Here is a 57,671-nt window from a genome sequence, read left to right on the forward strand (position 1 = left end):
CTGTTGAGTTCTCAAGGAACGGACACTTCCTTCGGACCGCCTTCCAGCGGGCCCTCCGGGCGCTTCGTTCTTTCGTGTTTCCAGCCTACCAGATGCTTTCCGCACCGTTTACCGGAGCTTCGTTTATCCGATTTGCTTTCGCCTTTCGGCGCTCCCGAACTCTAGCAGAGTTTTTCGGGCCGTTTTCCGCACTCCGCGCTCGAATTTCGTTCGAGAACTTCCTGCAGGCCGTCCCGTGGGGCAACCCGGAGAACATTACGCACCGGGTCGCCCCACGTCAAACCGGACGACGGGGTGGTCGCGCGGAGGATCAGACCTCGACGACGACCGGCAGGATCATCGGACGGCGGCGGTAGTTGTCCGCCACCCACTTGCCGATGGTCCGGCGGACGAGCTGCTGGACCTGGCGAATCTCCAGGACGCCGTCACTCGCCGAGCGGTCCAGGGCTTCCTGGAGCTTGGCGGCCACCGGGACGAAGGCCTTGTCGTCGATGCCGGAACCGCGGGCCTGAAGGGTCGGACTGCCCACGATCTTCCCGTTGGTGGAGTCGACCACCACGAAGACCGAGATGAAGCCCTCCTCGCCGAGGATCCGGCGGTCCTTCAGCGAGGCCTCGGTGATGTCGCCCACGGACGAGCCGTCGACGTACACGTAGCCGGCCTGCACCTTGCCGACGACCCGGGCGACGCCGTTCTCCAGGTCGACGCAGACGCCGTCCTCCGCGATGACCGTGCGGTGCTTCGGCACACCGGTCGCGATGCCCAGATCCGCGGCTGCCCGCAGGTGGCGCCATTCGCCGTGGACCGGCATCAGGTTGCGCGGCTTGCAGATGTTGAAGAAGTAGAGCAGCTCGCCGGCCGACGCGTGACCGGAGACGTGCACCTTGGCGTTGCCCTTGTGCACGACCTTGGCGCCCCAGCGGGTCAGGCCGTTGATCACCCGGTAGATGGCGGTCTCGTTGCCGGGGATCAGCGAGGAGGCGAGGACGACGGTGTCGCCCTCGACGATGCGGATCTGGTGGTCGCGATTGGCCATCCGGGACAGCGCGGCCATCGGCTCGCCCTGCGAACCGGTACAGATCAGCACGACGTCCTTGTCCGGCAGGTCGTCCAGCTGCTTGACGTCGACGATCAGGTTGCCGGGGACCTTCAGGTACCCGAGGTCGCGCGCGATGCCCATGTTGCGGACCATCGAGCGGCCGACGAAGGCGACCTTGCGCTTGTGCTCGTGCGCGGCGTCCAGCACCTGCTGGATCCGGTGCACGTGGCTGGCGAAGGAGGCCACGATGATGCGCTTCTCGGCGCTCGCGAAGACGTTGCGCAGCGCGGCCGAGATGTCCCGCTCGGACGGGATGAAGCCCGGGACCTCGGCGTTGGTGGAGTCCACCAGCAGCAGGTCCATGCCCTCCTCGGCCAGCTTCGCGAAGGCCGGGAGGTCGGTGAGGCGGCCGTCGAGCGGCAGCTGGTCCATCTTGAAGTCGCCGGTGGCGACCACCATGCCCGCGGACGTGCGCACGGCGACGGCCAGCGCGTCCGGGATGGAGTGGTTGACGGCGATGAACTGGCAGTCGAAGGGGCCGATCCGCTCGCGGTCGCCCTCCTTCACCTCCAGCACGTACGGGCGGATCCGGTGCTCGGCAAGCTTGGCCTCGATCAGCGCGAGGGTGAGCTTCGAGCCGATCAGCGGGATGTCCGGGTTCTCCCGGAGCAGGTACGGGACGGCACCGATGTGGTCCTCGTGCCCGTGGGTCAGCACGATGCCGTCGATCTTGTCGAGCCGGTCCCGGATGTAACTGAAGTCCGGGAGGATCAGGTCGACGCCGGGCTGCTCGTCCTCGGGGAAGAGGACGCCGCAGTCGATGATGAGCATGCGGTCCCCGAATTCGAGGACCGTCATGTTGCGGCCGATCTCGCCGAGGCCGCCGAGCGGAGTGATGCGCAGGGCGCCCTCCTTGAGGGCCGGGGGCGCGCCGAGTTCGGGATGCGGGTGGCTCAAAAGACTCTCCTCACGACGCACGCCATATGCCTGGGGTCCTCCCCCGGGAGACATATGGCGTGCGTACTCAGTGTCGGTTTCCTACTGGGTCGGTGCTCTCGCGCCTTCGTTCCGGTCCAGCGGCGGACCTCGCGGGAGGTCCGGCGAGCCGGGGCGCGCACGTCTTGTCTGTTACAGGTGTACCCCGCCGGCGGCGAGATCCTTCTTCAATTGCGCGATCTCCTCGGAAGTCGCGCCGACCAGCGGCAGCCGGAGCGGTCCGGCCGGCAGGCCCTGCAGCTCCAGGGCCGCCTTGGTGAGGATGACACCCTGCGTGCGGAACATACCGCTGAAGACCGGCAGCAGGCTCTGGTGGATCGCCGTGGCCTTGGCCACATCTCCGCCCAGGAAGGCCTCGATCATGCCGCGGAGCTCACCGGCGACCACGTGCCCGACCACACTGACCACACCGGCGGCGCCGACGGAGAGCAGGGGCAGGTTGAGGACGTCGTCGCCGGAGTACCAGGCCAGGTCGGAGCGGGCGATGGCCCACGCGGCGGCGCCGAGGTCGCCCTTTGCGTCCTTGTTGGCGACGATCCGCGGGTGCTCGCCGAGCCGGACCAGCGTCTCGTGGCTCAGCGCGACACCGCTGCGGCCGGGGATGTCGTACAGCATGACCGGCAGGCCGGTGGCGTCCGCGATGTGGGTGGTGTGCCGGTACAGGCCCTCCTGCGGGGGCTTGCTGTAGTACGGCGTGACGACCAGCAGGCCGTGTGCCCCGGCCGCCTCGGCCTGGCGGGCGAGGTCGGCGCTGTGGTGGGTGTCGTTGGTGCCGACGCCGGCCACCACGTGGGCGCGGTCCCCCACCGCGTCCACGACGGCGCGGACGAGCCGGGCCTTCTCGGCGTCGCTGGTGGTCGGGGACTCACCGGTGGTGCCGTTGAGGACGAGGCCGTCATTGCCTGCGTCGACGAGATGTGCGGCGAGGCGCTGGGCGCCGTCGAGGTCGAGCCCGCCGTCAGCGGTGAACGGGGTCACCATCGCGGTCAGGACCCGGCCGAACGGCGTCTGGGGGGTGGAGGTCGGAGCCATGCGTCCAAAACTACTCGTAGGCGGTGGGGCGGTACCCAGGCCGGTCCAGGGTTCGGACAGGTGTGACGCGCGGAGCGGCACGACGATGGGATTCCGGTGCTGCGTGCTCGGGGGTTCACGCAGCACCGGAATCCGTGTCATGAGCGTAGGGAGCGGCTAGAAAAGCCGCAATCCAGACATGCCAGGCAAGCCGCCCATATGCCCGTCGCCCCAGGTCAGGGGGCGACCCGGCCGTGCTTCTCGAAGGCCGCATGGGTGAGCGGCATGAGCCGGGCCCACTGCTCCTCCATCCGCTCGGCGACCATCTCGATCTCGCGCTGCGGGAACGACGGCACGGCCGCGTTCTCCTTCTTGGTCCGCAGCGACAGGAAGTGCATCAGCGAGCGGGCGTTGCAGGTGGCGTACATCGAGGAGAACAGGCCGACCGGCAGGACCGCCCGGGCCACCTCGCGGGCGACGCCGGCCGCCAGCATCTCCTGGTAGCGGTCGTACGCCTCGCGGTACGCCGCCTCCATCGCCCCGGTGACGGTCTCGTGCTGCTCCGGAGTCCCGTCGACGAACTCGTAGCGCCCCGGACGGCCCTGCTGGACGAGCTTGCGCTCCTCCCCGGGCACGTAGAAGACCGGCTGCAGCTCGCGGTAGCGGCCGGACTCCTCGTTGTAGGAGTTGTGGACGACGATGCCGTCGGCGAGGAAGTTGTGCCAGGGGCCCTCGACGGCCAGGTCGTACGTCATCTCCTCGCCGCCTTCGGCGATCCCGACCACCAAGTCGGCCTTGGCCAGGGCCACCTTGCCCCCGCGCCTGGCCAGGGCCTGCTCATCGGCGCTCTTCGCTCCGTGGCAGTCCTCGCAGGCGGGGGCGAGGTTGCTCTCGTCCAGGGCCTTGCCGAGGTCGAGCGCCACCGGGACGACGTGGTCGAGCTCCAGCGCCTCGCGGGGGAAGCTGCGGGAGCACAGGTAGCAGATGTCCAGCTCGTCGATGAGCCGGTTACGGTGCATCGAGGTCCAGACCCCGATCCCCCGGCGAAGGCTCGGCGGCACCAGGGCCTCGGACGGCCGTGCGGCGGTGCCACCGGTCATCACCGAGTCACCGACCACCAGCTCACCCGCCTTGCGCCAGCCGTCCGGAGTGAGGATCGCGTGGTCCTTGCTGCAGCGAAGCTGCTTGCCGCTCGCCGTGGTGAGCCTGATGAGCTGCTTGACACCGGATTCCATGACATCGACGATCGGCGCTCGGCCGGCGAGCAGGGTGCGCTCGTCGAAGCACCGCACGTGGTTGCGCCGGACCGACTCCAGCTTCCGGGTTCGCTTGCCGGGGTTCTGCTCCCGGAACGCCAGGACGGCCGCGTCGGCGGCTTCACGGGTCTCGTGCAGGCCAAGGTGATGGGTCTCGCCCTTGAACTTGACCTGGGCCCGCCACTTCTCGGACTTCTTGTGCCAGGTCACGCCGCCCTTCACGGCCGGCATCCGGTCCTCGACCCCGACATGCCACTGGTGGTAGAGCTCGGCGATCGTCCGTCGCTTGAGCGAGCCGTCCTTGCCCTGCAGCGTGATCTCCGTGTCGCCCGCCAGGCACCAGCCGCTGCGGTGGCGGTGGAACTCCCGGAAGACGAAGATCGGCGCGCTGATGAAGAAGGTCATCGAGTTGTGCTCGAACGGCGTGCCGTGCCGGTCCCGCATCAGGTAGTTGATCAGGCCGGTGGACTTCTCCGGGTCCTGCTGCAACGCCTCCAGGGACTGCTCCCCGGCCGTCGAGACCCGGGCCGCCCAGATGACGTCCGAGTCGGCGGCGGCGCTGCGGACCAGCTCCACCGTGACATCGCTGCGGAACTGGGGGGCCAGAGGTTCGTCGGTCACGCGGTACTCCTCGCGGGTTCGGTGGTGCTGTGCAGCCGGATCGCGTGCTGCATGGTCTTACGGGCGCGCGGGGTGTCGCCGGCGTCGGCGTACGCCACCGCGAGGCGGAAGAAGACCCGCCAGTCGCCGGGCGACGCCTCCGCCTCGCCCTTGCGGCGCGCGAACACCGCGTCGGCCGAGTCCCGGTCGATCCGCCCACCGGCGGTGCGCTTCAACTCGTCCACCGGCAGGCCGCCCTCGGCCTCCAGCTCACGGGCGAGCCGTTCGCTGGCCCGGCCGAAGCGGACGGTCTGGCGCAGGAACCAGACCCCGATCGGCGGGACGACGAAAGCGCACAGGCCCAGGCCGATGCCGAGCGGCTTGCCGGTGGCGATCAGCTGGACGCCCTCGCCCACGCAGACCAGGGCCACCAGCAGCAGCACGCCGGAGAGGACGAAGAAGCCGGTACGGGAGGTCATCCTCGGCTCACAGGTCCAGGAAGTGTTCGAGGCCCAGGGTCAGCCCGGGGTTGTCCACGACCTTGCGCACCCCCAACAGGATGCCCGGCATGAAGCTGCTGTGGTGCAGCGAGTCGTGCCGGATGGTGAGGGTCTCACCCGTGTCGCCGAACATCACCTGCTGGTGGGCGAGCAGCCCGCGGAGCCGGACGGCGTGCACCGGCACCCCGTCCACGTCCGCGCCGCGCGCGCCGGGCAGGCTGTGCGTGGTCGGGTCCTGCTGGGGCGGCCGGCCGGCCTCGGCGCGGGCGGCGGCGATCAGCTGGGCGGTGCGGGTGGCCGTGCCGCTCGGCGCGTCGGCCTTGCGGTCGTGGTGCAGCTCGACGACCTCGACCGACTCGAAGTACTTCGCGGCGGTCTGGGCGAACTTCATGCCGAGCACGGCGCCGATGGAGAAGTTCGGCGCGATCAGGACGCCGACGGGCAGCGGCGGCCGGCCGGTGGCCTCGGCCGGGTACAGCCAGTGCTCCAGCTCGCCCAGCCGCACGTTGTCCCAGCCGGTGGTCCCGGTGACCACGTGGATGCCGCTGTGGACGCAGAAGTCGAGGTTGCGCATCACGGAGTCCGGATGCGTGAGCTCGACGGCGACCTGCACACCGGCCGCGGTGAGCTCCTCCAGGTCCGAGTCCCGGCCCAGCGTGGCGACCAGCTCCAGGTCGGGGGCGGCCTCGACGGCCTTGACCGCCTCGGAGCCGATCCGGCCCTTGGCGCCGATCACGGCGACACGCAGCGTCATAGCGAGAAGTCCCTTCAGACCAGCAGGTCGGCGAGCCGGGCGGCCCGCTTGTCGTTGATCGGGCCGATCAGCGCGAGCGAGGGCCGGTACGCGCCCAGCACATCACGGGCCACCGCGTGGACGTCGTCCAGGGTCACGGCCGCGATCTTCGCCAGCATGTCGTCCACCGACAGGTGGTGGCCGTAGCTCAGCTCGGCCTTGCCGATCCGGTTCATCAGGGAGCCGGTGTCCTCCATGCCGAGCACGGTGGAGCCGGAGATCTGGCCGATCGCCCGCCGCAGCTCCTCCTCGGTGATGCCGTCGGCGACCACCTTGGCGAGCTCCTCGCGGCAGATCCGCAGCACCTCCTCGACGCGCTTGGGCTGGCAGCCGGCGTAGATGCCGAACAGGCCGCTGTCCGCGTAGGACGAGGAGTACGAGTAGACCGAGTACGCCAGACCGCGCTTCTCCCGGACCTCCTGGAACAGCCGCGAGCTCATCCCGCCGCCGAGCGCCGCGTTCAGCACGCCCATCGCCCAGCGGCGCTCGTCGTGGCGCGGCACGCCGGGCACGCCGAGCACCAGGTGGGCCTGCTCGGTGGAGCGGTTGAGCACCTCGACCCTGCCGGCCGTGCGCAGCGTCTTGACGCCGCGCCGGGCCGCGGCGGGCTCGGCGGTGGAGCGCGCCAGCAGCGGTGCGAAGGCCCGCTCGACCTGGCGGACCACCTTGCGGTGGTCCAGGTTGCCGGCCGCGGCGACGACCAGGTGCTCGGGCTTGTAGCGGCGGTGGAAGAACCCGGCGATCTGGTCGCGGGTGAGGCCGTTCACGGTCTCCTGCGTACCGAGGATCGGGCGCCCGAGCGGGCCGCTGCCGAAGATCACCTTGGCGAAGAGGTCGTGCACCACGTCGCCCGGGTCGTCCTCGGCCATCGCCATCTCCTCCAGGATGACGCCGCGCTCGGCCTCGACGTCCTCCGGGCGGATCAGCGAGCCGGTGAGCATGTCGCAGACCACGTCGATGGCGAGCGGCAGGTCGGTGTCGAGCACCCTGGCGTAGTAGCAGGTGTTCTCCTTCGCGGTGAAGGCGTTCATCTCGCCGCCGACCGCGTCCAGGGCCGCCGAGATGTCCAGCGCGCTGCGCCGCTCGGTGCCCTTGAAGAGCAGGTGCTCCAGGTAGTGGGTGGCTCCGTTGAGCTGCGGGGTCTCGTCCCGCGAGCCGACGCCGACCCAGATGCCGAAGGTCGCGGAGCGCACCGTCGGCAGGGTTTCGGTGACGACCCGCAGGCCGCCGGGGAGGACGGTGCGGCGCACCGTGCCGGCGCCGTCCACGCCCTTGAGCAGGGTCCGGGTGGTGCCGGGGCGCTGCTTCGCCGCCGAGGCCTGGGCCACGGGGTGTACCTCCGTAGAGAGCATGTGCAACAACAGGGTGCGGCCCGCACGCCGACGGGGCGTGCGGGCCGCGGCCGCTTCTATCGAACCGGCGGGCTAGCGGCGCTTCACTCGGAAGCGTCCTCGCCGCCCTCTTCGCCCTCGACGACCGGGATCAGCGAGAGCTTGCCGCGCGGGTCGATCTCGGCGATCTCGACCTGGACCTTGGCGCCGACGCCGAGCACGTCCTCGACGTTCTCCACGCGCTTGCCACCGGCGAGCTTGCGGATCTGCGAGATGTGCAGCAGGCCGTCCTTGCCCGGCATGAGCGAGATGAACGCGCCGAACGTCGTGGTCTTCACCACGGTGCCCAGGTAGCGCTCGCCGACCTCCGGCATGGTCGGGTTGGCGATCTGGTTGATCGTCGTACGGGCAGCCTCCGCCGAGGGACCGTCGATCGCACCGATGTAGATGGTGCCGTCGTCCTCGATGGTGATGTCCGCGCCGGTGTCCTCCTGGATCTGGTTGATCATCTTGCCCTTGGGGCCGATGACCTCACCGATCTTGTCCACCGGGATCTTGATGGTGATGATGCGCGGCGCGTTCGGCGACATCTCGTCGGGCGCGTCGATGGCCTCGTTCATCACGTCGAGGATGTGCAGGCGGGCGTCCTTGGCCTGCTTCAGCGCGGCGGCCAGCACGGAGGCCGGGATGCCGTTCAGCTTGGTGTCCAGCTGCAGCGCGGTGATGAAGTTGCGGGTACCGGCGACCTTGAAGTCCATGTCGCCGAACGCGTCCTCGGCGCCCAGGATGTCGGTCAGCGCGACGTAGTGCGTCTCGCCGTCGATCTCCTGCGAGATCAGGCCCATCGCGATACCGGCGACGGCGGCCTTCAGCGGCACACCGGCGTTCAGCAGCGACATGGTCGAGGCGCAGACCGAGCCCATCGAGGTGGAGCCGTTGGAGCTCAGCGCCTCGGAGACCTGGCGGATCGCGTAGGGGAACTCCTCGCGGGTCGGCAGCACGGGCAGGATCGCCCGCTCGGCCAGCGCGCCGTGGCCGATCTCGCGGCGCTTGGGCGAGCCCACGCGGCCGGTCTCGCCGACCGAGTACGGCGGGAAGTTGTAGTTGTGCATGTAGCGGCGACGCGTCTCCGGGGAGAGCGTGTCGAGCTGCTGCTCCATGCGCAGCATGTTCAGCGTGGTGACACCCAGGATCTGGGTCTCGCCGCGCTCGAACAGGGCCGAGCCGTGGACGCGCGGGATGGCCTCGACCTCGGCGGCCAGGGTGCGGATGTCGGTGACACCGCGGCCGTCGATGCGGACCTTGTCCTTGATGACGCGCTCGCGCACGACCTTCTTGGTCAGCGCGTTGTACGCGGCGCTGATCTCCTTCTCGCGGCCCTCGAACTCCGGCAGGAGCTTCTCGGCGGCGATCGCCTTGACGCGGTCCAGCTCGGCGTTGCGCTCCTGCTTGCCGGCGATGGTCAGCGCCTGCGACAGCTCGCCCTTGACCGCGTCGGTCAGGGCGGCCAGCACGTCGTCCTGGTAGTCCAGGAAGATCGGGAACTCGGCGGTCGGCTTGGCGGCCTGGGCGGCCAGCTGCGACTGCGCGGCGCAGAGCGCCTTGATGAACGGCTTCGAGGCCTCGAGGCCGGCGGCCACGACGTCCTCGGTCGGCGCCTCGGCGCCGTCCTCGACCAGCTTGATGGTCTTGGTGGTGGCCTCGGCCTCGACCATCATGATCGCGACATCGCCGTCGGGCAGCGTGCGGCCGGCGACGACCATGTCGAAGACGGCGTCCTCCAGCTCGCTGTGGGTCGGGAACGCGACCCACTGACCCTTGATCAGCGCGACGCGGACGCCGCCGATCGGGCCGGAGAACGGCAGGCCGGCCAGCTGGGTGGACGCGGAGGCGGCGTTGATGGCCACCACGTCGTACAGGTGGTCGGGGTTGAGCGCCATGATCGTGCAGACGACCTGGATCTCGTTGCGCAGGCCCTTGACGAAGGACGGGCGCAGCGGCCGGTCGATCAGGCGGCAGGTGAGGATCGCGTCCTCGGAGGGCCGGCCCTCACGACGGAAGAACGAGCCGGGGATGCGGCCCGCGGCGTACATCCGCTCCTCGACGTCCACGGTCAGCGGGAAGAAGTCGAAGTGCTCCTTCGGCTGCTTGGAGGCGCTCGTGGCCGACAGCACCATGGTGTCGTCGTCCAGGTAGGCCACGGCGGAGCCGGCGGCCTGACGGGCCAGACGGCCGGTCTCGAAGCGGATGGTACGGGTGCCGAAGGAACCGTTGTCGATAACGGCCTCGGCGTAGAACACGTTCTCTTCCACCTGGAAGATCTCCTCTTTCGTACGTCTCCGGGAGAGCGCCCCCGCGCATTGCTGCCGGTGGCCCTGGGCCCTCTTTCGCAGAGGAAGGCAGTCGGGCCGGTCTTCGATCGAAGCCTCCGGTGGGCCCCGCTCGGTCTGCGGGGCTTCCGGCGGCCACTACCGAGGACCGGCGCCTCTCGGCTGCCGGGCCGGGGCGGGTGGTCCGCGTCTGGACGCTCTCTCGGATGCGGGCGGCTTCCGTTTGAAGCCTTCGTCCCGCGGGGGTCGGGGTCTGTCGCCCGGGTGGCGCGGTGTCGCGCCATCACCCGGCATGCCCACAACCCTACGGTGCAATCCTCGGCCACCAGGGGAGGTGCGCGCGAGTTGTTATACGCGGTCGTGATGGCCGGGGCGCCATGGGTCGTCGCCCGCGGCATACGCGCGAGGGGCGGCTCCCCGGTGTGGGGAGCCGCCCCGAGCGGCGGTCTTAGCGGGCGCCGCCGGCGGCACCGCGGCGGATGCCCAGGCGGTCGACGAGCGTACGGAAGCGCTCGATGTCCTTCTTGGCCAGGTACTGGAGAAGGCGGCGACGCTGGCCGACCAGGATCAGCAGGCCACGACGCGAGTGGTGGTCGTGCTTGTGGGCCTTCAGGTGCTCGGTCAGGTCCGAGATACGGCGGGAGAGCATGGCCACCTGCACCTCGGGGGAGCCGGTGTCGCCCTCCTTCTGGCCGAACTCGGCGATGATCTGCTTCTTGATGTCAGAGGCGAGTGCCACTGCAACTCCTTCGGGGTGATACCGAGTGGGCCTGGTCTACGGCACAGGACTCTGTGAGAACTCGGTGTCGTGACTGAGTGCGGCCGGCGGTCTGCGACCCGCGTGGGGCGGACACCCTGCTGCACTCGAAGGGCAAGCGTACCAGTGCCCCCGGCGCGACCGGTCAGCCGGTCGCGCCGCGGACCAGGCCGTAGACCTCCAGGACGCCCAGCGCCAGCGGGACGAGGGCGATCAGGGTGAGGCTGTCGACCAGGTCCAGGATGCGCCCCCAGAACGGCGAGACGCCGAGCCGGGGCACCACCAGGGCGATCGCGGTGAGCACCGCGGCGCCGAAGGCGATCGAGGTGGCCAGCCAGATCGTGCGCAGGTCCACCTCGGTGGAGCTGGCGGCCTTCAGGATGAACAGCGGGGTGTGCAGCGAGAGGCCGACGATCAGCAGCGACAGGCCGAGCAGGCCGGCGATGGTGAGGCTGAAGACCTGCGCGGTGTAGCGGAACAGCCGGGCGCGCAGCATGGTGGCGATGCCCAGGGTGAGGGCGAGCAGCTCCGGGAAGAGCTCGTCGGTGAAGCCGAGGACGGCGCAGGCGCCGACGATCACCGCGGCGCAGCCGCCGACCAGGCCGACCAGCACCTCGTGGCCGCGGCGGGCCTGGTGGGCGATGCGCTCGTACTGGACGGCCTCGGCGCGGCCGGCCTCCTCGTCGTAGTCGCGGCTGCGGGTCCGGGTCTGGCCGGGGGCGCTGAAGCCGACGGGGAGACGGGCGAAGCGGGCGGAGAGGCTCGGCAGGAAGCCGATCACGGCGACGGCGGCGACGCCGGTGACGGCGGCGATGTGGTTGGCCGGGGTCGCGGGCAGCAGGACGGCGGCGAAGGTGGCGAGGGCGCCGGCGGTGGCCAGGAAGGCGGCCGCGACGAACAGCGAGTCCTTCTCCGGCAGCAGGCCGACCAGCAGGACGGCCACCACCAGGACGGCGACGCAGCCGGTGAGGAACTGGAGCCGGCCCGGCCCCTCCCAGCGGTGGGCGACCGCGATGACGCCGCTGCCGCCGATCAGCGCGTGCGGCAGTGCGCCGAGGCCGAGCGCGAGCGCCGCCCAGGCGTCCTGGTACACCCGGGCCCGGACGCCGGCCAGGGCGGTGAGCACGATCGCGATGACGCCGGACAGCACGCCCGGCAGGCCGTGCATGTCGTGGCGCAGGTCGGAGAACCAGAGTGCGAAGCCGAGCAGGGTGAGCAGCACGCCGGCGCCGATCAGACCGAAGGCCCGCATCAACTCGGGGCTCCAGAAACGGCGGTCGGCCTCGACGGCGGTGGCGATGGCGTCGGCGACGTCGTCGTAGACGGCCGGCGGCAGCGACTCGGCGAAGGGGCGCAGGCTGAGCAGGTCGCCGTCGCGGACCTGCTGCGCGGCGAGCGGCAGGCCGCTGTCGAGCACGGTGCCGTCCCGGCGGACCAGGTGGAAGCCGGTCGGGGCGCCGTCGGGCTGGGTCTGCCCGGAGAGCCGCAGCACCTCGGGGTAGACGTCGGCGAGCGGGACGTCCTCGGGCAGGGCGACGTCGATCCGGCTGTCCGGCGCGACGACGGTGACCCGGCAGAAGCCGGTCGTGGCGGAGGCGCTCATGCCCGCACCTCGCCGACGCTCGACGCGTGCCGCGCGGTGCGCGCTTCCCTGACGAGTGGCTCGCTTCGCTCGCTCACTGCGCACCCCTCGATCGCTCGACGCACTGGGCGCTCCCCCTTGTTGACGGTGCCGCTCTACCGGCGGCGGTCGTGCTGGCTGCTGGCGCGTGCCGGCCGGGCTGGAACTGACTCGATCCGGCCATGAGTTGGCGCGGCGTTACCCTACCCGTTCCGTTCCGGCCCGCCACCGTGCAGGGGCCGGTGGGACGGCGGCCGGCGGGGCGGCGGCCGGCACCGGGGCGCCCTGGCTGATCCGCCGGAACGGGCCCCAGTAGGATCGGCCCCTGCGCAAGCCGACGGGGGCAGGGGCCGCGCTCCTCCCCGGGTGCCTGCGGTCGGCGGAGCGGGGGCGGCGTCACACGGGGCGCCCTCACCCGTACGTATCCAGTTGCGTGAGGGCTGATGCCGAAGTGAACGATCAGACCGTTCGAAACCGCGGGGTGGGGTGCGCATGAGCGTGATCACGGTCAAGCGCCCCGCACGGGCCTATCCCCCGGCGGTGCCGGACGAGCCGGTGGAGCTGGTCACCCCGCCCGAACTGCCCAGGTCGGGCGGCGAGGACTGGGTGATGAGCATCCTGCCGATGCTCGGCATGGGCGGCTCGGCGGTGTTCTTCTTCTCGCCCGGCGCGCAGGCCCCCATGAAGATCATGGGCGGTCTGATGATCGTCTCGACGGTCGGCATGGCCCTGGCGCAGATCATGAGGGCGCGCAAGGGCGGCTCCACCGCCACCGCCGACGAGCGGCGCGACTACCTCAAGTACCTGCAGCAGATGCGCCGTCAGGTGCGCCGGACGGCGGAGCGCCAGCGCGGCGCGCAGCTGTTCCTGAACCCCGAGCCGGACCAGCTCTGGTCGATCGTCGCGGACGGCCGCCGGCTCTGGGAACGCCGCACCGCGGACGCGGACTTCGCCCAGATCCGGGTCGGCCGGGGGCCGGTCCAGCTGTCGACACCGCTGGTGGCGCCGCAGACGGCGCCGATGGAGGAGCTGGAACCGCTCTCCGCGGCGGCCATGCACACCTTCCTGAAGGCCCACGGCACTCTCCAGGACCTGCCGTTGGCGGTCTCGCTGCGCGCCTTCTACCACATCACGGTGTGCGGCGACCCGGACACCGTGTACGGCAACGTCCGGGCGATGATCGCCCAGTTGACGACGCTGCACTCGCCGGACGACCTGCTGGTGACGGTGGCCGCGGCGCCGGGCGCGGTGGAGGAGTGGGAGTGGACCAAGTGGCTCCCGCACAACCAGCACCGCAAGGACAGCGACGGCGCGGGTTCGCGCCGGCTGATCGCGACCGGCCTCGGTGAGCTGGAGCACCTGCTCCAGGACGAACTGGCGGGCCGCCAGCGCTTCGTGCGCGACGCGGCGCCGTCCTCGGACCAGCCGCACATCATCGTCGTGATGGACGGCGCGTCCGTCCCGCACGACTCGCTGCTGGCCGGCGCGGAGGGCGTCCACGGGGTGACCATCGTCGAGGTGGTCCCGGGCGACCTGGACGAGCCGACCGGACACCTGATCGTCACGGTGACGCCGGACGAGCTGGTGCTGCGCTCCGCCTCGGGCGCGACATACTCCGGCACCCCGGACACGCTCTCCACCTGGCAGTCCGAGGCGCTGGCCCGGCAGCTGGCGCCGTACCGGATCTCGGCCGGCGGCGACGACGAACCGCTGCTGTCCAACCTGGACTTCACCGACCTGATGAACTCGGGCGACCCGGGCTCGTTCGACGTGACGCGCAGCTGGCGGACCCGGGCGCAGCACGAGAAGCTGCGGGTGCCGATCGGCGTCGGGGCCGGCGGCGAGCACGTCTACCTGGACATCAAGGAGGCCGCGCTCGAAGGCATGGGCCCGCACGGCCTCTGTGTCGGCGCGACCGGCTCCGGCAAGTCGGAGCTGCTGCGCACCCTGGTGCTGGGCCTGGCGATGACGCACTCCTCGGAGACGCTGAACTTCGTGCTCGCGGACTTCAAGGGCGGCGCGACCTTCGCCGGGATGGCGGACATGCCGCACACCTCGGCGGTGATCACCAACCTGGAGGGCGAGCTCACCCTGGTCGACCGCATGCGCGACGCGATCGAGGGCGAGATGAACCGCCGCCAGGAGCTGCTGCGCTCGGCCGGCAACTACGCCAACCTGAACGAGTACGAGCGGGCCCGCGCGGCGGGCGCGGCGCTGGATCCGCTGCCCTCGCTGGTGCTGATCATCGACGAGTTCTCCGAGCTGCTCACCGCGAAGCCGGACTTCATCGACATGTTCATCCAGATCGGCCGGATCGGCCGTTCGCTGGGTGTCCACCTGCTGCTGGCCTCGCAGCGGCTGGAGGAGGGCAAGCTGCGCGGTCTGGACACCTACCTGTCCTACCGGATCGGTCTGCGCACCTTCTCGGCGGCCGAGTCGCGGGCGGCGATCGGCGTGCCGGACGCGTACCACCTGCCGCCGGTGCCGGGTGTCGGCTACCTGAAGTTCGGCACCGACGTGATGGACCGGTTCAAGGCCGCGTACGTCTCGGGGCCCTACCGGGCGCCGGGGCAGCAGCGGTCGACCGGCGGGCGGCTGATGACGGCGCAGCCGGTGCTGTTCACCGCGGCCGAGGTGCCGGTGCTGGAACCGCTGGTGCAGGAGGTGGAGCCGGAGATCGAGGAGCAGGACGACGCCCTGGTCGACACCGTGCTGGACGTCTTCGTGCAGCGGATGGCGGGGCAGGGCCCGGCCGCGCACCAGGTGTGGCTGCCGCCGCTGGACGAGGCGCCGAGCGTGGACCAGTTGCTGCCTCCGCTGCAGGCGACCGCGGAGCGGGGTCTGACCTCGCCCGGGTTCGGCGCGCTGGGCCGGCTGAACGTGCCGGTCGGCATCGTGGACCGGCCGCGCGAGCAGCGCCGTGACGTGCTGCACCAGGACTACGCGGGTGCGGCCGGTCACGGTCTGATCGTGGGTGGCCCGCGGTCCGGCAAGTCGACGATGGTGCGCACCACGGTGGCCGGGTTCGCGCTCACCCACACGCCGTTGGAGGCGCAGTTCTACCTGCTGGACTTCGGCGGCGGCGGCTTCCAGTCGCTGCAGGACCTGCCGCACGTCGGCGGGGTGGCCGGCCGGCTGGACGCCGAGAAGGTGCGCCGGATGATCAGCGAGGTGCACGGGGTGCTGAACCGGCGCGAGGAGCTGTTCCGCGCGTCCGGGATCGACTCGATCGTCACCTACCGGGCCCGGCGGGCCAGCGGTCAGCTGCCGGACGAGCAGTTCGGCGACGTCTTCCTGATGATCGACGGTTGGAACACCTTCAAGCAGGAGTTCGAGATGCTGGAGCCGGTGATCGGGGACATCGCCCAGCGCGGTCTCGGGTACGGCGTCCACCTGATCATCACGGCGGCCCGCTACGCGGAGGTCCGCCCGGCGCTGAAGGACCTGCTGCAGAACCGGACCGAGCTCAAGCTCGGTGACGCGATGGAGTCCGAGGTGGACCGCCGGGTGGCGCAGAACGTGCCGGCCCTGCCGGGGCGCGGCGTCACCTCCGGCAAGCTGCACTTCCTCTCCGGTCTGCCCCGGCTGGACGGCTCGTCCTCGGTGGAGGACCTGCAGGACGGCGTGACCGCGCTGGTCGCGGCCGTCAACGCGGCCTGGACGGGCCCGCGCGCACCGCAGGTCCGGATGCTTCCGGCGGTGCTGGACGGCAACTCGCTGCCGAAGGGCTTCGAGTACCCGGAGCGCGGTGTGGCCTTCGGCGTGGACGAGGTCGAGCTGGCGCCGGCGTTCGTCAACTTCGAGACGGACCCGCTGTTCATCGTCTTCGGCGACACCGAGTCCGGTAAGTCGGCGACGCTGCGGATGCTGATCAAGCAGATCACCGAGCGGTACACCCCGGACCAGGCCGGCATCGTGGTCGGCGACTACCGGCGCGCGCTGCTCGGCGCGGTGCCGCAGGAGTACCTGGTCGAGTACGCGGCCGCGCAGCCCGCCATGACGAGCATCGTGGAGATGCTCCGCGGGGCGTGCTCGCGCCGCCTGCCCGGTCCGGACGTGACCGCCGAGCAGCTGCGCAACCGCAGCTGGTACAGCGGCAAGGACATGTTCGTGATCGTGGACGACTACGAGCTGGTGGCGACCGGTTCGGGCAATCCGCTGGCGCCGCTGGCCGAGTTCCTGCCGTTCGCCCGGGACATCGGCCTGCGCGTGATCATCGCGCGCAGCGCCGGCGGCGCCGGCCGTTCGCTCTACGAGCCGGTGATGCAGCGGATGCGGGAGCTGGGCGGCCAGGGCGTGATCCTCTCCGGCAACAAGGACGAGGGCGCGCTGCTGGGCACGGTCAAGCCGCAGCCGCTGCCGCCGGGCCGGGGTGTGTTCGTCTCGCGCCGGATCACCAGCGGGCAGATGGTGCAGACGGGCTGGCTGCCGTCGGCGTAGCCGGCGCGGCCCGGGCGACCGCCGCGGGCGGTTGTCACCGTAAGTGATCGAAGGGGTCGGGTTCCCGTGGAACCCGACCCCTTGCGCGTCCAGGTGCTGAAACGTTATGGAGATCTTTCCGGCTCGGGGCTGCGGTTCCCGCACCCCGCGCGAGCCATGGCGGGCCTCGGGAGCCCGCCTGGGTGACATAGCACCGCGCTGGTCAAAGGCCTTGGATTGAGAGCACGTAATGCTTCGTTCACCTTGGATTCAAGCGCCATGTGGCGAAGGTAACAAGTCGGACATACGTGATAATGACCGTGCGTGATCATCAGATCGCATGTTTATGCCGATCCTCGCAACGGATTCCGAAGCATTTCGGCCATTGACGCAATCAATACGGCCAAGGTTCCATGGCGGCCCGGGAGCGAAGGACCAGAACCCCACAGCAGCAAGCCAGCGGAGGCGATACCGCTCCCTCTCCAGGACCGCACAGAGCCGATCGGAAGCCACATGACCGACACGCTTCGCCCGCCACTCGCCGTAGCCCCCACTACGGCGGACCAGGGCGCCGCCTCCCCCCAGACGCTCAAGCGTTCGATCGGCGTCGTGGGCGGGACCCTGCTCACGCTGTCCTGCGTCACCCCGGCCTCCACGCTGTTCGTGATCGTCCCGGAGCTGTTCTCCAGCATCGGCAGCGCCACCGCGCTGGCCATCGCGATCGGCTCGGTGCTCTGCATCGCGGTCGCCTTCTGCTACTCCGAACTCGGCACCCTGATCCCCAGCGCCGGTGGCGAGTACGCCATGGTCGGCACCCTGGCCGGACGGCTGGCCGGCTGGCTGGTCTTCGTGCTCTCGCTGATCGTGGTGCTGATCGTCCCCTCGGTGATCGCCCTCGGCACCGCCGACTACCTCGCCCCGGTGCTGCACGTCGACAAGCCGATCGCCGGCGCCGCGGTGATGCTGGCCGCCACCCTGGCCGGCCTGCTGGACCTGCGGGCCAACGCCTGGATCACCGGTGTCTTCCTGGTCCTGGAGGTCATCGCCGCCGGTGTCGTCTCGGTGCTCGGCTTCGCCCACGCCAACGGCGACGCGCCCAGCCTGCTGCACGGGGTGGTCGCCGGTGACAACGGCGCCACCACCACGGTGAGCATCGGCGCCATCGTCGGCGCGCTCGGCATCGCCCTCTTCATCACCCAGGGCTTCTCCACCGCGGTCTACCTCTCCGAGGAGCTGGAGAACCCGCGCCGCAACGTCTCCCGCACCGTGCTGTGGACCCTCGGCATCTCCGCCGCGGTCATCCTGATCCCGGTCACCGCCATCACCATGGGCGCACCCGACCTGGCGACCCTGACCTCCGGCGACATCTCCGGCCTGGTCACCTCGTGGAGCAACTCCGCCGTCGGTACCTTCATCAGCCTCTGCGTGGCGCTGGCGATCATCAACGCCGGCATCGTCATGGTCATCCAGAACTCCCGGGTGCTGTTCGCCTCGGCCCGCGACAAGGCCTGGCCCGAGCCGGTCAACAAGGCCTTCTCCACCCTGGGCCGGTTCGGCTCGCCGTGGGTGGCCACCCTGGCCGTCGGCCTGCCGGGCGCCGCGCTCTGCTTCGTCAAGGGCGAGCTGCTGAGCGAGATCACCGGCGTCGCCGTCACCGGGATGTACCTGCTGGTCGCGGTCGCCGCGCTGCTGTCGCGCCGCGACCACCACAAGCACGCCGCCGCCTGGCGGATGCCGCTCTGGCCGGCCGTCCCGGTGATCCTGATCGCCGTCCTGGTCTACATCATCACGCAGTTGGACACCGTGCCCCTGCTGTGGACCGGCGGCATCACCGCCGTCGCCACCCTCTACTGGCTGTTCTACCTGCGCCCCCGGCAGGAGACCCGCTGGGTGATCACCCTCCCCGAGGACCAGCGGGCCTGAACACGGCCCGCCCGGACCCCCACCCCTCCCCCACGCGGCAGTGCCCCGGACCACCCGGTCCGGGGCACTGCCGCGTCGCGTGCGGCTACTTCTTGGTCTTCCACTCCGCGCTGGTGGCGATCGCCTTCAGCTGGTCGAGGGTGAGCAGCGGCTTGCCGGTCGGGCCCTGGGCGACCATGATCCGCAGATCGCCCCGGAGGACGTCCGCCACCAGCTGCCCCTTCGCATCGGCCGTGGGCGCCCCCGGTCCGTAGAGCTTGAGCCTTCCCCCGTCGGGCAGCACCGTCGCACCCTCGAACAGCTGCTCCGTCGTCCGGTCACCCGGCTCCCGCACCAGCTTCTGCACCCGCAGGACCAGCGATCCGGCGCGCTGTCCCTGAGCCAGCTGGACGTCGGCGAAGACCTCATTGCCGTCGATCTTGGTCACGGTCACCCCGGCCGGCAGCAGCGCGGCCAGGACCGCCTGGCGGTCCTGCAGCGACAGGCCGGTGTCCTGCGCCGCGTAGTCGACCCCGTCGAGCCGGACCGCCGCGACGATCCGGTCCCAGGACCTGTCGGTGACGACGGCCTTCAGCTGGTCCAGGGTGAGCGGCGGGTTCGGGCGGCTGTCGGGCGCGCCCTTCTCCTGCGGCGCGTTCCACTCGCTCAGGGTGATCTCGCGACCGTCCGGGCCGGTCAGGACGGCCAGCCACTCCTTGGTGTCGGCCCGACGGTCCGGGTACTCGTAGCCCTGGCTGAGGTACAGCCGGGAGCCGTCGGGCAGGGTGGCGACCGTGCAGGAGTCGATCCGGTTCAGCTTGGGGTCCGGGCAGGTGTGCTCCTGGCTCTGCCCCTTGCGGTGCTTCTGGACCCCGAGCGAGATCAGCGCCTTGCCCTGGCCGTCGTCGTAGACCAGGTCCGCGCCGACGAAGGTGCCGTGCAGGGTCGCGTCGTCGGTGCCCCGGCCCTTCCCGTCGGTGCTCCTGCCCTGGGGCAGCAGCGCCTGGAGGGTGGCCAGCACCTCGTCCCCGCTGATCACCGGCGTCGAGGCGGAGGCCGAGGGCACCGGGGCGGAGCCGCCCGCGCCGGCGGACGGAGCGCCGGCCGCGACGAGCGCGGTGGGAGCCGGGGAGGAACCGGAGAGGTGGACCGCGCCCGTGCCCACCAGGGCGAGCGCGGCCGCCCCGCCGACCACCGCGGCGGCCGAGCGACGGCGCCAGCGGCGGCGGCCGCGGTCCAGGCCGCCCGCCACCAGCGGGGCCTGCTCGGCGTGGAAGCCCTCGCCGGTCCGGGTGAGGGCGTACAGCAGATCGTCTTCGAACCTGTCCTGCTCGGACATGGGTGATCACCGCTTCTTTCGATCACGGGTCGGATGATGGCGTGGCCGGTCCACCCCGGCGGGCGGCGGCCTCGGCGGACGGAAGGGACTCGACGGACGGCAGGCCCGGCGGACGCCGGGGGGGTCGGCGCGCGGGCCGGTTCAGTGGGCCGCCAGCTCGGCGAGCGAGTCGCCCAGCAGTGCCCGGAGCCGGCCCAGGGCACGGGTCGTCCGGGTGCGGACCGCGCCCGAGGAGGCCCGCAGCACGTCGGCGGTCTCCTCGACGCTGCGGTCCTCCCAGTAGCGCAGCACCAGCACCGCCCGGTCCTTGGCGGGCAGCCGGGCGAGCGCGTCGAGCAGGGTGAGCCGCAGCGTGCGGTCCGCCTCGCGGCCCTCCGGCTCGGGCAGCTCGCCGGTGGGGCGTTCGGTGCTGGAACGGCGGCGGCGCTGGGCGAGGAAGGCGCGCACCATCACGGTGTGGGCGTAGGCGCCGGGGTTGTCGATCCGGTGCCGGCCGCCGGTCCAGGCGGTGCGCCGCCACAGCACGTACATCCGGCTGAGGGCCTCCTGGACGAGGTCCTCGGCCTGATGGGTGTCGCCGCCGGTCAACAGGCAGGCGGAACGGTACAGCTGACCGGTCCGGCTCGACACGAGTTCCAGGAACTCCCCGTCCTTGGTCTCACGTGTGGCGCCGATCCGCCCCATCCCCCGTGCCCCCCTGCTCGCTGCCGTCGACACCTCTTGGATGCGCTGGGCGGGGCGGGATGTTACAGCCGGGCCGGGAGAGAATCCCGGATCAGTCCGTCGGGCGCCGACGGTGGTCGCGGAGCACCACACCGCCGCCGATGAGCAGCGCGACGAGCAGGGCCCCGACGCCCAGGACGTAGGTCGCGGTGCGGCCGTCGCGGTCGGCCTGGGTCTCGCCGAGGCCGAGCGGCTGCGGCAGGATCGGGGCGGCGGCCAGCTGGACCGGCTGGTCGTCCTCGACCTTGGAGAGCGGCACCTCTGGTGCCTTCGTGACGGCCTTCACCGGGTCCACCACGCCCCAGCCGATGTACGGGTTGGCGTTGCGCTCGGTGCGCTGCGCGGTCTGCTCGATCCAGGACCGTACCTGTGCGGGCTTCCACTTGGGGTGGGCGCCGACCAGCAGCGCCGCCAGACCGGCGACGTAGGGTGCGGCGAAACTGGTGCCGTTGTCCACGCACTGGCCGCCCCGGGGGACGGTGGAGAGCATGTCGACCCCGGGCGCGACGACGTCCACGAACTCGCCGTACTGGGAGAACGGGGCGCGCTCGTTGTTGCGGTCGGAGGCGCCGACGGCGAGCACGCTCGGGAACGCGGCGGGGAAGGTGTCGCCCTCCTTGCCGTCGTTGCCGGTGGAGGCGACCACCACGACGTCCTTGGCCTCGGCGGCCTCGACCGCGGCCTTCAGCTCCGGGTAGCCGCCGAAGTCGGCGTTGCCGGCCCCGCGCACGTCCTGCGAGATGTTGATGACCTTGGCGCCGCGCTGGAGCGCGATGTAGATCGCCTCGACGAGGGTGTAGACGTCACCGTTGCCCTCGGCGTCGTTCTGGCGGATCGACAGGATGGTGCTGTCGGGGGCGATCCCGACGAAGCCGGTCTGGTCGTAGCGGCCGGCGGCGATGATGCCCGCCACCTTGGTGCCGTGGCCGACCAGGTCGTCCTTGCCGCTGCCCTCGACCTTCTTCTTGTCCTTGTCCTTCAACAGGGACCCGCCGTCCACCACCCGGTTGGCCAGCTGCGGGTTCTGGTCGTTCACCCCGGTGTCGATGACCGCGACGGTCACCCCGGCACCGGTGGTCGTGCCGCCCTGCCAGAGCTCGTCGAGCACCATGCGCTGCAACGACCAGGGCACGGCCTGCACGTTCTGGGCGTCCTTCGAGCAGTCACCGGCGGCCGAGATGCCGGGTCCGTCCGCGTAGGCCGGGGCGGCCAGCGGACCGCCGAGCACCGCGAGCGCGGCCACCGTCGCGGCCGCCTTCCGGTACCTGACTACCGACACCCTGCCACCCCTCTTGTCGTCCACCCGTGTTGCGCGCCAGGGGCGGGTGCCCGCGAACCGGGCACCCGCCCCTTCGGCGGAGTCGATCGTCCCCTGACGGGGAGCGGGCTCCGTCAGTGCCAGAGCTTGGCGTTGTTGTTCTCGGTGCTGTTGTAGCTCTCGGCCGCCTTGTCCAGCGAGCCGGCGATCTGGGCCAGCACCTGCTGCAGGTGGGCGGCGCGGGAGTCCCACTTCGCCTGGTGGGCCTGGTAGCCCTGCTGAGCGGCACCCTCCCAGCTGGAGGCGATCTTGGTGACGCCGGCCTTCAGCTCCTCGAGCTGGGAGTGAATGCGGTTGGCGGTGTTGCGAACCTCGGAACCGGCGTTCCGGACGGTTTCGAAGTTGACGAGAATGTGGTCGGACACGATGTCTCCTTGTCGAGGAACCGACCCGCTCCCTCACCAGGGGCGGCCGGTGAATGACCTGGCAGAGAGGGGATCAGATCTTGCCGGCGCCGAACGCCGCCTGCTGGTCCGCGTCGGTCGCCGAGTACTGCTTGGTCGTGATCTCGATCGCTTCCTTGATCGCCTTCAGCGACTTGTTGAGCTCGACCGTGTCCTCGTTGAACTGACCCTGGAGGGTCTTGTACGCCGTCGCAGCCTGACCCTGCCAACCGCCCGCGATCGAACCCACCAGGCTGTCGAGCTTGCGAATCTCGCCCTCGATCTGCCCGATGACCTCGTCCATGTGCTTGGCGAAAGCCAGCATCTCCTGAGCGGTCGTCTTGAACTGACCCATGCTCTACCGTCCCCCATGAGACAGACATTGTGTCCGGGCCGCCGCTCCCGGCCGGCCCGCCGCATCACCGGTGTGATGTCCAGCAGCACTGTAGTCGGCACACGCAACTCACCCAACACCGGGGAACCGGTAGTTACCAGACCATGACACTGGGGCCAATTCCGTTGCCGGAACGGGTCGGTCAGGCGTTCTGCTGCTGCACCGCGCTCTTCGCGTTCAGCGCCGGACCGGCCGGCACCAGGTTCGACCACTGCTGCGGCACCGGCACCGGCTGCAGGCCCTGGTAGCCGAGCCGGGCCTGGTTGCCACCGGACTCCTCCTGCTGCGGCTGCCCGGCGGCCGGATCCCCGGGCGGGGCGGTCGGGGTCGCCGTGACGGTCGGGCTCGGCTTGCCCGGCTGGGCGGTCGGCGCCGCCTGCGAGCCCTTGCCGCCGGTGCTGTTGGCGGGCACCGCGTAGCGCAGTCCGGTCTCGGTGATCAGGTAGTCGCTGCCGGAGCCGCCCGCACCGGCGTCCAGCGCCCGGTAGAACAGGCCCTGACCGGGCGTCACATAGGCCGAGCCGACACCGCTGCTGTACTTGGCCGGGAAGTCCGGACCGGCCCAGACGCTGCGGCGCGGCGTCTTGCCGTCCTCGGCGATCCCGTCGAAGGTGCTGCAGACCACCGGCTTCGCGTCCTTCGCCGCCTGCCAGTTGTTGACCGGCGCGCCCGTCCTGGCCGGCCAGTCCTCGGCGTCCTTCAGCGGGGTGCTGGTGTTGAACGCGGCGTAGTCCGTCGGCATCAGCTCGTCGATCCGCGGCGTCTTGTCGGCGTCCTGGTTGTAGAGGCCCTGCCACGCGGGGTTCTGCCGGATCAACTCGGCCTGGAGCTGCGTGACGACGTACAGCTGGTCCTTGCCCACGACGAAGTGGCGGTCGCCGTAGCGGACCAGCCGGCCGATCTTGCGGTCCTCCGTCTTCTGCAGCGCCACCGAGGAGTTGGGGCCCTTCACGTCCGCGACCAGCCCGTCGACCTTGGGGAACTGGATCACGCTGGCGGTCACCAGGGTGTCCAGCCACTCCTTCTTCACCGGTTGCGGCTTCGCGCTCGCCCCGAAGATCGCCGCCGTCAGCTGCTTCTTGTCGCTCTCCGAGGTCTGGGTCCCCCCGATGGCGTGCTTGCGGCCCTGCGCGTCGACCAGGTAGAGGTTCAACTTGCTCTGGTCGATCGGCGGCTGGCCCGGGCCGGGCTGCGCGGCGACCTTCTGCTCGTCGATCTCCCTCACCAGCAGCGCCTGGTCGACGTCCAGCACCCGGTCCTTGGCCGCCAGGGTCTTGGCGTCGGCACCGCCGGCGACGAACAGCGCCTGGTTGGCCGTCTCCTGCTTGTCGTCCGCGCCGGGGCTGTCGCAGACCGACCACTTCATCGGCTTGGCGGCGTTCTCCTTGGTCGGCAGCCGGTCCGGCGCGTTCGGGATGCCGATGGTCGGGCCGTGGCTCGGGTACCGGTCGAGCACCTCGTCGGCGACCACCACCACCTTGGCGTCCACCGGCAGCACCAGCCGCGCCGAGGACATGTTGAGCACCTGGTGCAGCCGCTTGGTCTTGCCGTCCGCGTCGGTCAGCACCACGTACCGGGTGGTGCTCTTCTTGCCCTGGATGACGTTCTTCCCGCTGTCCCACCCCACCGGCGCGCTCGGCTTGAACACCCCCCAGAGCCCGAACCCGCCGACCACCAGGGCGCCCACGACGACGCTCGGCAGGATCGCCTTCACCGGCCGCGGCGCGTCCTCGTCACTGCCGCCCCCGTTGGGCAGCAGAAAGGCGCCGACCGTTCGCTTCCGGGCGAAGGTGTAGGCGTTCAGCTCGTCCCGGCGTGATGCCATGCTCGTCGTCTCCCCTGTCTGACCGACATACCCCGTGGTCCGCACCCGCCGGGCGAGAGCGGCTTCGAACCCTCTACGATGCGGCAGCAGACGGTGAGTACGGTACGGGTACGGTTCGCGAACCGGCCAACCGGGCCGCGACAACTGATTCAGAGAGGGCCACTCGGGGGATGCCAAGCCAGACCGCTCCAGGGCGCCGCAGCACCGACGAGGGCAGGGGGTCGCGCCGCTCCGGCCGGCGGACACGGCCCGACCGAAGCCACTCCGCCGAACCCGCGAACGCCGGCGGTCCCGGCTCCGCCGGCGCCCCCGTCCCGGTCCGCGTCCACCCCCGGCCCGGGCTGCTCGGCGGCCGGCTGAGGCTCCAGCAACTCGTGCTGGTCGAGGTCGCGGTGGCGCTGGTGGCGGTCGGCTGGACCATCAGCAAGCCGGTGGCCGGCGCCTTCGGCGCGGTCGCCCTGGCCCTGGTCGTCCTCGCCGTGATCCCGCTGCGCGGCCGCACCATCCCCGAGGCGCTGCGGGTGCGCGCCGCCCTGCAGACCCGCCGCAAGCAGGCCCGGACGAACGTCCCGCCGGCCGGCACCGACCCGGCCATCGCCCCCGCGCTGGAGCTGGAGCCGGCCCTGCGCACCTGCACCCACGCCACCGAGACCGACTTCGGCGGCCGCCCGATGCGCCGGGAGACCGGCATGGTCGGCGACGGCACCTTCCTCAGCTCGGTGCTGCTCGTCCAGGCCAAGGACCAGCCGCTGCGGCCGGTGCGCACCGCGCTGCCGCTGCCGCTGGACGTGGTCTGCTCGGCGCTGCGGGTGGACGACATCACCCTGGAGTCGGTCCAGATCGTCCAGCACACCCAGCCGGCACCGGCCCCGCACCTGCCCGAGCAGTCGCTGGCCGCCCGCGCCTACCAGGAGCTGCCCGACGGCACCGCCACCCCGGGCCTGCGGCTGACCTGGGTCGCGCTCAAGCTCGACCCGGAACGGGCGGCCACCGCCGTCCGCGCCCGCGGCGGCGGCGAGGAGGGCGCCCGCAAGGCCCTGCAGCGGGTCACCGACCAGCTCGCCGGACGGCTGGGCAGCGCCGGCTTCAACGCCACCGTGCTGGACGAGCGCGAGCTGATCGCCGCGCTGGCCATCTCCACCTGCGCCAACCCGCTCGCCGTGGCCGGCCGCCAGGGCACCGGCAGCGGCGGCGGCAGCGGCCGCCGCACCCAGGAGAGCAACCGGTTCTGGCGGATCGACGACCGCTGGCACAGCACCTACTGGATCTCCCGCTGGCCGCAGCTCAGCCGCCCCGGCGGCGCCCCCGGCCGGATCGCCGCACCGGACCTCGTCAACCTGGTCACCGGCTCGCCCGCGCTGGCCAGCACCTTCAGCCTGACCGCCGGTCACGGCACCGGCGGCTCGGTGACGATCAGCGGCCACGTCCGGCTGACCGGCCGCAGCGAGAGCGAGGTGGTCCAGGTCGGGCGGCTGGTGGAGGCCCGGGCGCAGAGCGCCGGCCTCGGCCTCGCCCGACTCGACCTGGAGCAGGCCCCCGGCATGCTCGCCACCCTGCCCCTGGGAGGTGCTTCCTGATGGCGTACCAGACCTATCCGACCCCCGGCCCGCAGCCCGGTACCGAGCAGCCCCGGGTCCGGCCGCGCGTCCTGCCCGGCTTCGGACTGCGCGGCCCGCGCCGCGAGAAGCACGTCCTGACCACCGACGACCTCGCCGCGCTCTCCTTCCCCGTCGGCGACGACGGCGTGCTGATCGGCGAGGACGTACGGCAGCAGCCCGCCGTGCTCGGCCTGTTCCGGCCCAGCGCCTACGACCTGGTCCTGGTCGGCGGCGTCTGGACGGCCCAGGTCATCGCGCTGCGGGCGGCGGCCACCGGCGCCCGGATCGCCGTCGAGACCGCGCGCGGGCAGCTCTGGGGCCCGATGGCGCAGGCCGCCGGCGGCGGCCAGCCCTGCGTGACCGTCCACCAGGTCGGCCGGCTCGGCCCGCAGGGCGCCTCGGTCACCTCGCCGGTCCTCGTGGTGCGCGACCTCGGCGCCCGCCCGCCGCGCAGCCGGCTCTCCGCCGCCCCCTGGCAGACCACCCTGACCCTGCTGCCCTACCTGGGCCCGAACGCGGCCCGGGTGCTGAACGCCGCCGACCTGGTCGGTGTGCAGCGGGTCTCGCCGCAGGAGGCCGAACTGATCGGCCGGGTGCTCTCGCTCGGCCCGCAGGACATCACCGCGCTGCCCACCCTCGGGGACGACATGACGCTGTGGACGACCCGGGTGCGCCGCCAGTACGTACGGACCGTCGCCGGGCAGGCCGAGCAGCAGGTCCTGGGCGGGGCACGCCGGATGGACTGACCCGGTGCGCCCCGATCGCGCCCTGGGCGAGATGAGACTCCGCCTTCAAAGGGGGGTGGTGCACGGCCTAGTCTTTGATGCGGCAACGGCACCGCGAAGAGCGGCGGCGAACACGAGGGAGCCCTAGGTGAGCAGCGATCGGGACGGCGTCTACGTCGGCGACAACGCGGCGGAGGACGACGACGACTGGTCCGACGCACCCGACTACACTCCCCCCTCCTGGTACGTGCAGACGGAGTCCGCGGCGGGTCCGGCCACCGGTCCGGGTCCGGGTCCGGCGCCCGGACCCGCGGCCGGACCACCGGGTGGGGCGGGCGCTCCGGCGGCGGGCGGCGGTCAGGCCGCGGCCGCGCCGGTACCTTCGCCCGTGCCGGTACCGGCGCCTTCACCCGCGCCGATGCCTTCGCCCGCGCCCGCGCCCGTCGCCGCTCCGGTCGCCGCTTCGCCCGCGGACGGCCCGGCGGTACCGCCGGCGGTCACCGCACCCGTCCCCGGCCCCGCTCCGGCTCCGGCTCCGGCTCCGGCCGTGGTGACCGCCCCCGTCCCGGAGGCGGCGCCCGAGCCCGCGCCCGCCACCCATGTCGAGGCGCGGCACGTCCCGTTCACCGCGCCCGCCCCGGCTCCGGGCCCCGCCCCCGAGCAGCCGCAGGCCCCGGTCGCCCAGCCGTGGCCGCCGGCGGAGACCACCGCGCACCAGCAGCCCGGCCCGGCCCAGCCCGTGCCACCGCAGCAGCCGGCGCACCCCCAGCCGTACCCGGACCCGCAGCCGTACCCGGACCCGCAGCACCAGGCCGCCCCGACGCAGCCCTACGCCGAGCCCCAGCAGCAGGCTCCGCGGCCGCCCCAGCCGCACCCCTACGCGGACCCGCAGCCGTACGCCCAGCCACAGCCCTACCCGGACCCGCAGCAGCAGCCGGTGCAGCCCCAGCCGTACCCGCAGTCGCAGGCGCAGCCGTACCCGCAGCCCCAGCCCGTGCAGCCGGCGGACCCGCAGGAGCAGCAGGCCGCCGCCTGGGCCGCCGCCCAGCAGGCCGCCGCCGCCCAGCAGGCGCCCGGCCCACAGGCCCCGCCGGTCGACCCCCGCCAGGGCGGCTGGCCGCAGCCGACCACCTACCAGCAGCCGCCGCAGCCGCAGCCCCAGCAGCCGCAACCGGGCCCCGCCCAGCCGTGGCAGCAGCAGTCCGGCGTCCCGCAGGCGCCCGCCGCGTTCCAGCAGGCCGCCGCCCCGCAGCAGGTCGCGCACGGCGCCCCGCTCGGCTACACGGCCGCCGTCGAGCTGTCCTCGGACCGTCTGCTGCGCAGCCAGCCGAAGCAGCAGCGCCAGCAGCCCCGCTTCCAGTTCGGCGGCAAGGCCGCCGCGGCCGAGCGCGGCCGCAAGCTGGAGATCATCCGGACCCCGGTGATGAGCTGCTACCGGATCGCGGTGATCAGCCTCAAGGGCGGCGTCGGCAAGACCACGACCACCACCGCGCTCGGCGCGACCCTGGCCAGTGAGCGCCAGGACAAGGTGATCGCGATCGACGCCAACCCGGACGCCGGCACCCTCGGCCGCCGGGTCAAGCGCCAGACCGGGGCGACCATCCGCGACCTGGTGACGGCCATCCCGCACCTGCGCAGCTACATGGACATCCGTCAGTTCACCTCGCAGGACCTGCACTCGGGCCTGGAGATCCTGGCGAACGACGTCGACCCGGCCGTCTCGACCACGTTCAACGACTCGGACTACCGCCAGGTCATCGAGGTCCTGGGCCGCCAGTACCCGATCATCCTGACCGACTCCGGCACCGGCCTGCTGTACAGCGCGATGCGCGGGGTGCTGGACCTCGCCGACCAGCTGATCATCGTCTCCACGCCGAGCGTGGACGGCGCCTCGTCCGCGTCGACCACGCTGGACTGGCTCTCCGCGCACGGCTACGCCGACCTGGTGCAGCGCAGCATCACGGTGGTCTCCGGGGTCCGCGAGACCAGCAAGATGATCAAGGTCGAGGACATCGTCGCGCACTTCCAGACCCGCTGCCGCGGCGTGATCGTGGTGCCGTTCGACGAGAGCCTGGCGGCCGGCGCCGAGGTCAACCTCGACATGATGCGGCCCAAGGTCCGCGACGCGTACTTCGAGCTCGCCACCCTGGTCGGCGAGGACATCGTCCGCGCCCAGCAGGCCGCCGCCCAGCAGTCCGGCTGGCAGCAGCAGGCCCAGCAGGCGCCCGCGCCGTACCCGGTCCAGCCGCAGCCGTACGCGGACCCGCAGCAGCCCTACCCGCAGCAGGCGCAGCAGCAGCCGTACCCGCAGCAGGGCCAGGGCGGCTACCCGACCGGCGGGCCGGCCCCCGGCGCGCCGTGGGCACCGCAGCCGGGACAGGCACCGCCACCCCCGCCCGGCTACGGCTACCCGCAGGCCCAGCCGGGTGCCCAGCAGCCTCCGCAGGACTGGCAGCAGCAGCCCCAGCCGCCGGCCGGCGGATACGGGTACCCGCAGCCGCAGCCGCCCGCGCCGCCCGCCGGGTACGGCTACCCGCCGCCGCCGCCCCAGCCATAGCGACGCGAAAGGGCCCGCCGGCCGTTCCGGATCTCGCGATCCCGGAACGGCCGGCGGGCCCTTTCGGCGTCCGCGCCGGTCAGCCCGCGTCGGTCAGCTCGCGGGCCTGCTTGACGTCGTCGGCCATCCGGTCGAGCAACGCGTCGATGGAGTCGAACTTCTCCATCCCGCGCAGGTAGGCGAGGAAGTCGACGGCGACGTGCAGGCCGTACAGGTCCAGGCCGACCCGGTCGATGGCGTACGCCTCGACGGTGCGGGAGGTGCCGTCGAAGGTCGGGTTGGTGCCGACCGAGATCGCGGCCGGCATCAGCTCGCCCAGCGCCGTCAGCCAGCCCGCGTAGACCCCGTCGGCCGGGATCGCGCTGTGCGGCACGGTCTCCACGTTGGCCGTCGGGTAGCCCAGCTCACGACCGCGCTGGGCGCCGCGCACCACCACGCCCTCGACCCGGTGGGGACGGCCCAGGACCTCGCCCGCGCCGGCCAGGTCGCCGGCCGCGACCAGCCGCCGGGTGAGGGTGGAGGAGAACGGCTCGCCGTCCCCGGCCGCCCCGCGCACCTGGAGGTCGACCACCTCGACGGCGAAGTCGGCGGCCCGGCCCAGCTCGGCCAGCAGGGCGACGTCACCCGCCGCACGGTGCCCGAAGCGGAAGTTCGGCCCCTCGATGACCAGCCGCGCCCGCAGCGCGTCCACCAGCACCTGCCGGACGAAGGTCTCCGGGGACTCCTGGGAGAACTCGGCGGTGAACGGCAGCACCAGGACGGCGTCCACCCCGAGCGCCTCGATCAGCTCCGCGCGGCGCGGCTGCGGGGCGAGCAGCGGCGGGTGGCTGCCCGGGCGGACGACCTCGCTCGGGTGCGGGTCGAAGGTGACCACGACCGAGCGGACACCGAGCTCACGGGCCCGCTCGACCGCCCGGTTGATGATCAGCTGGTGTCCGCGGTGCACACCGTCGAACGAACCGATGGTGACGACGCTGCGTCCCCAGTCACCGGGGATCTCCTCCAGGCCACGCCAGCGCTGCACCCTGACCGCTCCTTGTTCCGTACGGCGCGTACCTTCTGTACGCTCAAACGCTCAAACCCGAACCCCTATAGCGTGCCATGCGCCTGCCCCTGCTTCGGCACCGGAAGGCGGGTTGGGCGCACCGCCGGCTGTCCGGTCCCGGACACCGGCGCGCGGGCGGCCTCCCGCCCGGCCGTCCGGTCCGCCTCCCGCCCGGCCGTCCGGTCCGCCTCCCGCCCGGCCTCGACGGCGGCCTCCCGCGGGTCGTGCCCGGCCGCCGCCAGCTCCCGCAACCGGGTCAGCCGCGGGCCCGCGGGGCAGGCCGGCGGCTCGTGCTCGGGCCACCGGACCAGCAGCAGCGCGAACGCCGCCCAGCGGGCGGCGCAGCGCACCAGCAGCTCGTCCGCGCCCGGCAGTCCGGCCGCGGCCCGGGCCAGCACCGTCCGGGCCCGGGCCGGGCGCTCGGCCGCGCAGTGCTCGGCCAGCCGCTCCACGGCGGCGGCGAGCACCTCCCGGTCGCCCTCGGTGGCCAGCAGGGTGTCCAGCAGTTCGCCCCGCAGGGCGTCGGCCGCCGCGTCCGCGACCGGGACGGCCAGCACCTGGGCGAACGGCCGCCGGACGGCCCCGGCCCGGGCCGCCAGGGCGCTGCCGAGCAGCACCCGCAGCTCCAGCCGGGCGACCGGACCGGCGGCGGCGCCGCGCGCCAGCCGGCGGCCCAGGTAGTCGACGGCGATCGGGCCCGCCAGCGCCGGGCGCTCCCGCAGCAGCCGGGCCACCAGCTCGGCGCCGCCCCGGGTGGCCCGCGGCGTCCGGGCGTCGGCCAGCACCCGCAGCGTCTCGGCGGCCGCCGCGCCGGGCGCGTCCAGCCGGTGCGCGAACGCGGCCAGGACGGCCTCCGGGTCGCTCTCCAGCGCCGGGGCCAGCGCCCGGGCCGTCAGGAAGCGGTCCTCGCCGTGCCGGTACGCGGCGAGCGCCGCCGGGAGGTGCCCCGCCCGGGCCTGCCGGTCCCGGACCAGCAGGGCCAGCGCGGCGCCGTGCAGGCACGGCTCCTCCTCGCGGGCGAGCAGGGCCAGCGCGGCGAACCGCAGCAGTTCCGGCCCGGCGCCGCGCGCGTACGGCGCGGCGCGCAGCGCGTGCACGGCGGCGGCGACGTGCCGCTCGGGCCGCCGGTCGTGGCTCCAGCGGTCCACCGCGCGGCAGAGCGCGGAGGGTTCCTCACCGGCGAGGACGGTGAGCAGCGCGTCCGCCCGGGGGTGCGCCGCGTCGGCCAGCGCCTCCGTCAGATCGTCCAGGGCGAGCGCGCGGTGGTGGTACAGCAGGTCGTGGGCGAGGTCGGCGACGGTGGTGCCGGGGCGGCCCGGCAGGCCGCGCGGGTCGTCGAACCAGCCGCAGAGCAGCGGGATCACCCCGGCCGGGTCGGCGCGCAGCCGCCCGGCCGTGGCCGCGAGGAAGGGCTGTCCGGGCCCGTCCGCCGTGACCAGGCGACGCAGCAGCGTCAGTTCCTCCTCGGCCGGCAGGCCCAGCCCGGTCCAGAACGACGGGTCGAACCGGCCCAGACCCGCCGCCGGCAACCGCTCGAACCCGCCGGCCGCGGGTGCCACTTCGGCGATCCGGCCGGCCAACTGGGCCAGCAGCGCCCGGTGTTCGGCGAGGTCGGGGCTGGCGGCCAGCCCGGCGACGAGCAACCGGCCCGCCCACCAGCCCGGTTCGCTGCCGGGCGGGCGCAGGTCCAGCGCCCGCCAGATCCGGTGCAGCCACGGGTCCAGGGCGGTGGCTCCCCAGGTCTCGGCCAGCCGCCGGAGCGCGGCCGCCACCGGGGCGACGCGGTGCCGGGGCACGGTGCGGGCCCCACCCGGCGGCGGGGTGTCCTCGGCCTCGCCGAGCAGCAGTCGCAGCGCCGCGTCCAGGTCCAGGTGCAGGCCCTGGAGCCAGTCGGAGAACTCGCCGTGCGCGAGCCGGAAGCCGGGCCCGGACGGGACGAACAGGCCTTCCGCCAGGACCGCCGTCGCCCAGTTGCCCGGCGGGAAGAGCTCCTCGAAGGCGGCCCGGCCGAGCCCGCCCTGCTCCACGCCGAGCATCCGCCGGGCCGCCTCGTGCACCCGGCCGGCCACCGCCGCGGCCAGCCTGCGCACCCGGCCGTGCGACGCGGCGGGCCGCCCGGCACCCCGGCGGTGGGCGCCCGGCCGCCGGGACCGCCCGTCGGCGGCGATCCGCTGGGCCACCCGCAGGCAGCGCAGGTCCAGGTGGGCCGCGAACAGTTCGCCGCGGCCCACCGGCTCGCCGCGCAGGCCCTCCGCCCACAGTTCCCCGGCCAGCCGGACCGCCAGCGGGTGCCGGGCGTCCGCCGCCGCCGGCCAGCCGGGCGGCAGCCCGTAGCGGCGGCGGACCCGGTCCGCGGCCTCGGCCGGCAGCGGCCCGAGCCGCAGGACGGCGAGGCCCTCGGCCGGCTCCGCGCACCGGCAGTCGCCGGCCGCCGACCTGCCGGCCGTGTCGGTGCCGGAAGGGTCCTCGCCGCTCCCGGTCGCGGCCCCCGCCGGTAACGCGCCTCCGGCCCCCGCCGCTCCGGCGGCCGGAACGTGCAGCGGACAGCCGGCCGCTCCCGCGCCGCCCCCCGAGGCCGCCGCCTCCGCGGCCGACGGCGGCCGCTCCGGACCACCGCCGCCGCGCTCCGCCGCGTCACCACCGCCGTCCGGAGCCAGCAGCTCCCGCGCCTCGTCCCCGCAGGCGGTGAGCAGCCGCGCCCCGACCGCCGTCAGCCAGGCCCCGGCCGCCCGCAGCCAGGCCCCGTCGAGCGGCACGGGCGCCTCCTCGGGCCCGTCCAGCACGACCAGCAGCGGCCGCCGCGCCGCCGCGCAGAGGGCGGCCACCCGATCCGGCGCGGGCGGCGGCCGGGTGCCGAGGCCGGCCGCGGCCGCCGCCAGGGCCCGCTCCACCGCGGCGGCGAGCGAGGAGTCCTCGGCCCGCAGGTCGGCGCCGCGCAGCCAGAGCGTGGGCAGCGGCCGGTCACCGCCGGCGCGCCGGACGGCGAGCGCCGCGAGTTCGGTGGTCCGGCCGGAGCCGGGGGCGCCGACCAGCGCGGTGACCGTCGCCGACGGCTCGTCCCCGGCCAGGCCGTCCGGGCGGTCGACCCGGTCGGCGGCCAGCGCGGCCACCCGGCCGGGGCCGGCCCCGGCCGCCGCCACCTGGGCGGCGGCCAGCCGCAGCACGCCCGCCAGGTTGAGCGCCGAGCCGTACGCGGGGACACCGGCCGCGTTCCGCGCCAGCACCTCGGCCAGTTCCGGGGCGCCCTCGCCCGACCCGCTGCCGTCCGCCGGGGCGACGGTCAGCGCGCCCCCCTGTTCCGGGGCCCGCAGCGCCGGTGCGGCGACGCCGATCACCGCACCGCTGCGGGCGTCCAGCACGGGTGCCCCGGCCGGCACCGGTCCCGTGCCCGCGACCACCGGGACGTCGAGCAGCAGCACCCCGCCCAGCAGGTGGAAGCGGTCCGGGCGGGCGTAGACCGCGCCGGTGGCACCGAGCACGCCGCAGCGCAGGGCGACCGCCGATCCCTCCCCGCCGGTCAGCGTGGGCAGCACCACCGCGCGCCCGGCGGCCGCCCCGCCCGGTGCCGCGATCGGCAGCGGCGGGACGGGCAGGCCGCCGACGGTGTCGGTGCGCAGCAGGGCCAGGCCGTGCCCGGGCAGCGGCAGGACGCTGTCCGGGCCCAGCACCCTGGTCTGGCCGCCCGGGGTGTGCAGGACGATCCGGTCGAGATCCGCGACGCTCTCGTGCGCGGTGAGGACGGTGCCCCGCGGGTCGGCGACGAACCCCAGTCCGCGCAGTCGCCCGTCCAGGTCGCGGATCCGCAGCAGGTAGCGCTCCGGATCGTCCGCCACCCCGTCGCCGTCCAGTGCTCCCGGCATGCGTGCAGCCCTCCCGGCAGGGCCGGGCGGCCCGGAGGCGGACGCGTCGCGGCGACCTGCTCGCCGCCGGGAGCCTGCCCGCCACCGGCCCGGCCCGACCGCGCCCGCGCCGCTCACCACCGGGGTTCACCTCGCGCGCTCCCCCGTGCGGGTGAACCTCGCGCAGCCCCGCCCAGTCCGCTGCCGCGCCCGCGCCACGCGGACACGCCGACACGCGGACAGCGGGGCGCATGCCAAGAGCCCCCTGCCGCCCCGACAGGGGGCGGCAGGGGGCTCGACCGGCAGACCCGGCAGGTCTCAGCCGACGAAGACGGCGACCGGCTTCGCCTGACCGCCGGTCTCCTCCACCAGGGCGAGGAACCGGCCGTCCGGCGCGTACACCGCGATCGGCCCGGCCACGCCCATCCCGGGCGCCTTCAGCCGGGCGCCGTGCGAGAGCAGCTTGGCCTGATCGGCGTCGAGGTCCCAGCGCGGGAAGGCGGCCGCCGCGGCCTCACCGATCGGCAGCACCTCCAGCGGCGCGCCGGACCCGCCGGTCACCGACTCCTCCAGCTGCTCCAGCGTCCGGGCCGACTCCACCCCGTACGGGCCGACCCTGGTGCGCCGCAGCGCGGTGAGGTGGCCGCCGACACCGAGCCCGGCGCCGAGGTCGCGGGCCAGTGCCCGGATGTAGGTGCCGGAGGAGCACTCCACCGTCACGTCCAGGTCGATCACCGCGGTGCCGTCCTCGGCGACGGCGGACCGCTGGGCGTGCACCGTGAAGGAGTGGATGGTGGTCGGCCGCGCGGCGATCTCGAAGTCCTCGCCCTCCCGCACCCGCGCGTACGAGCGCTTGCCGTCGATCTTGATCGCGCTGACCTTGGAGGGCACCTGCATGATCGCGCCGGTGAGGGCGGCGATCCCGGCGTCGATGGCCTCCCGGCGCACGCCGTCGGCTGGCACGGACGCGGTGACGTCGCCTTCCCGGTCGTCGGTGACGGTGGTCTGGCCGAGCCGGATGGTCGCCTCGTACGTCTTGGCGGTGAGCATCAGGTGCCCGAGCAGCCGGGTGGCCCGCTCGATGCCGATGACCAGCACGCCGGTGGCCATCGGGTCCAGCGTGCCAGCGTGGCCGACCTTCCGCGTCCCGGCCAGCCACCGCAGTTTGGCGACCACCCCGTGCGAGGTGATGCCCTCCGGCTTGTCGACGATGACCAGGCCGTCCGGGCCGGTTCCCTTGCGCTTCATCGGTTCTTTTCTCTGGAGGCTTCTCTGGAAGTGGTCAGCTGACGGGCCGCAGCGCGCCCCGGAACCGCTCCACCACGTCGGCCACGGTCTCACGGGTGGAGAACCCGGCCGCGAAGGTGTGCCCGCCGCCGCCGAGCTCGACGCAGGCCGCCGCGACGTCCACCGCGCCCTTGGAGCGCGAGGAGCCGCGCAGCGTGCCGTCCGGGTCCTGCTTGAGCACCAGCGCGACCTCGGCCTCGGCCGGGCGGCGCAGGATGTCGATCAGGCCCTCGATCTCCTCGACGGTGACGCTGAACAGCGCCAGGTCCTGGTAGGGCACCCAGGTCCACACCAGGCCCAGGCCACCGGCCGCGTCGGGCTCGTAGACGGCCCGGTCGAGCGCGGCCGCGAGCACCTTGAGGTAGCCGAAGGACGAGGTGTCCCACAGTTGTCGGGAGATCAGGTCGTGGCGGATGCCGGTGGCCAGCAGCCGCCCGGCGAGTTCATGGGTCGCGGGCGTGGTGGCCCGGTACTTGAACGAGCCGGTGTCGGTCGCGACACCGGTGTACAGGCAGGTGGCCAGGTCCTGGTCCAGCTCGACGCCGAGCCGGCGCAGCAGCTCGTCCACCAGCACGGCGGTGGCCGGCGCGCTCGGGTCGATCAGCTGGTGGGTGCCGAAGCCGGGGTTGGAGGCGTGGTGGTCGATGACCACCAGCACCGGCGCGGCGAAGGCCTTCCCGTGCAGCAGGCCCAGCCGGCTCTCCGCGGCCACGTCGAAGCAGAGCACCAGCTCCGGGGTGCCGGGCACCTCGGAAGCCGGCACGATCAGCTCCTGGCCGGGCAGGAAGGCCAGCGACTCGGGCACGATCTGCGGGTCGTCGCCGAAGGAGACCCGCACCTCGTGGCCGAGCCCGCGCAGGGCCAGCGCGGCCGCCAGGGCCGAGCCGAGCGCGTCGCCGTCCGGGCAGATGTGGCAGATCAGGTCGATGGACCGGGCGCGCCCGATCTCCGCGACCACCTGCTGCCAGACCAGCTCGAAGCCGGGCGCCTCGGCGCGCGGCCCCGGAAGCACCGCGAGGGCACCCTCCACCGTGGTGGTGGAGGACGCCCCCGCGAGTGCTCCGGCCGTCGAACCGGCCGACGCCGGCTCACCCGTCATGACTACTCGTCCTCGTCGTCACGCTCGGACGCCGGGACCTTGTACGGGTCCGCGTCGCCGGCGTACGTCGCGCCCGCCGCGGTGGTGCGCACCGCGGCGTCGATGGCCCGGGCCCGGTCGAGCAGGTCGTCGATGTTCCGGGCGTTCTCCGGCAGGGCGTCCGCGACGAAGGTCAGCGTCGGGGTGAAGCGCACCCCGATCTTGCCGACCTCGGAGCGGATCACTCCCTTGGCGCTCTCCAGCGCGGCGGCCGAGGCCTCGCGCTCGGCTTCGTCACCGAAGACGGTGTAGAAGACGGTGGCCTCGCGCAGATCGCCGGTGACCCGGGTGTCGGTGATGGTCACATAGCCCAGCCGCGGGTCCTTGATCCGGCGTTGCAGGGTCTCGGCCACCACCACCTGGATGCGGTCTGCGAGCTTGCGCGCCCTAGCGGTGTCGGTCACGTTGCCTCCTCGTGCAATGGGCCGGGTAACTCGGGCGTACTGCCTGCCCGTCGGGGCCCACGCCCCAAAGTACCGGCCCGCGCCCAGCCTTGTGGGCGCTCTCGGTCCTCATCTGTGTGAGAACGGCGACTCGCGCCGGTCCCTTCCACAGACCTCATTCGTCGTCGTCGTTGTGGTAGCGCCTCCTGGCGGAGAGCAGCTGAACCTCGGGGCGGCCGGCGACCAACCGCTCACAGCTGTCCAGGATCTCGGTGATGTACCCGGCTTCGCCGGACACCACCGCGAGGCCGATCTCGGCCCTGCGGTGCAGATCCTGGTTCCCGGTCTCGGCAGCGCACACGCTGTACTTGCGCTGCAGTTCGGCCACGATGGGCCGCACGATCGAACGCTTCTCCTTGAGCGAGTGGACGTCGCCCAGCAGCAGGTCGAAGGTGAGTGTTCCCACGAACATGTATGACAGGTCTCGCCGACCTGGAGGCCTCGGGGACGGCCCTGGACCGGGCCGCTACTGCTATTTCTGAACTACCCCGGACCCTACACAGCGAGACCGGGGCCGGTCGACGGAAATACCACCCGTCGACCGGCCCCGGACATCACCCGCTTACGCGCGCGGCTTCTCGCGCATCTCGTAGGTCTCGACGATGTCCTCGACCTTGATGTCGTTGAACGACCCCAGGGTCACACCGGCCTCGAAGCCCTCGCGGACCTCGGTCGCGTCGTCCTTGAAGCGGCGCAGACCCTCGATGGTGAGGCTCTCCGCCACGACCTTGCCGTCGCGGATGAGGCGGGCCTTGGCGTTGCGGCGCAGCAGGCCCTCGCGGACGATGACACCCGCGATGTTGCCGAACTTGGAGGAACGGAACACCTCGCGGATCTCCGCGGAGCCGAGGCGCACCTCCTCGTACTCGGGCTTGAGCATGCCCTTGAGGGCGCTCTCGATCTCCTCGATCGCCTGGTAGATGACCGAGTAGTACCGGACGTCCACGCCTTCCTTGTCGGCCGCGGTACGCGCACGGCCTTCGGCGCGCACGTTGAAGCCGATGATGATGGCGTCCGAACCCATCGCCAGGTTGACGTCGGACTCGGTGATCGCACCCACACCGCGGTGCAGGATGCGGAGCTCGACCTCCTCGCCCACGTCCAGCTTGACGAGGGCGTCCTCGAGGGCCTCGACCGAACCGGAGACGTCACCCTTGATGATGAGGTTGAGCTGCTCGATCTCGCCGGCGGCGATGGCCTTGTCGAGGTCCTCCAGGGACACCCGGACCCGACGCTGCGCGAAGGCGGCGTTGCGGTCACGGGCCGAGCGCTTCTCGGCGATCTGACGGGCGGTGCGGTCCTCGTCGACGACGATGAAGCTGTCGCCGGCGCGGGGCACCGAGGTCAGACCGAGCAGCAGCACCGGGCGGGACGGGCCGGCCTCGGCGAGGCTGTTGCCGTTCTCGTCCAACATCGCGCGGACGCGGCCGTAGGCGTCGCCGACCACGATCGAGTCGCCGACGCGGAGGGTACCGCGCTGCACGAGCACGGTCGCCATGGCGCCGCGGCCCTTGTCGAGGTGGGCCTCGATGGCGATACCCTGCGCGTCCTGCTCGGGGTTGGCCCGCAGGTCCAGCGAGGCGTCCGCGGTCAGGACCACGGCCTCCAGCAGCTGGTCGATGTTGAGGCCCTGGCGCGCGGAGATGTCGACGAACATGGTGTCGCCGCCGTACTCCTCGGCCACCAGACCGAACTCGGTCAGCTGACCGCGGACCTTGGTCGGGTCGGCGCCGTCGACGTCGATCTTGTTGACGGCGACCACGATCGGCACACCCGCGGCCTTGGCGTGGTTCAACGCCTCGACCGTCTGCGGCATGACACCGTCGTTGGCCGCGACCACCAGGATCGCGATGTCGGTGGACTTGGCACCACGGGCACGCATGGCGGAGAACGCCTCGTGACCCGGGGTGTCCAGGAAGGTGATCGGGCGCTCTTCGCCGTTCACCACGGTGGCCACCTGGTAGGCACCGATGTGCTGGGTGATGCCACCGGCCTCGCCGGCCACCACGTTCGACTTGCGAATGGCGTCCAGCAGGCGGGTCTTACCGTGGTCGACGTGACCCATGACGGTGACGACCGGCGGGCGCGGGGCCAGCTGGTCCTCGTCGCCCTCGTTGGCACCGAAGTCGATGTCGAACGACTCCAGCAGCTCGCGGTCCTCGTCGTCCCGGCTGACGATCTCCAGGATGAAGCCCATCTCGCCGGCCAGCAGCTCGAGGGTCGCGTCGGAGACCGACTGCGTCGCGGTGACCATCTCACCGAGGTTGAACATGACGGAGACGAGCGCGGCCGGGTTGGCGTTGATCTTCTCCGCGAAGTCCATCAGCGAGGCGCCGCTGGACAGGCGAACGGTCTGGCCGTTGCCGCGGGGCAGCATCACACCGCCGACGGACGGGGCCTGCATGGCCTCGTACTCCTGGCGCTTCGCCCGCTTCGACTTGCGGCCACGCGCCGGGCGACCGCCCGGGCCACGACCGAAGGCGCCCTGCGTGCCACCACGGGCACCCGGGCCGCCGGGACGGCCGCCGAAACCACCGGGACGCGGGCCGAAGCCGCCACCGCCACCGGGGGCACCGCCACCGGGACGGGGGCCGCCGAAGCCGCCACCGGCCGGACGGGAGCCCGGACCGGCCGGACGACCGGCGAAGCCCGGACGGGCGCCACCGGCGCCACCGGGACCACCCGGACGGGCGCCGGGGCCACCGGGGCCACGGCCGCCGGGGCCCGGACGCGGGCCCGGAGCCGGACGCTGCGGCATCATGCCGGGGTTCGGACGCGGCATGCCGGACGGGCTCGGGCCACCGGGACGCGGGCCGGCCGGACGGGGCATGCCGTCCGGACGCGGACGGTCGCCACCGGGGCGCGGCGCGCCACCGGCACCGGGAGCACCGGCGGGACGCGGACGGTCCCCACCGGGACGCGGACGGTCACCGGCACCCGGGGCACCGGCGGGACGCGGACGGTCCCCACCGGGACGCGGACGGTCACCGGCAGCGGGAGCACCGGCGGCCGGACGGGCACCCGGCGCGGCCGGACGGCGGTCGCCGGGGCGGGCCATACCGGTCGCACTGCCCGAGGTGAACGGGTTGTTGCCCGGACGCGGGCCGGCCGGACGCGGGCCCGGACGGGCACCACTGCCGGCGGCGGGACCGGCCGGACGCTGGGCCTGGGCGGCCGGGCGCTGGGCCTGGGTCTCCTCGGCCGGGGCCGGGGAGGAGAACTCGGCCGCCGGAGCAGCCGGGGCCGCGGGCGCGGCGGGGCGAGCCGCCGGGCGCGGACCCGGGGTCGGCGCACCGGCCGGACGCGGGGCGGCCGGAGCCGCCTCGACGGGCGCGGCCGGGGCGGCGGGCGCCGCCGCGGCGGCGGGGGTGGGACGGGGTCCCGGGGTCGCGGCGGGGCGCGGACCCGGGGTCGGGGCACCCGGCTTGGGTGCGGCCGCACCGGCGGCGGAACCGCCGGCGGGCTGGGGCGCCGCGGGCTTCCGCGGGCCAGGCTTGGCAGCGCCACCAGTGGGGGCGACTCCCAGAGCGTCAGTCAACTTGCGCACGACCGGCGCCTCGATCGTCGAGGACGCCGAACGGACGAACTCTCCGAGCTCGGTGAGCTTGGCCATGACGGCCTTGCTCTCCAAGCCGAGCTCCTTGGCGAGTTCATATACCCGGACCTTAGCCACTTCACTCCTGTCTATGAGTCCGGGGGTCTCGTCCGCCGGACTGTCGCTACTTCATGGGCGTACCCATCGCGTACTCATCGCGTACTCATCGAGTGCTCATCGCAATCTCGACCTACTTCCACATCGCGAGGTACCTGACTGGTGGCACGACGCGCGGCTGCCCGCGCACTGTGCTTGGTGCGGTGGTTCTCCGCCGCGTGGAGCGGCGGCCGTAACAGGGAGGTGCCCACCGGAACGGCCTGAGGAAGCTCAGGGCGCCGGGGTGTCGCCTGCCCGCTCCTCGATGTACTCGCGGAGCCGTTCCGTGTCGAGTGTGCCCTGGAGCCGGAAGGCCCGGGGGAACGCCCGACGGCGGACCGCGAGGTCGAGGCAGGCCGGATCGGGGTGCAGGTGTGCGCCCCGGCCCGGGAGTGCGCCCCGGGGATCGGGGACGCAAACGCCCTCGACCGCCGTGACACGCAACAGCTGGTGCTTGGCCGCACGCTTGCGGCAGCCCACGCAGGTGCGTTCCGGGCGTGCTCGGACGTGCGTCCGGCCAGACGAAGGCAAGTCTACCCCTCCGAAGGGACATGGCGCCGCCCCGCCGATCCGGGGTGGAACGGCGGGGGGCGGTGGAACGTTGGTGCCCGGTGCTCGACTACTCGGCCGAGGACTCCCGGCCACCGTCCTCGGGCTGCCCCTCGGTGTCCGGCCGGATGTCGATCCGCCACCCCGTCAGGCGGGCGGCCAGGCGGGCGTTCTGGCCCTCCTTGCCGATCGCCAGCGACAGCTGGTAGTCCGGCACGATCACCCGTGCGGAGCGCTGCTGCAGGTCCACGATCTCCACGCTGGTCACCCGTGCGGGGGACAGCGCCGAAGCGACCATCTCGCGCGGATCCTCCGACCAGTCCACGATGTCGATCTTCTCGCCGTGCAGCTCGCCCATCACCGCGCGCACCCGGCTGCCCATCGGGCCGATGCAGGCGCCCTTGGCGTTCAGCCCGGAGCGGCGCGACCAGACGGCGATCTTGGTCCGGTGGCCGGCCTCGCGGGCGATCGCGGCGATCTCCACGCTGCCGTCGGCGATCTCCGGGACCTCCAGCGCGAACAGCTTCTTCACCAGGCTGGGGTGGGTGCGCGAGAGCGTCACCGACGCGCCGCGCACGCCCCGGCGCACGGCCACCACGTAGCACTTGAGCCGGGTGCCGTGCCGGTAGTCCTCGCCCGGGACCTGCTCCTGCGGCGGCAGGATGGCCTCCAGCTTGCCGATGTCGACCAGCACGTTCTTCGGGTCGTTGCCCTGCTGGACGACACCGGTGACGATGTCGCCCTCCTTGCCCGCGTACTCACCGAAGGTCTGGTCGTCGGCGGCGTCGCGCAGGCGCTGCATCATCACCTGGATGCCGATGCTCGACGCGATCCGGCCGAAGCCGCTCGGGGTGTCGTCGAACTCCTTCGGCTCGACACCCTCGTCCAGCTCCGCCGGGTCCTCGGTCGCCCAGACCGTGACGTGGCCCGACTTGCGGTCCAACTCGACCCGGGCCCGACGGCGCGAGCCCTCGGTGCGGTGGTACGCGGTGAGGAGGGCCGACTCGATGGACTCGACCAGCAGGTCGAAGGGGATGTTCTTCTCGTTGACCAGCGTGCGCAGGGCACTCATGTCGATGTCCACGGCTACGCCTCCTCGTCTTTCGTCACGTTCGTCATGGTGCGGTCGGTGTGCGGGTCGTCACTGCCCACCGTCGTCCCCCTCCTCGGCGCCGTCGTCCGCCGAGTCGTCGTCCACGAAGTCCGCGGCTTCGTCGAGGAGCTTGTCGTCCTTGCGGTTGAACTCCACCTGGACGCGCGCCCGGGCCACCTCGGTGTACTCCAGGCGGCGCTCCTTGGGCCGGCCGCGGCCCTTCACCGGCTGCACCTCGACCAGCGCGCCGTCCTCGTCCGCCTCCAGCACCCGGGCGACGATCTCCCCGCCGTCGACCAGGTGAACGGCGGCCAGCCGGCCCTCGGCCCGGCGCCAGTGACGGGGCTCGACCAGCGGACGCTCCGCGCCCGGCGAGCCGACCTCCAGCACGTACGCGCCGGCGCCCATCACATCGGACTCGTCCAGGGCGTCCCCGACGGTCCGGCTGAACTCCGCGATGGCGTCCAGATCCACGCCGCCGTCGGCGTCCACGTCGATCTGCACCTGGCGGCGGCTGCCCGCCTGGGTGACGACGACGTCCTCCAGGTCCAGGCCCGCCTGGGCGGCCAACGGCTCCAGCAACGCACGCAGCCGGTCGATGTGGGTGGTGCTCATCCGGGTGGACTCCTCGGCCGCGTCTGCTGTTGTCAGAGGGCGCACCGCGCCGCCTGCGCCGGTCCGGCGCAGGCCGGGTCGCGGCAGCTCGGCCCAAATCCTATCCGGTGAAGCCGCGAACCACCGATTCCGGACCACGCGCGGACGCCCGGGCGCCACCCACTGCGAGCAAGGTCACACCGGCGGGGCACCACCCCGGGCCTGGGAATCCGGACCCGGACGCGTGAGGATTCTGTAATCATTCACGCCAACGAGGGCAGGCGGGCAGGCCGTCCTCCCGTACACGCCCCGGAGTGACACCGATGCAGCCGCCCAGCCGACGGACCTTCCTGGCCCTCGGGCTGCTCCTCAGCACCGGCGGCGCCCTCGCCGCCTGCACCGGCTCCCACCACGGCGAGGACGGCGGCGGCCCGGGCGAGCGCCGCCGGCCCGACCCGGACGAGCCGGTCCGCCAGCGGGCCGTCAGCGCCACCGACGCGCTGCTCGCCGGGTACGACGCCCTGCTGGCCGGGTCCGGGGCCGGCCAGGCCGGGCTGCTCGAGCCGCTGCGGGCCGAGGTGGTCCAGCACCGGGCGGCGCTGGCCGCCGGGCTCCCGGGCCCCTCGGCCGCCCCCTCCGGGGCCGCGTCCGGGACCGCGTCGGGGAGCGGGTCCGGGACCGCCTCCGGGAGCGCCCCGCAATCCCCGTCGGGATCGCCCGGCAGCACCGCCCCCGCCTCGACGGTGACCACCACCGCCGCGCTCGCCTCCCTGGAGCGGCAGACCGCCCAGACCCGGCTCGCCGACCTCGGCGCCGCCTCGCCGCAGCTGGCCCGGCTGCTCGCCTCGGTCTCGGCGGCCGGGGTGCTGCACACGGTCGCCCTCGGCGACACCGCTCCGGCGGCCGCCGCCCCGCCCGGACCGACCGACCCGGCGACCGCGCCCGTCCCGCCGTCCTCCGGCGCCGCCCCGTCCGGCCCGGCGTCGGGGTCCCCGTCCGCCGCCCCGTCCGGCAGCACGGCGGGCACCGGCCCGGAGGCGCTCACCGCGCTCCAGGGCGCGCTGGGCGCGGAGCACGCCGCGATCTACGGCTACGGCGTGGTCGGCGCCCGGCTCCCCGACGACCAGCAGCGCGCCGACGCGCGGACCGCCCTCGCCGCCCACCAGACCCGGCGGGACGCCTGGCAGCGTCTGCTCGGCGGGGCCGGGGCCAGCCCGAGCGCGGCGGCCGCCGGCTACCAGCTGCCGTTCGCCGTCACCGACGCGGCCGGCGCCACCCGGCTGGCCGCCCACCTGGAGAGCCGGCTCACCGCGGTCTACGCCGACCTGGTCGCCGCCGTCACCGGCCCCCAGCGCGCCACCGCCGCCGACGCGCTGCGCGAGTGCGCGCTGCGTGCCCGCCGCTGGGGCGCCGCCCCCACCGCGTTCCCCGGCCTGCCCGACCCCGCCGGCGCGACCCCCGCCACGACCCCCGCGACGACCGGCGGCGCCACCGGCACGCCCGCCGGCTGACCGCCCCACCGCCCCACTGCCGCCCCGACCTGCGACGCACCGTCCGGGACCGCTTTCCCGGATCGCTGACCTGCGGTTTCACCGTCATGGCCGACAATGGACGGGTAGCACCACGGGGGAAGCGGCAACCGGAAGGCCAGCATGTCGGCAGCACCAGGACAGATCACCCTCCCCGAGTGGCTGACGCGGAGCGTCGGCACGGACGAGGAGGGGCGTCGCTGGCTGGCGGGGTTGCCCGCCCGGGTCGGCGCGGGACTGACGCGCTGGGACCTCACCCTGGAACGGGTGATCGACCCGGGCGGCAGCCTGAGCCTGGTCGCCTACGTGCACCGCGACGACCTCAGCCCCGCCGTCCTCAAGACCGGGCTGGTCACCCCGGAGACCGACCGGGAGCACGCCGCCCTCGCCCAGTGGGCCGGCCGCGGCGCCGTCCTGCTGCTGGCCTCCGACCCCGCCGAGGGATCACTGCTGCTGGAGCGGCTGCACGGTGAGATCCCGCTGCGCTCGCTGGCCGAGCCGAAGGCGATGCTGGAGGCCACCAGCCTGCTCCACCGGCTCTGGGTGGACCCGCCCGGGAACCACCGCTTCGCCACCCTCGCCGACCGGGCCGCCGCGACCGCGGCCGACCTGCGCCGCCGCGCCGGGCTCCCCGGCGCCGGTGAGGCCGCCGCGCTGGTGACCGAGGCACTGGACACCGCCGAGGGGCTGCTCGCCGCCGCGGACGAGGAGGTCCTGCTGCACGGCGACTTCCACCACGGCAACGTGCTCGCCGCCGACCGCGCGCCCTGGCTGGCCATCGACCCCCGCCCGCTGGTCGGCGAGCGCGCCTACGACCTGGCCCGGCTGGCCCTGGACCGGGCGGACACCCTGGTCGGCTCCCCCGGCGTCCCCGGCGCCGTCCGCCGCCGGCTGCACCAGCTCGCGGAGGCCCTGGAGGTGGACCGGGAGCGGCTGCGCGGCTGGACGCTGTTCCGCGCGGCCGACCTCGGCCTGCGCGCCCTGGCGGCGGGCCGCCGGGAGGACGCCGAGCTCTACCTGGAGTTCGCCGGCGCGCTCTGAGCCCGGTCCGGCCCCCGCAGCGGCAGTTCGGCGCCCATCACCGCGTACAGGCGCTCGGTGTTGGGGAAGTGCACCGCCCGCGCGAGGTCCCGGTAGCCGAGCGAGCGGTAGAGCCGGCGGGCGGGCGTCTCGGCGTCGATCGCGGAGAGGATGGTGCGCGGCAGCCCGGACCGCGCGCAGAGGTTCCTGATCAGGGTGGAGCCGATGCCCTGCCCCTGGAACTCGGGCAGTACGTGCAGTTCGGTGACCGCGAACACGTCGTCCAGCCAGGCGCCGTACCCGCGGGTCTCCAGATAGGGCTGGATCACGGTGCTCCACCAGTGCTCCCGGCGGTTGGGCATGCCGTACCCGAAGCCCACCAGCCGGCCGCCGCTGAGCGCGCCCAGCGCGATCACCCCCGGCTGCTGCGCGTGCCGCCCGACGATGTGCAGCCGGACCAGGACCTCCTCGGGGGTCAGCCCGAACGCCACCGCCTGGACATCGAGCGCCTGCGGAGCCCACGCCGCAAGGTCGATGGCCTCGATCGTCACCCCGGTCAGCTGATCCATGCCCCGGACGTTACTACCCGTCCGGCCCCCGCGCGGGCACAGGTGGCGAGGAGATCAGAACAGGACGCTCATGAACGCCCCCACCTCGCGGAAGCCGACCCGGCGGTAGGCGGCGCGGGCCCGCAGGTTGTAGTCGTTCACGTAGAGCGAGACCACCGGGGCGACCTCACGCAGGGCGATCTCCAGGACGGCGGCCATGCCCGTCTCGGAGAGACCGCGGCCGCGGTGGGCCGGGTCGACCCAGACGCCCTGGATCTGGCAGGCGCCCTCGGTGACGGCACCGACCTCGGCCTTGAACACCACCTGGCCGTCCTCCGCGAAGCGGGCGAACGAGCGCCCGGTGGAGATCAGTTCGGCGACCCGGGCCTGGTAGAGCAGGCCGCCGTCACCGGCCAGCGGGGAGACCCCGACCTCCTCGGTGAACATCGCCACGCAGGCCGGCATCAGCAGCTCGATCTCGCTCCGCCGCACCCGCCGCACCAGCGGATCGGGCGCGATCTCGGCGGACGGCGTCGTGGTGGCGAGCAGCGGCTGGTGGGCGCGGACCTCCCGGGCCGGGCCCCAGCTGCGCTCCAGCAGCGCCCAGAGCGCGGCGGTCGCCTCGGCCGGGCCGACGATCGACGAGCAGCGGCGGCCCTGCCGGCGGGCCCGTTCGGCGAAGGCCTGCACGGCCTGGGGGCCGGCGTCGACCAGGACCAGGTTCGCGCCGGCGTAGCACAGCGCGTCCAGCTCGCCGCGCTCGTCGTACCACCCCCACATCTCGCCGCCGAGGCGCCACGGGTCCAGCCCGACGGCCTCCACCCGGGTCGCGACGAAGGCGTTGGCGACCGGGTCACGGCGCAGGACCGCCAGGGTGTCCGCGAGGTCGGGGGCCTCCAGGACGCGCGTGGTCGCCAGGGCGCGGGCGGCCTGGAACGAGCTGGGGAGCATCACACCTCGATCGAGCATCGAGACAGCACCTCACTGAGACGACTCTGGCCGCACCCTACTCCGTGGCCCCACCCGGCTACGGCCGCGGGGCCGTCCGCGCACGGACGGCCCCGCCTCCGGAAGACTACCGACCGCCGGTCACTCCGCGGCGGTCACGGTCGGGGCACCGGCCTCGACGCCCTCGACCTGCATCAGTTCGGCCAGCTTGAGGGCCTCCTCGATCAGGGTCTCGACGATCTTGGACTCGGGGACGGTCTTGATGACCTCGCCCTTGACGAAGATCTGGCCCTTGCCGTTGCCGGAGGCGACCCCGAGGTCGGCCTCGCGGGCCTCGCCGGGACCGTTGACGACGCAGCCCATGACGGCGACCCGCAGCGGCACCTCCATGCCCTCCAGGCCGGCGGTGACCTCCTCGGCGAGCTTGTAGACGTCGACCTGGGCGCGGCCGCAGGACGGGCAGGAGACGATCTCCAGGCCGCGCTGGCGCAGGCCGAGCGACTCCAGGATCTGGTTGCCGACCTTGATCTCCTCGGCCGGCGGGGCCGACAGCGAGACCCGGATGGTGTCGCCGATGCCCTCGGCGAGCAGCGCGCCGAAGGCGACCGCGGACTTGATGGTGCCCTGGAAGGCGGGGCCGGCCTCGGTGACGCCGAGGTGCAGCGGGTAGTCGCAGGCGGCGGCGAGCTGGCGGTAGGCGTTGATCATCACGACCGGGTCGTTGTGCTTGACCGAGATCTTGATGTCGCGGAAGTCGTGCTCCTCGAACAGCGAGCACTCCCAGAGCGCGGACTCGACCAGCGCCTCGGGGGTGGCCCGGCCGTACTTCTCCAGCAGGCGCTTGTCGAGCGAGCCGGCGTTGACGCCGATCCGGATCGGGATGCCGGCGCCCTTGGCCGCCTTGGCGATCTCGCCGACCTTGTCGTCGAAGGCCTTGATGTTGCCCGGGTTGACGCGGACCGCGGCGCAGCCGGCGTCGATCGCGGCGAACACGTACTTCGGCTGGAAGTGGATGTCCGCGATGACCGGGATCTTCGACTTCTTCGCGATGATCGGCAGGGCGTCGGCGTCGTCCTGGGACGGAACGGCGACCCGCACGATCTGGCAGCCCGAGGCGGTGAGCTCGGCGATCTGCTGCAGCGTGGCGTTGATGTCCGACGTGACCGTGGTGGTCATCGACTGCACGGAGACGGGGGCATCGCCGCCGACCGGCACGCTGCCGACCATGATCTGCCGGGAGACACGGCGCTTGGCGAGCGGCTTGAGCGGCAGGGACGGAATACCGAGCGAGATCGCGGTCATGTGCGCAGGGTTCCCCGGGGTTGAGGTGTGGTCGGTCCGGCCGTTCAACGGCCTGGGCCGGGCGCGCCGATGAAACGCGCGCCCGGCCCCCAACGGTACGGCACGGTGGTGGCCCCGGGCACACCAGCCGTACCCGGCGACTAGCTGATCTTGACCGGGTTGACCAGGTCGGCGACCAGCACCAGCAGGGTGAATCCGATGAAGACGCTGGCCACGACGTAGGCCAGCGGCATGAGCCGGGCCACGTCGAACGGACCGGGATCGGGCCGCTTGAACAGCTGTGCGAACCGGCGGCGGACCGACTCCCAGAGGGCGCCCGCGATGTGGCCGCCGTCCAGCGGGAGCAGCGGCAGCATGTTGAACAGGAAGAGCGACAGGTTGATGCCGGCCAGCAGGTTCACGAAGTACGCGACCCGCTGGGATCCCGGGATGTCCAGCGAGAAGACCTCGCCGCTGACCCGGGCGGCGCCGACCATGCCGATCGGCGAGTCGACGTCGCGCGGGGCGCCGTCCACCACCGAGTTCCACAGGCCCGGGACCTTGCCCGGCAGGGCCACCAGCGACTTCACACCGCTCTCGGCCATGTCGTACATCCGGTCGAGGGATTGCCCGACACCGAGCCGGACGACGCCGCTGGTCGGGGTGAAGCCGAGGAACCCGGCCTGCACCGTCTCGCCCTTGATCGGCATGCCGTTGCCGTCGTACTTCTGGACGTCGTTGACGGCGATGGTCGGGTTGAGGGTGAGCTGCTGCCCGTCGCGCTCGACCACGAGCGGCACGGTCTTCCCGGCCGACCGGCGGATGTCCGCCTGGAGCTGGTCGTAGCTACCGATCCGGTCACCGTCGAAGGAGACCACCTTGTCGCCCGGCTTCAGCCCGGCCTTGGCCGCCGGAGTCTGCGGTGCGTCGGCCGGGCAGCTGTCGGTCGGCTGGCCGGCCTTGACGACGCACTGCGCGACGGTGCCGATGGTCGGCACCGTCATCGGGACGCCGAAGCCCATCATCACGGTCAGGAACAGCCCGAAGGCCAGGATCAGGTTCATGAACGGGCCGGCGAACATCACGATGACGCGCTTCCACGGCTTGCGGGTGTAGAAGAGCCGGCTCTCGTCACCCTCCTGGAGCTCCTCGTAGGAGGCCTCCCGGGCGTCCTCGATCATGGTGCGCCAGGGTGAGCTGCTGCGCTTGGTGATCCGCCCGTCCGCACCGGGCGGGAACATCCCGATCATCCGGATGTACCCGCCCAGCGGGATCGCCTTGACGCCGTACTCGGTCTCGCCCTTGCGGCGGGACCAGACGGTCGGGCCGAAGCCGACCATGTACTGCGGCACCCTGATGCCGAACAGCTTGGCCGTCGAGAGGTGGCCGAGTTCGTGCCAGGCGATCGAGATGAGCAGCCCGACCGCGAAGACCAGGATGCCCACCACCGTCAAAACCGTTGCCACCGCTGGCCCTCCGTCATTGCGCTCAGCTCGTCCTCTTGTCGTACCGCGGCTGGGGCCGTCAGCCCGCCGCCAGCTCGCGGGCCCGGGCCCGGGCCCAGTCCTCCGCCTGCAGGACGTCCTCGACGGTCAGAGAAGTTCCCGCCGCGGCCCGCCCGCCGTCGTACTGTCCGTGCTCGGCCACGACCTTGGCAACAGTGTCCACGATTCCCGTGAAGGCGAGGCGGCCCTTCAGGAAGGCCTCCACACACTCCTCGTTCGCCGCGTTGAAGACCGCCGGCGCCGTCCCGCCCAGCGAACCCACCTCGCGGGCCAGCTCCACCGCCGGGAAGGCCTCGTTGTCCAGCGGGAAGAACTCCCAGGTGGCGGCCTTCGTCCAGTCGCAGCCCGGCGCCGCGTCCGGGACCCGGTCCGGCCAGCCCAGACCCAGCGCGATCGGCATCCGCATGTCCGGCGGGCTGGCCTGCGCCAGCGTCGAACCGTCCGCGAACTCCACCATCGAGTGCACCACGGACTGCGGATGGACCACGACCTCGATCCGGTCGAAGGGCACGTCGTACAGCAGGTGCGCCTCGATCACCTCCAGGCCCTTGTTGACCAGGGTGGCCGAGTTGATCGTCACCACCGGGCCCATCGCCCAGGTGGGGTGCGCCAGCGCGTCCTGCGGGGTCACCCCGGCCAGCTGCTCGCGCGAACGGCTGCGGAACGGGCCGCCGCTCGCGGTGACCACCAGCTTGCGGACCTCGGCCCGGGTGCCGCCGGCCAGCGCCTGGAACAGCGCGGCGTGCTCGGAGTCCACCGGCACGATCTGCCCGGGCCGCGCCACCGCCCTCACCAGCGGGCCGCCGACGATCAACGACTCCTTGTTCGCCAGCACCAGCACCCGGCCCGCCCGCAGCGCCGCCAGCGTCGGACGCAGCCCGATCGACCCGGTGATGCCGTTCAGCACCGAGTGGCACTCCACGGCGGCCAGCTCGGTAGCCGCGTCCGGCCCCGCCAGCACGGCGGGCAGCGGACGGCCCGCGGCCTTCGCCGCCAGCGCCTCGCGCAGCGCGGGCTCGGCCGCCGGGTCGGCGACCGCCACGGTGTGCACGCCCAGCTCCAGGGCCTGCTCGGCCAGCAGCTCCACCCGGCCGCCGGCCGCCGACAGGGCGACCACCCGGAACCGGTCCGGATTGCGGCGCACCACGTCGATGGCTTGGGTGCCGATCGAGCCGGTCGAGCCGAGGATCACCAACTCCCGGGGAGCGGAAGGGTCCTTCACCACGGGGGTGAAGCGCAGCTGCGGGTGGGCGAGCGAAGTCATGCGCCCATTGTGTCCTGCCGGCCGGGCTCCGCAGGACGCGGCCGTGCCTCCCGGGCTACCGTCGGAGCCATGCGTACCGTCATCGCCGGGGGCCACGGACAGATCGCGCTCAAGCTGGAACGGCTGCTCGCCGAGCGCGGCGACCGCCCCGCCGGCCTCATCCGCCGCCGCGAACAGGCCGAGGACCTGGTGGACGCCGGGGCCGAGCCGCTGCTGCTCGACCTGGAGAGCGCCACCGCCCCCCAACTCGCCCAGCTGCTCACCGGCGCCGACGCCGTGGTCTTCGCCGCCGGCGCCGGCCCGGGCAGCGGCGCCGCCCGGAAGAACACCGTCGACCGCGACGCGGCCGTCCTGCTCGCCGACGCCGCCGAACTCGCCGGCGTCCGGCGCTACCTGATCATCTCCTCGATGGGCGCCGACGCCCACGCGGCCTACCCCGCCGACCCGGTCTTCGAGACCTACCTGCGGGCCAAGGGCGCCGCCGACGACGCCGTCCGCGCCCGCGGCACGCTCGACTGGACGGTGCTGCGCCCCGGCCGGCTCACCGACGGCCCCGGCACCGGACTGGTCCGGCTCGCCCCCTCGGTCGAGCGCGGCGCGGTGGACCGGGCCGACGTGGCGGCCGTCCTGGCCGGGCTGCTGCGCGAACCGGGCACCGCCGGGCTGACGCTGGAACTGGTCGCCGGCAACGCCACGGTGGCGGAGGCCGTCGCCGCCGCGGCCGGCCGCGCCTGAACCCCCCGGCCGCACCTGAACCCCCGGGTACGCCGAGGGGCCCGGTGCCGCCGCGCTGCGGTGGTACCGGGCCCCTCGGACGCCGGGATCAGAGGTCGAGGCCGGTGAGGACCAGGACCTTCTCCACGGTGTAGTCGTCCATCGCGTACTTGACGCCCTCACGGCCGACGCCGGAGTCCTTGACGCCGCCGTACGGCATCTGGTCGGCGCGGTAGGACGGCGCGTCGCCGATGATCACACCGCCGACCTCCAGCTCCCGGTGGGCCCGGAAGGCGGTCTGCAGGTCGCGGGTGAAGACGCCCGCCTGCAGGCCGAAGGCGGAGTCGTTGACCGCGGCGAAGGCCTCCTCGGTGCCGTTCACCCTGTGCAGCGACAGCACCGGGCCGAACACCTCGGCCTTGGCCAGGATCGCGTCCCCGGGCAGCTCGGCGAGCACGGTGGGGGCGAAGGTCGCCCCCTCACGGGTCCCGCCGGTGAGCACCTTGGCGCCCTTGGCGACGGCGTCGTCCACCCAGGACTCCACCCGCTTCGCGGCGTTCTCGTCGACCAGCGGGCCGACGTCGGTGGCGTCGTCGTTGGGGTCGCCGGTGACCTGCGCCTCGACCTTGGCCACGATCCGCTCCACCAGCGCGTCGTAGACCGACGCGTCGGCGATCACCCGCTGCACCGAGATGCAGGACTGACCGCCCTGGTAGTTGGCGAACATCGCGATCCGGGTGGCGGCCCAGTCCAGGTCGGCCTCGGAGGACCAGTCGGCGAGCACCACGGCCGCGGCGTTGCCGCCGAGCTCCAGGGTGGTGTGCTTGCGCGGCACCGAGTCCATGATCTGGTAGCCGACCTTGTCCGAACCGGTGAAGGAGATCACCGGCAGACGCGGGTCCTGCACCAGGGCGGGCATCCGGTCGTTCGGCACCGGCAGAACGCTCCAGGAGCCGGCCGGCAGGTCCGTCTCGGCCAGGATCTCGCCCAGCACCATCGCGGAGAGCGGGGTGGCCGGAGCCGGCTTGAGGATGATCGGGGCGCCGACCGCGATCGCCGGGGCGACCTTGTGGGCCACCAGGTTCAGCGGGAAGTTGAACGGGGCGATGCCCAGCACCACACCGCGCGGGAACCGGCGCACCACCGCGAAACGGCCCACGCCGCCCGGGTCGGTGTCCAGCCGCATGGTCTCGCCGTTGGTACGGCGGGCCTCCTCGGCCGCCCAGCGGAAGACGGAGACGGCACGGCCGACCTCGCCGCGCGCCCACTTGATCGGCTTGCCGTTCTCGGCAGTGATCAGCTGGGCGATCTCCTCGGTGCGCTCGGCCAGGCGCTTGGCCACGTGGTCCAGCGCGGCGGCACGCACGTGCGCGGGGGTCGCGGCGAACACCGGCAGCGCGGCCACGGCGGCGTCCAGCGCCTCCTCGACCTGCGCCTGGGTGGGGACGCCGACCTTGCCGACCAGGCGGCCGTCCCAGCTGTTGTGCACCTCGAAGTCGGCGTCGCCGCTCGCCCGGCGGCCGGCCAGCCAGAAATCGTACGTGGTGGTCACCGTGGTACCGGCCCTCTCCTCGTCGTCCTCACGGCCCCACGAACGTGGAACCAGAATCGAGGGTAGGGGCGGCGAGGCGCCGACCGGGTTGGCCACGAAGTAGCGTTCGCCGTCGCGGCCACTCCATCCCGTCCAGCGACCCGGCCCGTGTGCCCCGGGCCCGCGGCTCCGTCACCACCCGGGCCCACCGCGCCCCCGGGCCCGTCACTCCTCGCCGGAGCGGAGGGCCAGCCAGAGCTCCATCCGGACATCGGTGTCGTCCAGCGAACGGCCGAGCAGCTCCTCGACCCGCCGCATCCGGTAGCGCAGCGTGTGCCGGTGCACGCCCAGATCCGCGGCGGCCGCGTCCCACTGGCCGTGTCTGGAGAGCCAGGCACGCAGCGAGGCCACCAGGTCGCCGCGGGCGGTGCGGTCGTGGTCCCGCAGCGGGCGGAGCAGCCCCTCCGCGAACGCCGTCACGGCGTCCTCGCCCAGCAGCGGCAGCAACGAACCGGCCCCCACCTCCTCGTGGTCCACCGAGCGGCGACCGCCGCGCAGCGCCACCGCGAGCGCCCGCTCGGCCTGCGCGTTCGCGGTGCCCGCCTCCTCCAGCGCGGCCGGCGCCGAGACCCCCAGCGACAGGCCCTCGTGCTCCTCCACCGCCCCCAGGCAGGCCCGGTGCACCGCGCCGTTGTCGAGCGCCAGCACCATCAGCCGAGGCCCGTGCGCGCCGCCCTCCTCACGCGCCACCAGCAGCTTCTCCCCCACCCGGGCGCCGGCCTGCTCGGCCCGGTCGCCCAGCTCGCCCAGCGCCTCGGCGGCGTCCACCCCCTGGCCGGCGCCGGCCACCATGACCCGGACCGTCCCCTCCGGCAGCCCGCCGAAGAGCCCGGCCGCCACCTGCCGCGCGGTCGCCACCTCGCCCGCCAGCACCATCCTCAGCAGCGCGGCGCCCATCCGCTCCTCGGCCTGGCGCAACTCGCGCGAGCGCTCCAGGGTGAGGGTCAGCAGCGCCACCGCCGCGTTCAGCACGTACCGCTCGGTCGGGGTGATCCGGTCCTCGGTGCCGACCGCGAGGAAGCCGCGGGCCCGGCGGTCCGCCCCCAACGACTGGACCACCACGTAGTCCTCGTCCGCGGTGTCTATCCCCGGCGAACGCCCCTGCAGCGCGGCGCTCGACGGCGCCGGACGCCGCCGCAGCCGGTCCACCTCGGCCGCCAGCCGGCCGGCCCGGCGCGCCGCCCAGTCCGGGGCCACCACCGAGAGCGCGCCCGAACCGTCGTACAGCGCCGCCCAGCCACCCAGCCGGGCCGCCAGCCGGCGTACCACGGCCGTGGTGCCGTCCTTGCCGAGCGCCGCCCGGGTCAACTCCTCCTGCGCCTCGAAGCTGGTGGTGACCGCCTCGTACTGCTCGGCGGCCAGCGCCGCCGACACGACCTTGCTGATCGCGATGAACGGCGTCGGCTCCGGCACCCGCAGCAGCGGCAGCCCGCGCTGGGCGGCCGCGTCCACCAGCGGCTGCGGCACCTCGGTGTGCGACAGGCCGACGCCGAGGCCCAGCCCCACCACGCCCGCGTCGGCCAACCGGTGCACGTACGCCTGCAACCGGGCCGCGGTGCGGCCCAGCTTGATGCCGGTGGTGAGCAGCAGCTCACCGCCTTCGAGGAACGGCGTCGGGTCGTCCAGCTCACTGGTGTGCACCCAGCGGACCGGCCGCTCCAGGTGGTCCGCACCGGCGAGGACCGTCAGATGGAGCGAGGTGTTGCGGACGACGGATGCGAGTGTGGGAGGCATGGCACCTTCGGGGGACGACCTGACCGCGCCGTTGCGGCCGGGCGGGGAGAGGGCTGGGGAATCTTGTGAGGGTCTCTCCCCTCATTATGGACGCCCCGGACAACCGGCACTGCCGAATCCACCTCGGAGGCGAGCTTCAGCCCCGCAGGTCCACCAGCAGCGGCGGCACCTGCTCGCCCGAGACCGCCGTCAGCGAGACCACCGCATGCCCCGCCGGCAGCGCGTGCGCCAGATCCGACGGCGACCAGCGCAGCCGCTCCACCTCCCGGGTCGTGACCGACTCGGTCTGCGCCGTCGTCCCCGACAGCGCCTTGCGCCCCAGCCGCCCGGCCCGGCGGACCAGCCCGCCCGAGGTGTCCGGCGCGTGCGTCACCGCGGTCTCCCGAACCAGGTGCGTGCCCCAGGCCTCGGAGAACAGCCGCCCGTCCCACGGCGCGATCCCCGGGAACACCATCCGGCAGCCGACCGCCCCGAACAGCGGTGCCCGCAGCGCCTCGGGCAGATCGACCAGGGTCCGCAGCAGCAGAACGGCGCCCGCGTTGGCCGCCCGCAGCCGCTGCAACCCGCGCACGATCTGCGCGTCCAGCGCCGCCGAGGCGTCGTCGACCACCAGACCGGCGAAGAGCGAGCGGTCCTCCCGGGCCGACGCGGCCTGCACGAACTGGCCCACCACCAGGCGCGACAGCATCCGCGCCGCCTCCGGGTGACTGCGCTCGGGCAGCTTCACCCGGACCCGCAACGGGTGGTCCAGCACCCGCATCGCGAACGGCGGCCGGCCGGTGCCGTCGGTCGCGAACGCCCCCTCGAAGGCCGGCCGGTCCAGCAGGGCCAGCCGGTCCGCCAGCAGCGCCCCCGGATCGTCCGCCCGGCCGCGCTGCCGCTCCCGGTGCTCGAGGTCCCGCTCGTACGCCCCCAGCCGGCCCGCCGCCCGGAGGGCCTTCACCAGGGCCTCCAGCGCCTCCGGCTCACCGCCGAGCAGCGCCCGCAGCTCCCGCACCGCCGGGTAGCGGCCGAACCCGGCGTGGAACGGGCCGACCACCTGCTGCAGCGCCGTCCGGGCGGTCTCCGCGCGGGCGGTCAGCTCGTCCGGCAGCAGTGCCTCGGCCAGCCGGGCGGCCGCCTCGTCCGGATCCCGCACCGCGCCGTAGAGGTCCAGCCCGTACGCCGACCCCTGGTCCCCGGGCGCGATCACCACGTCGTACCAGGCGTCCGGCCCGAGCTCCGCGTCCGCCGCGCCGATCACCACCGCGCACGCGGTGCCGGCCAGCGCCTGGAGGCAGAGCGCCTCGGCCACCGGCCGGGCCAGCCGCGCCGTCTTCCCGGTCCCCGCCGGACCGACCGCCAGCAGCGAGGTGCCCAGCAGCGACGGGTCCAGCGCGAAACCGGCCGCCCGGTGCGTCAGCGGGTTCTTCGGTACGTCCTGCGCGGTCCCCAGCCGCACCTGACTCAGCAGCAGATCGTGCTGCTCGTCCCGCCCGGCCAGCTCGCGCGCCTCGGAGGGGTGGGCGAACGCCGCCGCACCCCGGGCCGCCACCTGCTCGACGAAGGCCGGCACGAACAGCGGGTCGGCCTGGGCCGACTCCCAGGCCCGCTGGATCCGCACGTAGTCGACGTCCCCGGTGGGCTCACCGTCCAGCCGGACCGCCGCCGCGGCCGCCCCGCCGAGCCGCAGCGCCGCCCACGGGTCGCCCGTCCACTCGGCCTGCGCGGCCGCGCCGTCCTCGACGGGCTCCTCCCTGGTCACCGTGCGCGCCATCAGCGGCGCCACGTACCGCCGCCACACCTCCGGCCAACGGCCCATCCGGCCGAAGACCTTGACCACGACGGCGAGCACGAGCACGTTGACGACCAGCAGGGTGAACATCGCTTCGGACTGCGACGGCTTGGCCAACGGGCCGATGCCGGTCTGCCCCCCGAACCAGACGAGCACGTACGTCATCAGCTGCGTGCCGTAGAGGTAGGCGAACCACCCCACCACCGCGTTCAGTCCCGCCCGCAGGAGGAGGGGCCAAGTCGGGACCTTGGCGTCCTCCGCCCGGTCGGGGTCGACCTCGGCGTAGCCCTGCCGGTAGACGCCAGGGGCGGCGTCGGGGCGGGGGGCGGCGACCCAGGCGGGAAGATCGAAGGGCGGGGGCGCCGCGGGGCGGCGGGGGCGTTGGTGCGGCATGGGTGTCGCAGGTGCGGCGGTGGTCCGCTCGCCGTGGCCCCGTGCCCCGTCCAGTCCCATGTACGGCCCCGCTCCCTCGCCCGCCCGGCCCGACCGTCGTCGGTCCCGCCATACCCATGCCGCCGCACCGGCGACACGCCCGCGCTCAATGTAGTGGAGCGAGGGCGGCCGGTAGTCGCACTACCTGCGCTGGCCGCCCCGGACAAGTCGGACGGCTCAGTGCTACCGAGTGGCGCATGCCCGGCCGGGGAGGGCCGCCGTAGCCTGCGAAGCA

Annotated in this window: 40 protein-coding genes and 2 pseudogenes; 8 read left to right on the forward strand and 34 right to left on the reverse strand. The window is 73.4% G+C overall.

Features of this window, described 5'->3' with window-relative positions; all coding sequences use genetic code 11:
• Positions 1 to 310: 310 nt before the first annotated feature.
• The 10 genes and pseudogenes from ACIQTO_RS34840 to eccD form a co-directional block, all read right to left on the reverse strand.
• Positions 311 to 1,996: a ribonuclease J gene (locus ACIQTO_RS34840; RefSeq protein WP_402396812.1), complete on the reverse strand. Its 1,686-nt coding sequence runs from the start codon at positions 1,994 to 1,996 to the stop codon at positions 311 to 313.
• A 171-nt stretch (positions 1,997 to 2,167) separates the two neighbouring features.
• Positions 2,168 to 3,067, reverse strand: a complete 900-nt coding sequence (gene dapA, locus ACIQTO_RS34845) for a 4-hydroxy-tetrahydrodipicolinate synthase (RefSeq protein ID WP_402396815.1) — start codon at positions 3,065 to 3,067, stop codon at positions 2,168 to 2,170.
• 215 nt (positions 3,068 to 3,282) lie between these two features.
• A pseudogene (gene thyX, locus ACIQTO_RS34850) lies at positions 3,283 to 3,732 on the reverse strand (FAD-dependent thymidylate synthase); the annotation flags it as partial.
• A 3-nt stretch (positions 3,733 to 3,735) separates the two neighbouring features.
• A pseudogene (locus ACIQTO_RS34855) lies at positions 3,736 to 4,923 on the reverse strand (FAD-dependent thymidylate synthase); the annotation flags it as partial.
• On the reverse strand, positions 4,920 to 5,381 hold the full coding sequence (locus ACIQTO_RS34860) for a hypothetical protein (protein WP_402396818.1): 462 nt from the start codon (positions 5,379 to 5,381) through the stop codon (positions 4,920 to 4,922). The pseudogene ACIQTO_RS34855 and the gene ACIQTO_RS34860, both read right to left, overlap by 4 nt.
• Positions 5,382 to 5,388: 7 nt before the next feature.
• Positions 5,389 to 6,156 carry a 4-hydroxy-tetrahydrodipicolinate reductase gene (dapB, locus tag ACIQTO_RS34865; protein WP_402396820.1) on the reverse strand — a complete coding sequence of 256 codons (768 nt, stop codon included), beginning with the start codon at positions 6,154 to 6,156 and terminating at the stop codon, positions 5,389 to 5,391.
• Between the two features lie 14 nt (positions 6,157 to 6,170).
• Entirely contained in the window at positions 6,171 to 7,547 is a 1,377-nt protein-coding gene (locus ACIQTO_RS34870) for a M16 family metallopeptidase (RefSeq protein ID WP_402396822.1), read from the reverse strand.
• An 83-nt stretch (positions 7,548 to 7,630) separates the two neighbouring features.
• Positions 7,631 to 9,838: a polyribonucleotide nucleotidyltransferase gene (locus tag ACIQTO_RS34875; protein ID WP_402396825.1), complete on the reverse strand. Its 2,208-nt coding sequence runs from the start codon at positions 9,836 to 9,838 to the stop codon at positions 7,631 to 7,633.
• Between the two features lie 466 nt (positions 9,839 to 10,304).
• A complete protein-coding gene (rpsO, locus tag ACIQTO_RS34880; protein ID WP_093860318.1) occupies positions 10,305 to 10,595 on the reverse strand; it encodes a 30S ribosomal protein S15 in 291 nt (96 codons plus the stop codon).
• A 163-nt stretch (positions 10,596 to 10,758) separates the two neighbouring features.
• Complete coding sequence (gene eccD, locus ACIQTO_RS34885) at positions 10,759 to 12,216, reverse strand: type VII secretion integral membrane protein EccD (RefSeq protein WP_402396828.1); 1,458 nt, start codon at positions 12,214 to 12,216, stop codon at positions 10,759 to 10,761.
• Between the two features lie 510 nt (positions 12,217 to 12,726).
• Between eccD and eccCa the strand changes: the two genes are divergently transcribed.
• Together eccCa and ACIQTO_RS34895 are read left to right on the forward strand one after the other, a co-directional pair.
• Positions 12,727 to 16,674: a type VII secretion protein EccCa gene (eccCa, locus tag ACIQTO_RS34890; RefSeq protein ID WP_402396831.1), complete on the forward strand. Its 3,948-nt coding sequence runs from the start codon at positions 12,727 to 12,729 to the stop codon at positions 16,672 to 16,674.
• Between the two features lie 492 nt (positions 16,675 to 17,166).
• A complete protein-coding gene (locus tag ACIQTO_RS34895; RefSeq protein WP_402396834.1) occupies positions 17,167 to 18,576 on the forward strand; it encodes an APC family permease in 1,410 nt (469 codons plus the stop codon).
• Between the two features lie 85 nt (positions 18,577 to 18,661).
• On the opposite strand, the gene ACIQTO_RS34900 is transcribed toward ACIQTO_RS34895, so the two are convergent.
• The 6 genes from ACIQTO_RS34900 to eccB all read right to left on the reverse strand — a co-directional run bounded on the left by ACIQTO_RS34900 (position 18,662) and on the right by eccB (position 24,537).
• Positions 18,662 to 19,894 (reverse strand): hypothetical protein, encoded by a 1,233-nt coding sequence (locus tag ACIQTO_RS34900; RefSeq protein WP_402396837.1) that lies wholly within the window; start codon positions 19,892 to 19,894, stop codon positions 18,662 to 18,664.
• Positions 19,895 to 20,035: 141 nt separating this feature from the next.
• Positions 20,036 to 20,578, reverse strand: a complete 543-nt coding sequence (locus tag ACIQTO_RS34905) for a SigE family RNA polymerase sigma factor (RefSeq protein WP_402396840.1) — start codon at positions 20,576 to 20,578, stop codon at positions 20,036 to 20,038.
• A gap of 91 nt (positions 20,579 to 20,669) precedes the next feature.
• Positions 20,670 to 21,896: a type VII secretion-associated serine protease mycosin gene (gene mycP / locus ACIQTO_RS34910; protein WP_402396843.1), complete on the reverse strand. Its 1,227-nt coding sequence runs from the start codon at positions 21,894 to 21,896 to the stop codon at positions 20,670 to 20,672.
• Positions 21,897 to 22,009: 113 nt separating this feature from the next.
• Positions 22,010 to 22,300, reverse strand: a complete 291-nt coding sequence (locus ACIQTO_RS34915) for a WXG100 family type VII secretion target (protein ID WP_380579154.1) — start codon at positions 22,298 to 22,300, stop codon at positions 22,010 to 22,012.
• A 73-nt stretch (positions 22,301 to 22,373) separates the two neighbouring features.
• Positions 22,374 to 22,673, reverse strand: a complete 300-nt coding sequence (locus ACIQTO_RS34920) for a WXG100 family type VII secretion target (RefSeq protein WP_402396847.1) — start codon at positions 22,671 to 22,673, stop codon at positions 22,374 to 22,376.
• Positions 22,674 to 22,854: 181 nt separating this feature from the next.
• Positions 22,855 to 24,537, reverse strand: coding sequence for a type VII secretion protein EccB (gene eccB / locus ACIQTO_RS34925; RefSeq protein WP_402396850.1), 1,683 nt, complete (start codon positions 24,535 to 24,537; stop codon positions 22,855 to 22,857).
• Between the two features lie 170 nt (positions 24,538 to 24,707).
• On the opposite strand from eccB, the gene eccE reads away from it, so the two are divergent.
• From eccE to ACIQTO_RS34940, 3 genes are all read left to right on the forward strand, one after another.
• The gene (eccE, locus tag ACIQTO_RS34930) at positions 24,708 to 26,114 is read left to right on the forward strand and encodes a type VII secretion protein EccE (protein WP_402396853.1); all 1,407 of its coding nucleotides are present in this window, start codon (positions 24,708 to 24,710) and stop codon (positions 26,112 to 26,114) included.
• Entirely contained in the window at positions 26,114 to 26,881 is a 768-nt protein-coding gene (locus ACIQTO_RS34935) for a hypothetical protein (RefSeq protein WP_402396856.1), read from the forward strand. The genes eccE and ACIQTO_RS34935 overlap by 1 nt, the downstream gene beginning before the upstream one ends.
• Positions 26,882 to 27,278: 397 nt before the next feature.
• Complete coding sequence (locus ACIQTO_RS34940; RefSeq protein WP_402396859.1) at positions 27,279 to 29,417, forward strand: MinD/ParA family protein; 2,139 nt, start codon at positions 27,279 to 27,281, stop codon at positions 29,415 to 29,417.
• Positions 29,418 to 29,496: 79 nt separating this feature from the next.
• On the opposite strand, the gene ACIQTO_RS34945 is transcribed toward ACIQTO_RS34940, so the two are convergent.
• The 10 genes from ACIQTO_RS34945 to rimP all read right to left on the reverse strand — a co-directional run bounded on the left by ACIQTO_RS34945 (position 29,497) and on the right by rimP (position 43,117).
• A complete protein-coding gene (locus ACIQTO_RS34945) occupies positions 29,497 to 30,441 on the reverse strand; it encodes a bifunctional riboflavin kinase/FAD synthetase (protein ID WP_402396862.1) in 945 nt (314 codons plus the stop codon).
• A gap of 65 nt (positions 30,442 to 30,506) precedes the next feature.
• Positions 30,507 to 34,322, reverse strand: coding sequence for a trypsin-like peptidase domain-containing protein (locus ACIQTO_RS34950; RefSeq protein WP_402396865.1), 3,816 nt, complete (start codon positions 34,320 to 34,322; stop codon positions 30,507 to 30,509).
• 297 nt (positions 34,323 to 34,619) lie between these two features.
• Positions 34,620 to 35,549: a tRNA pseudouridine(55) synthase TruB gene (truB, locus tag ACIQTO_RS34955; RefSeq protein WP_402396868.1), complete on the reverse strand. Its 930-nt coding sequence runs from the start codon at positions 35,547 to 35,549 to the stop codon at positions 34,620 to 34,622.
• A 34-nt stretch (positions 35,550 to 35,583) separates the two neighbouring features.
• Positions 35,584 to 36,687, reverse strand: a complete 1,104-nt coding sequence (locus ACIQTO_RS34960) for a bifunctional oligoribonuclease/PAP phosphatase NrnA (protein ID WP_402396871.1) — start codon at positions 36,685 to 36,687, stop codon at positions 35,584 to 35,586.
• Between the two features lie 2 nt (positions 36,688 to 36,689).
• On the reverse strand, positions 36,690 to 37,130 hold the full coding sequence (gene rbfA / locus ACIQTO_RS34965; RefSeq protein ID WP_360639235.1) for a 30S ribosome-binding factor RbfA: 441 nt from the start codon (positions 37,128 to 37,130) through the stop codon (positions 36,690 to 36,692).
• Between the two features lie 154 nt (positions 37,131 to 37,284).
• On the reverse strand, positions 37,285 to 37,581 hold the full coding sequence (locus tag ACIQTO_RS34970; RefSeq protein ID WP_266274452.1) for a DUF503 domain-containing protein: 297 nt from the start codon (positions 37,579 to 37,581) through the stop codon (positions 37,285 to 37,287).
• A 150-nt stretch (positions 37,582 to 37,731) separates the two neighbouring features.
• On the reverse strand, positions 37,732 to 40,842 hold the full coding sequence (infB, locus tag ACIQTO_RS34975) for a translation initiation factor IF-2 (RefSeq protein WP_402396874.1): 3,111 nt from the start codon (positions 40,840 to 40,842) through the stop codon (positions 37,732 to 37,734).
• Between the two features lie 249 nt (positions 40,843 to 41,091).
• A complete protein-coding gene (locus ACIQTO_RS34980; RefSeq protein ID WP_402396877.1) occupies positions 41,092 to 41,340 on the reverse strand; it encodes a YlxR family protein in 249 nt (82 codons plus the stop codon).
• 139 nt (positions 41,341 to 41,479) lie between these two features.
• Complete coding sequence (gene nusA, locus ACIQTO_RS34985; RefSeq protein WP_402396880.1) at positions 41,480 to 42,493, reverse strand: transcription termination factor NusA; 1,014 nt, start codon at positions 42,491 to 42,493, stop codon at positions 41,480 to 41,482.
• A 57-nt stretch (positions 42,494 to 42,550) separates the two neighbouring features.
• A complete protein-coding gene (gene rimP / locus ACIQTO_RS34990) occupies positions 42,551 to 43,117 on the reverse strand; it encodes a ribosome maturation factor RimP (protein WP_402396883.1) in 567 nt (188 codons plus the stop codon).
• Between the two features lie 302 nt (positions 43,118 to 43,419).
• Here rimP and ACIQTO_RS34995 point away from each other — a divergent pair, with 302 nt between their 5' ends.
• Positions 43,420 to 44,607, forward strand: coding sequence for a ferritin-like domain-containing protein (locus ACIQTO_RS34995; RefSeq protein WP_402396886.1), 1,188 nt, complete (start codon positions 43,420 to 43,422; stop codon positions 44,605 to 44,607).
• A 141-nt stretch (positions 44,608 to 44,748) separates the two neighbouring features.
• Entirely contained in the window at positions 44,749 to 45,666 is a 918-nt protein-coding gene (locus tag ACIQTO_RS35000) for an aminoglycoside phosphotransferase family protein (RefSeq protein ID WP_402396889.1), read from the forward strand.
• On the opposite strand, the gene ACIQTO_RS35005 is transcribed toward ACIQTO_RS35000, so the two are convergent.
• The 5 genes from ACIQTO_RS35005 to dxr form a co-directional block, all read right to left on the reverse strand.
• The gene (locus ACIQTO_RS35005) at positions 45,639 to 46,214 is read right to left on the reverse strand and encodes a GNAT family N-acetyltransferase (protein ID WP_402396892.1); all 576 of its coding nucleotides are present in this window, start codon (positions 46,212 to 46,214) and stop codon (positions 45,639 to 45,641) included. The two genes, ACIQTO_RS35000 and ACIQTO_RS35005, sit on opposite strands and share 28 nt — an antisense overlap.
• Positions 46,215 to 46,268: 54 nt before the next feature.
• Positions 46,269 to 47,144, reverse strand: a complete 876-nt coding sequence (locus ACIQTO_RS35010) for a GNAT family N-acetyltransferase (protein ID WP_402396951.1) — start codon at positions 47,142 to 47,144, stop codon at positions 46,269 to 46,271.
• Positions 47,145 to 47,282: 138 nt separating this feature from the next.
• Positions 47,283 to 48,443 (reverse strand): flavodoxin-dependent (E)-4-hydroxy-3-methylbut-2-enyl-diphosphate synthase, encoded by a 1,161-nt coding sequence (gene ispG, locus ACIQTO_RS35015; RefSeq protein WP_402396895.1) that lies wholly within the window; start codon positions 48,441 to 48,443, stop codon positions 47,283 to 47,285.
• A 140-nt stretch (positions 48,444 to 48,583) separates the two neighbouring features.
• Positions 48,584 to 49,888 (reverse strand): M50 family metallopeptidase, encoded by a 1,305-nt coding sequence (locus ACIQTO_RS35020; RefSeq protein ID WP_402396898.1) that lies wholly within the window; start codon positions 49,886 to 49,888, stop codon positions 48,584 to 48,586.
• A gap of 58 nt (positions 49,889 to 49,946) precedes the next feature.
• Positions 49,947 to 51,191 carry a 1-deoxy-D-xylulose-5-phosphate reductoisomerase gene (dxr, locus tag ACIQTO_RS35025; protein WP_402396901.1) on the reverse strand — a complete coding sequence of 415 codons (1,245 nt, stop codon included), beginning with the start codon at positions 51,189 to 51,191 and terminating at the stop codon, positions 49,947 to 49,949.
• Between the two features lie 69 nt (positions 51,192 to 51,260).
• Here dxr and ACIQTO_RS35030 point away from each other — a divergent pair, with 69 nt between their 5' ends.
• On the forward strand, positions 51,261 to 51,926 hold the full coding sequence (locus ACIQTO_RS35030; RefSeq protein WP_402396904.1) for an NAD(P)H-binding protein: 666 nt from the start codon (positions 51,261 to 51,263) through the stop codon (positions 51,924 to 51,926).
• 88 nt (positions 51,927 to 52,014) lie between these two features.
• Here the strand turns inward: ACIQTO_RS35030 and ACIQTO_RS35035 are convergent, their stop codons facing one another.
• From ACIQTO_RS35035 to ACIQTO_RS35045, 3 genes are all read right to left on the reverse strand, one after another.
• Complete coding sequence (locus ACIQTO_RS35035; RefSeq protein WP_402396907.1) at positions 52,015 to 53,457, reverse strand: aldehyde dehydrogenase family protein; 1,443 nt, start codon at positions 53,455 to 53,457, stop codon at positions 52,015 to 52,017.
• Positions 53,458 to 53,661: 204 nt separating this feature from the next.
• Positions 53,662 to 55,230 (reverse strand): PucR family transcriptional regulator, encoded by a 1,569-nt coding sequence (locus ACIQTO_RS35040; RefSeq protein WP_402396910.1) that lies wholly within the window; start codon positions 55,228 to 55,230, stop codon positions 53,662 to 53,664.
• A gap of 136 nt (positions 55,231 to 55,366) precedes the next feature.
• A complete protein-coding gene (locus ACIQTO_RS35045) occupies positions 55,367 to 57,457 on the reverse strand; it encodes an ATP-binding protein (RefSeq protein ID WP_402396913.1) in 2,091 nt (696 codons plus the stop codon).
• Between the last annotated feature and the right edge of the window lie 214 nt (positions 57,458 to 57,671).

Source organism: Kitasatospora sp. NPDC091207 (genome assembly GCF_044768625.1).
GTDB lineage: Bacteria > Actinomycetota > Actinomycetes > Streptomycetales > Streptomycetaceae > Kitasatospora.

What these genes read in the sequence shown, in the direction of transcription:
- ACIQTO_RS34940 (WP_402396859.1), top strand. Translation starts at nt 27,279, where the DNA reads ATGCCTTCGCCCGCGCCCGCGCCCGTCGCCGCTCCGGTCGCCGCTTCG.
- ACIQTO_RS34905 (WP_402396840.1), bottom strand. Translation starts at nt 20,578, where the DNA reads ATGGGGCGGATCGGCGCCACACGTGAGACCAAGGACGGGGAGTTCCTG.
- ACIQTO_RS35045 (WP_402396913.1), bottom strand. Translation starts at nt 57,457, where the DNA reads ATGGGACTGGACGGGGCACGGGGCCACGGCGAGCGGACCACCGCCGCA.
- ACIQTO_RS34950 (WP_402396865.1), bottom strand. Translation starts at nt 34,322, where the DNA reads ATGCCGGGAGCACTGGACGGCGACGGGGTGGCGGACGATCCGGAGCGC.
- ACIQTO_RS35000 (WP_402396889.1), top strand. Translation starts at nt 44,749, where the DNA reads ATGTCGGCAGCACCAGGACAGATCACCCTCCCCGAGTGGCTGACGCGG.
- ACIQTO_RS35010 (WP_402396951.1), bottom strand. Translation starts at nt 47,144, where the DNA reads ATGCTCCCCAGCTCGTTCCAGGCCGCCCGCGCCCTGGCGACCACGCGC.
- dapA (WP_402396815.1), bottom strand. Translation starts at nt 3,067, where the DNA reads ATGGCTCCGACCTCCACCCCCCAGACGCCGTTCGGCCGGGTCCTGACC.
- ACIQTO_RS34995 (WP_402396886.1), top strand. Translation starts at nt 43,420, where the DNA reads ATGCAGCCGCCCAGCCGACGGACCTTCCTGGCCCTCGGGCTGCTCCTC.
- ACIQTO_RS34960 (WP_402396871.1), bottom strand. Translation starts at nt 36,687, where the DNA reads ATGACGGGTGAGCCGGCGTCGGCCGGTTCGACGGCCGGAGCACTCGCG.
- ACIQTO_RS34870 (WP_402396822.1), bottom strand. Translation starts at nt 7,547, where the DNA reads ATGCTCTCTACGGAGGTACACCCCGTGGCCCAGGCCTCGGCGGCGAAG.
- ACIQTO_RS34900 (WP_402396837.1), bottom strand. Translation starts at nt 19,894, where the DNA reads ATGTCCGAGCAGGACAGGTTCGAAGACGATCTGCTGTACGCCCTCACC.
- ACIQTO_RS35005 (WP_402396892.1), bottom strand. Translation starts at nt 46,214, where the DNA reads ATGGATCAGCTGACCGGGGTGACGATCGAGGCCATCGACCTTGCGGCG.
- ACIQTO_RS34920 (WP_402396847.1), bottom strand. Translation starts at nt 22,673, where the DNA reads ATGGGTCAGTTCAAGACGACCGCTCAGGAGATGCTGGCTTTCGCCAAG.
- ACIQTO_RS34970 (WP_266274452.1), bottom strand. Translation starts at nt 37,581, where the DNA reads ATGTTCGTGGGAACACTCACCTTCGACCTGCTGCTGGGCGACGTCCAC.
- rimP (WP_402396883.1), bottom strand. Translation starts at nt 43,117, where the DNA reads ATGAGCACCACCCACATCGACCGGCTGCGTGCGTTGCTGGAGCCGTTG.
- ACIQTO_RS35030 (WP_402396904.1), top strand. Translation starts at nt 51,261, where the DNA reads ATGCGTACCGTCATCGCCGGGGGCCACGGACAGATCGCGCTCAAGCTG.
- dxr (WP_402396901.1), bottom strand. Translation starts at nt 51,191, where the DNA reads ATGACTTCGCTCGCCCACCCGCAGCTGCGCTTCACCCCCGTGGTGAAG.
- ACIQTO_RS34860 (WP_402396818.1), bottom strand. Translation starts at nt 5,381, where the DNA reads ATGACCTCCCGTACCGGCTTCTTCGTCCTCTCCGGCGTGCTGCTGCTG.
- ispG (WP_402396895.1), bottom strand. Translation starts at nt 48,443, where the DNA reads ATGACCGCGATCTCGCTCGGTATTCCGTCCCTGCCGCTCAAGCCGCTC.
- ACIQTO_RS34935 (WP_402396856.1), top strand. Translation starts at nt 26,114, where the DNA reads ATGGCGTACCAGACCTATCCGACCCCCGGCCCGCAGCCCGGTACCGAG.
- ACIQTO_RS34895 (WP_402396834.1), top strand. Translation starts at nt 17,167, where the DNA reads ATGACCGACACGCTTCGCCCGCCACTCGCCGTAGCCCCCACTACGGCG.
- truB (WP_402396868.1), bottom strand. Translation starts at nt 35,549, where the DNA reads ATGAAGCGCAAGGGAACCGGCCCGGACGGCCTGGTCATCGTCGACAAG.
- eccE (WP_402396853.1), top strand. Translation starts at nt 24,708, where the DNA reads ATGCCAAGCCAGACCGCTCCAGGGCGCCGCAGCACCGACGAGGGCAGG.
- ACIQTO_RS35040 (WP_402396910.1), bottom strand. Translation starts at nt 55,230, where the DNA reads ATGCCTCCCACACTCGCATCCGTCGTCCGCAACACCTCGCTCCATCTG.
- eccCa (WP_402396831.1), top strand. Translation starts at nt 12,727, where the DNA reads ATGAGCGTGATCACGGTCAAGCGCCCCGCACGGGCCTATCCCCCGGCG.
- eccD (WP_402396828.1), bottom strand. Translation starts at nt 12,216, where the DNA reads ATGAGCGCCTCCGCCACGACCGGCTTCTGCCGGGTCACCGTCGTCGCG.
- eccB (WP_402396850.1), bottom strand. Translation starts at nt 24,537, where the DNA reads ATGGCATCACGCCGGGACGAGCTGAACGCCTACACCTTCGCCCGGAAG.
- dapB (WP_402396820.1), bottom strand. Translation starts at nt 6,156, where the DNA reads ATGACGCTGCGTGTCGCCGTGATCGGCGCCAAGGGCCGGATCGGCTCC.